Annotated in this window: 52 protein-coding genes and 1 pseudogene (1 of these 53 running past the window's edge); 21 read left to right on the top strand and 32 right to left on the bottom strand. The window is 73.1% G+C overall.

Annotated elements, in window-relative coordinates; all coding sequences use genetic code 11:
• Nucleotides 1-977: the 5' portion of a lactate 2-monooxygenase gene (locus ACGFR9_RS26775; protein ID WP_393212916.1), read on the bottom strand. The gene continues 193 nt to the left of window position 1, outside the view; only the first 977 of its 1,170 coding nucleotides appear in the window; its start codon is at nt 975-977; the stop codon falls past the left edge of the window.
• Between the two features lie 421 nt (nt 978-1,398).
• On the opposite strand from ACGFR9_RS26775, the gene ACGFR9_RS26770 reads away from it, so the two are divergent.
• Entirely contained in the window at nt 1,399-1,833 is a 435-nt protein-coding gene (locus ACGFR9_RS26770; protein ID WP_393212914.1) for a subtilase-type protease inhibitor, read from the top strand.
• Nucleotides 1,834-1,984: 151 nt separating this feature from the next.
• Here the strand turns inward: ACGFR9_RS26770 and ACGFR9_RS26765 are convergent, their stop codons facing one another.
• The 3 genes from ACGFR9_RS26765 to ACGFR9_RS26755 are packed head-to-tail and all read right to left on the bottom strand — an operon-like array spanning nt 1,985 to nt 3,852.
• Nucleotides 1,985-2,182, bottom strand: a complete 198-nt coding sequence (locus ACGFR9_RS26765) for a CDGSH iron-sulfur domain-containing protein (protein ID WP_393212912.1) — start codon at nt 2,180-2,182, stop codon at nt 1,985-1,987.
• Complete coding sequence (locus tag ACGFR9_RS26760) at nt 2,163-2,816, bottom strand: HemK2/MTQ2 family protein methyltransferase (RefSeq protein WP_393212910.1); 654 nt, start codon at nt 2,814-2,816, stop codon at nt 2,163-2,165. The genes ACGFR9_RS26765 and ACGFR9_RS26760 overlap by 20 nt, the downstream gene beginning before the upstream one ends.
• 22 nt (nt 2,817-2,838) lie before the next feature.
• A complete protein-coding gene (locus ACGFR9_RS26755; protein ID WP_393212908.1) occupies nt 2,839-3,852 on the bottom strand; it encodes an iron-containing redox enzyme family protein in 1,014 nt (337 codons plus the stop codon).
• A 77-nt stretch (nt 3,853-3,929) separates the two neighbouring features.
• Between ACGFR9_RS26755 and ACGFR9_RS26750 the strand changes: the two genes are divergently transcribed.
• On the top strand, nt 3,930-4,538 hold the full coding sequence (locus tag ACGFR9_RS26750) for a flavodoxin family protein (protein WP_393212906.1): 609 nt from the start codon (nt 3,930-3,932) through the stop codon (nt 4,536-4,538).
• A gap of 3 nt (nt 4,539-4,541) precedes the next feature.
• Here ACGFR9_RS26750 and ACGFR9_RS26745 read toward each other — a convergent pair whose 3' ends face one another.
• The 6 genes and pseudogenes from ACGFR9_RS26745 to ACGFR9_RS26720 all read right to left on the bottom strand — a co-directional run bounded on the left by ACGFR9_RS26745 (nt 4,542) and on the right by ACGFR9_RS26720 (nt 12,039).
• On the bottom strand, nt 4,542-4,715 hold the full coding sequence (locus ACGFR9_RS26745) for a hypothetical protein (protein WP_393212904.1): 174 nt from the start codon (nt 4,713-4,715) through the stop codon (nt 4,542-4,544).
• Between the two features lie 28 nt (nt 4,716-4,743).
• Nucleotides 4,744-5,754 (bottom strand): annotated as a pseudogene (locus ACGFR9_RS26740) (Ppx/GppA family phosphatase).
• Between the two features lie 106 nt (nt 5,755-5,860).
• Nucleotides 5,861-8,686: an NHLP bacteriocin export ABC transporter permease/ATPase subunit gene (locus ACGFR9_RS26735; RefSeq protein ID WP_393212903.1), complete on the bottom strand. Its 2,826-nt coding sequence runs from the start codon at nt 8,684-8,686 to the stop codon at nt 5,861-5,863.
• Between the two features lies 1 nt (nt 8,687).
• Nucleotides 8,688-10,910 (bottom strand): NHLP family bacteriocin export ABC transporter peptidase/permease/ATPase subunit, encoded by a 2,223-nt coding sequence (locus ACGFR9_RS26730; protein WP_393212901.1) that lies wholly within the window; start codon nt 10,908-10,910, stop codon nt 8,688-8,690.
• Nucleotides 10,907-11,713 (bottom strand): HlyD family efflux transporter periplasmic adaptor subunit, encoded by an 807-nt coding sequence (locus ACGFR9_RS26725; protein ID WP_393212899.1) that lies wholly within the window; start codon nt 11,711-11,713, stop codon nt 10,907-10,909. Before ACGFR9_RS26725 ends, ACGFR9_RS26730 begins: the two co-directional genes overlap by 4 nt.
• A gap of 110 nt (nt 11,714-11,823) precedes the next feature.
• On the bottom strand, nt 11,824-12,039 hold the full coding sequence (locus ACGFR9_RS26720; RefSeq protein WP_030226648.1) for a hypothetical protein: 216 nt from the start codon (nt 12,037-12,039) through the stop codon (nt 11,824-11,826).
• Between the two features lie 568 nt (nt 12,040-12,607).
• Here ACGFR9_RS26720 and ACGFR9_RS26715 point away from each other — a divergent pair.
• Complete coding sequence (locus ACGFR9_RS26715; RefSeq protein ID WP_393212897.1) at nt 12,608-13,834, top strand: S1 family peptidase; 1,227 nt, start codon at nt 12,608-12,610, stop codon at nt 13,832-13,834.
• 290 nt (nt 13,835-14,124) lie between these two features.
• On the opposite strand, the gene ACGFR9_RS26710 is transcribed toward ACGFR9_RS26715, so the two are convergent.
• Nucleotides 14,125-16,251: a SpoIIE family protein phosphatase gene (locus ACGFR9_RS26710; protein ID WP_393212895.1), complete on the bottom strand. Its 2,127-nt coding sequence runs from the start codon at nt 16,249-16,251 to the stop codon at nt 14,125-14,127.
• A gap of 143 nt (nt 16,252-16,394) precedes the next feature.
• On the opposite strand from ACGFR9_RS26710, the gene ACGFR9_RS26705 reads away from it, so the two are divergent.
• Together ACGFR9_RS26705 and ACGFR9_RS26700 are read left to right on the top strand one after the other, a co-directional pair.
• Nucleotides 16,395-18,848 carry a SpoIIE family protein phosphatase gene (locus ACGFR9_RS26705; RefSeq protein WP_393212893.1) on the top strand — a complete coding sequence of 818 codons (2,454 nt, stop codon included), beginning with the start codon at nt 16,395-16,397 and terminating at the stop codon, nt 18,846-18,848.
• 71 nt (nt 18,849-18,919) lie between these two features.
• The gene (locus tag ACGFR9_RS26700) at nt 18,920-19,099 is read left to right on the top strand and encodes a hypothetical protein (RefSeq protein ID WP_393212891.1); all 180 of its coding nucleotides are present in this window, start codon (nt 18,920-18,922) and stop codon (nt 19,097-19,099) included.
• 252 nt (nt 19,100-19,351) lie between these two features.
• On the opposite strand, the gene ACGFR9_RS26695 is transcribed toward ACGFR9_RS26700, so the two are convergent.
• Genes ACGFR9_RS26695 through ACGFR9_RS26665 form a run of 7 tightly spaced genes read right to left on the bottom strand, consistent with a single transcriptional unit; the run spans nt 19,352 to nt 26,857 of the window.
• Complete coding sequence (locus ACGFR9_RS26695; RefSeq protein WP_393212889.1) at nt 19,352-19,990, bottom strand: SRPBCC family protein; 639 nt, start codon at nt 19,988-19,990, stop codon at nt 19,352-19,354.
• A gap of 13 nt (nt 19,991-20,003) precedes the next feature.
• Complete coding sequence (locus tag ACGFR9_RS26690) at nt 20,004-21,113, bottom strand: XdhC family protein (RefSeq protein ID WP_393212887.1); 1,110 nt, start codon at nt 21,111-21,113, stop codon at nt 20,004-20,006.
• Nucleotides 21,106-22,272, bottom strand: coding sequence for a VWA domain-containing protein (locus ACGFR9_RS26685; RefSeq protein WP_393212885.1), 1,167 nt, complete (start codon nt 22,270-22,272; stop codon nt 21,106-21,108). The genes ACGFR9_RS26690 and ACGFR9_RS26685 overlap by 8 nt, the downstream gene beginning before the upstream one ends.
• Nucleotides 22,269-23,162: an AAA family ATPase gene (locus ACGFR9_RS26680; RefSeq protein WP_393213134.1), complete on the bottom strand. Its 894-nt coding sequence runs from the start codon at nt 23,160-23,162 to the stop codon at nt 22,269-22,271. The genes ACGFR9_RS26685 and ACGFR9_RS26680 overlap by 4 nt, the downstream gene beginning before the upstream one ends.
• Nucleotides 23,163-23,169: 7 nt before the next feature.
• The gene (locus tag ACGFR9_RS26675; protein WP_393212883.1) at nt 23,170-24,024 is read right to left on the bottom strand and encodes an FAD binding domain-containing protein; all 855 of its coding nucleotides are present in this window, start codon (nt 24,022-24,024) and stop codon (nt 23,170-23,172) included.
• A complete protein-coding gene (locus ACGFR9_RS26670) occupies nt 24,021-26,387 on the bottom strand; it encodes a xanthine dehydrogenase family protein molybdopterin-binding subunit (RefSeq protein ID WP_393212881.1) in 2,367 nt (788 codons plus the stop codon). Before ACGFR9_RS26670 ends, ACGFR9_RS26675 begins: the two co-directional genes overlap by 4 nt.
• Nucleotides 26,384-26,857 (bottom strand): (2Fe-2S)-binding protein, encoded by a 474-nt coding sequence (locus tag ACGFR9_RS26665; RefSeq protein ID WP_393212879.1) that lies wholly within the window; start codon nt 26,855-26,857, stop codon nt 26,384-26,386. The genes ACGFR9_RS26670 and ACGFR9_RS26665 overlap by 4 nt, the downstream gene beginning before the upstream one ends.
• Nucleotides 26,858-27,133: 276 nt before the next feature.
• Between ACGFR9_RS26665 and ACGFR9_RS26660 the strand changes: the two genes are divergently transcribed.
• A complete protein-coding gene (locus ACGFR9_RS26660) occupies nt 27,134-28,780 on the top strand; it encodes a multicopper oxidase family protein (protein WP_393212877.1) in 1,647 nt (548 codons plus the stop codon).
• Nucleotides 28,781-28,794: 14 nt separating this feature from the next.
• Here ACGFR9_RS26660 and ACGFR9_RS26655 read toward each other — a convergent pair whose 3' ends face one another.
• The 3 genes from ACGFR9_RS26655 to ACGFR9_RS26645 form a co-directional block, all read right to left on the bottom strand.
• Nucleotides 28,795-30,033, bottom strand: coding sequence for a YncE family protein (locus tag ACGFR9_RS26655; RefSeq protein WP_393212875.1), 1,239 nt, complete (start codon nt 30,031-30,033; stop codon nt 28,795-28,797).
• A 116-nt stretch (nt 30,034-30,149) separates the two neighbouring features.
• Nucleotides 30,150-30,515, bottom strand: a complete 366-nt coding sequence (locus ACGFR9_RS26650; protein WP_393212873.1) for a nuclear transport factor 2 family protein — start codon at nt 30,513-30,515, stop codon at nt 30,150-30,152.
• A gap of 106 nt (nt 30,516-30,621) precedes the next feature.
• Entirely contained in the window at nt 30,622-32,376 is a 1,755-nt protein-coding gene (locus ACGFR9_RS26645; RefSeq protein WP_393212871.1) for an ABC transporter ATP-binding protein, read from the bottom strand.
• A gap of 136 nt (nt 32,377-32,512) precedes the next feature.
• Here ACGFR9_RS26645 and ACGFR9_RS26640 point away from each other — a divergent pair, with 136 nt between their 5' ends.
• The 5 genes from ACGFR9_RS26640 to ACGFR9_RS26620 all read left to right on the top strand — a co-directional run bounded on the left by ACGFR9_RS26640 (nt 32,513) and on the right by ACGFR9_RS26620 (nt 36,579).
• Nucleotides 32,513-33,598: an S-(hydroxymethyl)mycothiol dehydrogenase gene (locus ACGFR9_RS26640; RefSeq protein WP_030219005.1), complete on the top strand. Its 1,086-nt coding sequence runs from the start codon at nt 32,513-32,515 to the stop codon at nt 33,596-33,598.
• Nucleotides 33,598-34,227: an MBL fold metallo-hydrolase gene (locus ACGFR9_RS26635; protein WP_393212868.1), complete on the top strand. Its 630-nt coding sequence runs from the start codon at nt 33,598-33,600 to the stop codon at nt 34,225-34,227. Before ACGFR9_RS26640 ends, ACGFR9_RS26635 begins: the two co-directional genes overlap by 1 nt.
• A 43-nt stretch (nt 34,228-34,270) precedes the next feature.
• Entirely contained in the window at nt 34,271-34,645 is a 375-nt protein-coding gene (locus tag ACGFR9_RS26630; protein ID WP_393212867.1) for a DUF4180 domain-containing protein, read from the top strand.
• A gap of 94 nt (nt 34,646-34,739) precedes the next feature.
• On the top strand, nt 34,740-35,654 hold the full coding sequence (locus tag ACGFR9_RS26625; protein ID WP_393212865.1) for an SDR family oxidoreductase: 915 nt from the start codon (nt 34,740-34,742) through the stop codon (nt 35,652-35,654).
• Between the two features lie 520 nt (nt 35,655-36,174).
• Nucleotides 36,175-36,579 carry a Zn-ribbon domain-containing OB-fold protein gene (locus ACGFR9_RS26620; protein WP_393212863.1) on the top strand — a complete coding sequence of 135 codons (405 nt, stop codon included), beginning with the start codon at nt 36,175-36,177 and terminating at the stop codon, nt 36,577-36,579.
• 43 nt (nt 36,580-36,622) lie between these two features.
• On the opposite strand, the gene ACGFR9_RS26615 is transcribed toward ACGFR9_RS26620, so the two are convergent.
• The 3 genes from ACGFR9_RS26615 to ACGFR9_RS26605 are packed head-to-tail and all read right to left on the bottom strand — an operon-like array spanning nt 36,623 to nt 38,936.
• Nucleotides 36,623-37,003 carry a PPOX class F420-dependent oxidoreductase gene (locus tag ACGFR9_RS26615; protein ID WP_393212861.1) on the bottom strand — a complete coding sequence of 127 codons (381 nt, stop codon included), beginning with the start codon at nt 37,001-37,003 and terminating at the stop codon, nt 36,623-36,625.
• A 9-nt stretch (nt 37,004-37,012) separates the two neighbouring features.
• The gene (locus tag ACGFR9_RS26610) at nt 37,013-37,744 is read right to left on the bottom strand and encodes a class I SAM-dependent methyltransferase (protein WP_393212859.1); all 732 of its coding nucleotides are present in this window, start codon (nt 37,742-37,744) and stop codon (nt 37,013-37,015) included.
• A complete protein-coding gene (locus ACGFR9_RS26605) occupies nt 37,737-38,936 on the bottom strand; it encodes a MalY/PatB family protein (RefSeq protein WP_393212857.1) in 1,200 nt (399 codons plus the stop codon). The genes ACGFR9_RS26610 and ACGFR9_RS26605 overlap by 8 nt, the downstream gene beginning before the upstream one ends.
• 154 nt (nt 38,937-39,090) lie before the next feature.
• Here ACGFR9_RS26605 and ACGFR9_RS26600 point away from each other — a divergent pair, with 154 nt between their 5' ends.
• Nucleotides 39,091-40,470: a S1 family peptidase gene (locus ACGFR9_RS26600; RefSeq protein ID WP_393212855.1), complete on the top strand. Its 1,380-nt coding sequence runs from the start codon at nt 39,091-39,093 to the stop codon at nt 40,468-40,470.
• A gap of 125 nt (nt 40,471-40,595) precedes the next feature.
• On the opposite strand, the gene ACGFR9_RS26595 is transcribed toward ACGFR9_RS26600, so the two are convergent.
• The 3 genes from ACGFR9_RS26595 to ACGFR9_RS26585 form a co-directional block, all read right to left on the bottom strand.
• Nucleotides 40,596-40,781, bottom strand: coding sequence for a hypothetical protein (locus tag ACGFR9_RS26595; protein WP_393212853.1), 186 nt, complete (start codon nt 40,779-40,781; stop codon nt 40,596-40,598).
• A 129-nt stretch (nt 40,782-40,910) separates the two neighbouring features.
• Complete coding sequence (locus tag ACGFR9_RS26590) at nt 40,911-41,606, bottom strand: L,D-transpeptidase family protein (RefSeq protein WP_393212851.1); 696 nt, start codon at nt 41,604-41,606, stop codon at nt 40,911-40,913.
• Nucleotides 41,607-41,753: 147 nt separating this feature from the next.
• Entirely contained in the window at nt 41,754-42,551 is a 798-nt protein-coding gene (locus tag ACGFR9_RS26585; RefSeq protein WP_393212849.1) for an SDR family NAD(P)-dependent oxidoreductase, read from the bottom strand.
• 296 nt (nt 42,552-42,847) lie between these two features.
• Between ACGFR9_RS26585 and ACGFR9_RS26580 the strand changes: the two genes are divergently transcribed.
• Both ACGFR9_RS26580 and ACGFR9_RS26575 read left to right on the top strand, forming a co-directional pair.
• Entirely contained in the window at nt 42,848-43,678 is an 831-nt protein-coding gene (locus ACGFR9_RS26580) for a hypothetical protein (protein ID WP_393212847.1), read from the top strand.
• A 75-nt stretch (nt 43,679-43,753) separates the two neighbouring features.
• On the top strand, nt 43,754-44,386 hold the full coding sequence (locus ACGFR9_RS26575; protein ID WP_393212845.1) for a peptidoglycan-binding protein: 633 nt from the start codon (nt 43,754-43,756) through the stop codon (nt 44,384-44,386).
• Nucleotides 44,387-44,571: 185 nt separating this feature from the next.
• On the opposite strand, the gene ACGFR9_RS26570 is transcribed toward ACGFR9_RS26575, so the two are convergent.
• The 3 genes from ACGFR9_RS26570 to ACGFR9_RS26560 form a co-directional block, all read right to left on the bottom strand.
• Entirely contained in the window at nt 44,572-46,890 is a 2,319-nt protein-coding gene (locus tag ACGFR9_RS26570; protein WP_393213131.1) for a SpoIIE family protein phosphatase, read from the bottom strand.
• Between the two features lie 115 nt (nt 46,891-47,005).
• Complete coding sequence (locus tag ACGFR9_RS26565) at nt 47,006-47,380, bottom strand: hypothetical protein (protein ID WP_393212843.1); 375 nt, start codon at nt 47,378-47,380, stop codon at nt 47,006-47,008.
• A 490-nt stretch (nt 47,381-47,870) separates the two neighbouring features.
• Nucleotides 47,871-48,788, bottom strand: coding sequence for a MurR/RpiR family transcriptional regulator (locus tag ACGFR9_RS26560; RefSeq protein ID WP_393212841.1), 918 nt, complete (start codon nt 48,786-48,788; stop codon nt 47,871-47,873).
• 169 nt (nt 48,789-48,957) lie between these two features.
• Here ACGFR9_RS26560 and ACGFR9_RS26555 point away from each other — a divergent pair, with 169 nt between their 5' ends.
• The 3 genes from ACGFR9_RS26555 to ACGFR9_RS26545 all read left to right on the top strand — a co-directional run bounded on the left by ACGFR9_RS26555 (nt 48,958) and on the right by ACGFR9_RS26545 (nt 49,880).
• Nucleotides 48,958-49,137 (top strand): hypothetical protein, encoded by a 180-nt coding sequence (locus tag ACGFR9_RS26555; protein ID WP_393212839.1) that lies wholly within the window; start codon nt 48,958-48,960, stop codon nt 49,135-49,137.
• A gap of 5 nt (nt 49,138-49,142) precedes the next feature.
• A complete protein-coding gene (locus ACGFR9_RS26550; protein ID WP_393212837.1) occupies nt 49,143-49,553 on the top strand; it encodes a DUF3662 domain-containing protein in 411 nt (136 codons plus the stop codon).
• A 198-nt stretch (nt 49,554-49,751) separates the two neighbouring features.
• Nucleotides 49,752-49,880: a hypothetical protein gene (locus ACGFR9_RS26545; protein ID WP_393212835.1), complete on the top strand. Its 129-nt coding sequence runs from the start codon at nt 49,752-49,754 to the stop codon at nt 49,878-49,880.
• 19 nt (nt 49,881-49,899) lie between these two features.
• On the opposite strand, the gene ACGFR9_RS26540 is transcribed toward ACGFR9_RS26545, so the two are convergent.
• Nucleotides 49,900-50,394, bottom strand: coding sequence for a GNAT family N-acetyltransferase (locus tag ACGFR9_RS26540; RefSeq protein ID WP_393212833.1), 495 nt, complete (start codon nt 50,392-50,394; stop codon nt 49,900-49,902).
• Nucleotides 50,395-50,410: 16 nt separating this feature from the next.
• A complete protein-coding gene (locus ACGFR9_RS26535) occupies nt 50,411-51,073 on the bottom strand; it encodes a nucleoside/nucleotide kinase family protein (RefSeq protein ID WP_393212831.1) in 663 nt (220 codons plus the stop codon).
• 93 nt (nt 51,074-51,166) lie between these two features.
• On the opposite strand from ACGFR9_RS26535, the gene ACGFR9_RS26530 reads away from it, so the two are divergent.
• The 4 genes from ACGFR9_RS26530 to ACGFR9_RS26515 all read left to right on the top strand — a co-directional run bounded on the left by ACGFR9_RS26530 (nt 51,167) and on the right by ACGFR9_RS26515 (nt 56,445).
• The gene (locus ACGFR9_RS26530) at nt 51,167-51,904 is read left to right on the top strand and encodes a beta-phosphoglucomutase family hydrolase (protein ID WP_393212829.1); all 738 of its coding nucleotides are present in this window, start codon (nt 51,167-51,169) and stop codon (nt 51,902-51,904) included.
• Nucleotides 51,901-54,255, top strand: coding sequence for a glycoside hydrolase family 65 protein (locus tag ACGFR9_RS26525; protein ID WP_393212827.1), 2,355 nt, complete (start codon nt 51,901-51,903; stop codon nt 54,253-54,255). The genes ACGFR9_RS26530 and ACGFR9_RS26525 overlap by 4 nt, the downstream gene beginning before the upstream one ends.
• 150 nt (nt 54,256-54,405) lie before the next feature.
• A complete protein-coding gene (locus tag ACGFR9_RS26520) occupies nt 54,406-55,899 on the top strand; it encodes a hypothetical protein (protein ID WP_393212825.1) in 1,494 nt (497 codons plus the stop codon).
• A 72-nt stretch (nt 55,900-55,971) separates the two neighbouring features.
• On the top strand, nt 55,972-56,445 hold the full coding sequence (locus ACGFR9_RS26515; RefSeq protein ID WP_393212823.1) for a DUF5709 domain-containing protein: 474 nt from the start codon (nt 55,972-55,974) through the stop codon (nt 56,443-56,445).
• Nucleotides 56,446-56,586 lie beyond the last annotated feature (141 nt).

Raw genomic sequence — 56,586 nt, 5'->3', positions numbered from 1 at the left:
TTGAAGACGTCGTCGCCGGTGCGCACCCCGCTGTCGAACAGCACGGTGAGCCGGTCGCCGACGGCCGCCGCCACACCGGGCAGCGCGTCCGCCGCCGCGATCGCCCCGGCCACCTGCCGGCCGCCGTGGTTGGACACCACCACGCCGTCCATCCCGGCGTCCGCCGCGAGCCGGGCGTCGTCGGGGTGCAGCACCCCCTTGAGGACGATCGGGCCGTCCCAGTTCTCCCGCAGGAACGCCAGGTCCGGCCACGACTTGGCCGGGTCCGCGAACATGCCGACGAAGTGCATCACCGCCGCGTTCGGATCCTGGTGCACCGGCTTGGCCAGCCCCGCCCGGAACGCCGGGTCGGAGAAGTAGTTCGCGGTGCCCACACCGTGCAGGAACGGCAGATACGCCTGGTCCAGATCGCGCGGGCGCCAGGACAGCAGGGGAGTGTCGAGCGTGACCACGAGCGCCGTGAACCCGGCGGCCCTCGCCCGGCCCAGGAAGCTCCGGGCCACCTCCACGTCCTTCGGCCAGTACAGCTGGAACCAGCGTTCCGCCTCGCCCATCGCCTCCGCGACCTGCTCCATCGGAGTGCTGGACGCGGACGACAGCACGAACGGAACGCCCTGCGCGGCCGCCGCCCGCGCGGCGGCCGGCTCGGCGTCCGGATGCATGATCGACAGCACCCCGACCGGCGCCAGCGCCAGCGGCGCCGGCAGCGAACGGCCCAGAACCTCGACCGACAGATCCCGTTCGTGCACGTCCCGCAGCATGCGCGGCACGATCCGACGGCGTGCGAGTGCGGCCCGGTTGGCGCGGGCGGTACTGCCGTCGCCGGCGGAACCGGCGACGTACCCGACCGGCCCGGGTCCCAGCCGCCGCTCGGTCAGCTCCTCCAACCGGGTCAGATCGGTCGGCAGCCGGGGCACGGCCCCTGTCATCCCGTTGAGATAGATCTCGTACTGGAAGTCGCCCCAGTGCTTCGCCATCCGTCCCGCCTCGTCTCCTCGCGTCACGCCGTCCCGCGCATACTGGCCGGTATGTACAGGGCACGTCCAGCGCCGGGGGCCGTGATCGGGTCGTCGCGGGGCGTTCCCATGAACACAAGGCGTCGACGAACGGTCTGCCGAGAACGGAATCGGAATGTTTCAGGCCGATTGCGGAGCGGCCGCATTCCGGCCATCTGGCCACATCGCGTGCCCCGCTTCCGTGCGGTTCCTGGGCGCACCGCTCCGGCTTCCGTGACTTCACGCCACTGATTCAACACGCAATGTTACCGAAACCCGCATGCCCGAGGTGAAGTTCCGGCGCCGACTCGGCAGACTCCGGCACGCCGGTTCGGCACCGACCGAGCACGAGCCGGCGACTCGTCGACATCGACCCGTCGACACGAGCGGAAGGATGCACACAATGCGGAACACCGCGCGCTGGGCCGCCACCCTCGGCCTCACGGCCGCCGCCGTCTGCGCACCCCTGTCCGGGGCGGCGCTGGCCGCTCCGGGAACCGCCCCGTCCGCGCTCTACGCCCCGTCGGCCCTGGTGCTCACCGTGGGCCACGGCGAGAGCGCGCCGACCGTCACGCCGGAACGCGCGGTCACCCTGACCTGTGCCCCGGGATCGTCGGGCACCCATCCGGCCGCGGGGGCGGCCTGTGCGGAGCTGGCCGGCGTCGGCGGCGACCCCGCCGCCCTGACGATGAGAGAGGGCACCTTCTGCACCAAGGAGTACGCCCCGGTCCTCGTCACCGTCGACGGGGTCTGGCGGGGGCAGCGCGTCTCCTACGAGCGGGTCTTCCCCAACGAGTGCGTGATGAACGCTCACGGTCCGAGCGTCTTCGCGTTCTGAGACCGGGATCGCACGGTTCCCGTGACCGCGTGGCGGCCGGCGGATTGGGGAGTGCCGGCCCTCCCGCGGAACGTGCGGTCTCGTGCAAGGAGGCCGGCGGGCGGAGTGGGGCCGCCCGCCGGCCTCCGGGCTGTTCACGGACCCTGCCCGCTCAGGCCCGGTCCCGGTGACTGGTGTCGCACCACGGATAGCGGCGGCTGCGGCGGCAGGTGCACAGAGCCACCCGGAAGCGGTCGGAGGCGACGACCGTGCCGTCCTCCAGCTCGACCTCGACCGGCCCCTCCACCAGCAGCGGCCCCTTGCGCCGTACGGTGAGGCGTCGCGGGGTGTCAGACGGGGAGTTCGGCACGGATCACCACCAGCTCCTCCTTGTCGTCGGCCGCGGTGAGCAGTCCCCGCTCCCGCAGCCAGCCCTCCCTGCCTCGCACCACCGGGCCGAAGGCGATGTGCCGGCGCCGGATCACCGCGGCCTTCATCCCGGCCTCCCGCAGCCGCCCGACCGTCGGGCCGGGGCCGCTGAGCGCCGACTGCACCAGCAGCAGCACCCCGCCCGTCCGCAGCAGCGCGGGCGCCTCCCGGCAGATCCGGTCCAGGACCAGCCGCCCGTCGCCGCCCGCGTCCCAGGCACGGGCCGCACCACGCGGCGGCGTACCGCGGCCGGGCGCCGGAACGTACGGCGGATTGGCGAGGATCAGGTCGTACGACTCACCCCGCACGGGCGCGAACAGATTGCCGCGCCGCACCCGGACCGGAACACCGGCCCGCAGCGCGTTCACCCGCGCCGTGCACACCGCGCGCCGGGACACGTCGACCGCGGTCACCCGGCAGCCGCGCCTGGCGGCCTCCACCGCCAGTGCGCCGGATCCCGTTCCCACGTCGAGCACACGCGCACCCGGCGGGACGGGCTCGTCGGACAGGGCACCGGCCAGCAGCTCGGTGTCCTCCTGAGGGGCGTACACGCCCGGTGGTGCCAGTGGATTCACAAACCGCCGGGTACCCCCGCGATCAGGAGATATGGGTGAACTCCCGTGACAAAGGAGTCCGCAGTGACGACCGGCCGGCGCCCCAGTCCGCGAGCAGCCGCCCGCCCAGCAGGTCCTCGGTGAACACGGTGGCGTCGACACCGAAGGCGACGTCCGCCTCCAGCCACGGCTCCTCCTCCAGCAGACCGGCCACGACCTCGTGCCGCACCACCTGCTCGTGCACCGCGTCAGCCTCCACGTGCTCGTCGTAGAAGTGCTCGGCGGCGGGACCCGCGCCCGTCCGGCGCATCGCCTCGGCGAGTCGCCGGGAGCCCGGCGAGGAGGTGATCTCGACCGTCGCGAAGTGCCCCACCAACGCGCCCCTGAGGGAGCGGTGCAGGCCGAAGAGGGACATCAGGTTCACCGTCACGAGCTGCTCGGCGCAGGCCGCGTCCAGATAGCGGCCGTACGCCGTGTCCAGGCCCAGGTCCGCCATCAGGCCGGCGAACAGACGGGCGTGCACGCGGTCGGCGCGGCCGCCGCCGTACTCGTCGAACTCCACCGCGGCCATCGCCGCCTTGGCACGCCCCCACAGCCTGGGCAGCACCCAGGCGTGCGGGTCGGCCTCCTTGAGGTGGTAGAGGGACCGCTGGGCGGCGTACTCACGGATCTGCCACAGCTCGCCCTCGTCGCGCAGGAAGTGGCTGACTCCGGTGCCGTCCACCGGCTCGACCAGGATCCCGGCGAACGCCTCCTCGACGCCGTGGTGCCGCCGGGCGTCGGCACGCAAGGCGTCGAGGAAACGCTCCTCCAGGGCGGCCCGGAAACCCAGCAGCTCCGGGTCCCATTCGAGATCCGCCGCCGCGTCCGCGAATCCGCGGTAGTGCAGCTCGTAACAGAGATAGAGGGCGAGCTGCAGGTCGTCGCCGTACACGGGGGCGGCGGCGATCCCGTCGTACGGAGGCAGCGGGCCGTCACCGCGCAGCCGCTCCACGACGCCGCCGCTCAGGGGCCCGCGCGGGGCGGGCAGCCGGGGTTCCTCACGGGGGTGTTCCATGCCGTCCGGGTACCCGGACGGCGCACGGGCACCCCCGCCGGCGTGCGGCCCGCCACACACGGGGTACTCCCTGCCCCATGAAGGCACTAGTGATCAACTGCACCCTCAAGAAGTCACCGGAGACCTCCAACACGGAGGCGCTGTTCCGGACCGTCACCGAGCAACTGGAGAAGGACGGGGTGGCGGTCGACGTCGTCCGCGCGGTGGACCTGGACATCGCCCCGGGCGTGGTCAGCGAGGCCGTACACGACGGCGACGACTGGCCGGGCGTCCACGAGCGGCTCCTCGCCGCCGACATCCTCGTCATCGCCTCGCCGACCTGGCTCGGCCAGCCGTCGTCGGTCGCCAAGAGGGTGCTGGAGCGGATGGACGCCATGCTGTCCGAGACGGACGACGACGGCCGTCCGGTCGCCTACAACCGGGTCGCGGGCGTCGTCGTCACCGGCAACGAGGACGGGGCGCACCATGTGATCAGTGAGATCACCGGCGGTCTGCAGGACATCGGCTACACCATCCCCGGCCAGGCCTGGACCTACTGGAACCAGGGCCCCGGCCCCGGACCGAGCTTCCTCGAGGGCGGCAGCGGCCACGACTGGTCCCGCAGGACGGGCCGGGCGATGGCCGCGAACCTGCTGGGCGTCGCGCGGGCCCTGGCGGCCCGCCCGCTGGGCCCGCCCCCGCAGTGAGTCCTACGGATCCCCCTGGGACTCCTCCTGGGCCTCCGTGTTCGGGGTGACGGCCTCCCCGGCCTCACCCCGGTCGTGGCCGGCGGCCTCGGCGGTGCGCCGCTCGGCCTCCTCGACCTCGCGCAGCACCTCCTCGACGGCCGTCCGCGGCTCCTCGCGGTCCTCCTGCTCGGACACGGGCTCTTCCTCTCGTCGTCCGTCCGGGTCAACCACGTGCGGCGGCGATGCGCAGCGGTACGGGCTCGGCGGCCGCCGTGTCCTTCTCGCTCAGGCGGGCGATCTCCGCCCACCAGGACGGGCCGTCCTCGAGGTGGCGCAGCAGTACGCCCTCACGCAGCGCCCAGGGGCAGATCGTCACCGTCCGCAGACCGGTCAGTTTCATCACGGTGTGCCCCACCACCGCGCCCGCCAGACTCTGCGCGGCTCGCGGCGCGGAGATGCCGGGCAGCCGGGCGCGGTCGGCCGCGGGCAGCGCGGCCAGCCGGTCGACCGCCCCGCGCAGGTCCGCGCAGGACAACTCCCGCTCCACGAAGGGCCCGTACCGTCCCGGCGCGGCCCCGCACAGCCGGGCCAGCTGCTGGAAGGTGCGGGAGGTGGCGACCGCCGTGCGGGGCCCCTCCCAGCGGATCCGGGCCGCCACGTCCCGCAGCTGGTGCCGTACCCGGCGGCGCAGCGCCCGTACCTGCTCGGGGGTGGGGAGTTTCGTGTCCGCGAACTACTCGTGGGTGAGCCGGCCCGCCCCCAGCGGCAGCGAGGCCACGAAGTCCGGCAGCCGGCCGCGCCCGAAGGCGACCTCCAGCGAACCCCCGCCGATATCCACCAGCGCCAGCGGCCCACACCGCCACCCCATCCAGCGCCGGGCGCCGAGGAAGGTGAGCTCGGCCTCCACCTCGCCGGGCAGGGTGCACAGATCGACGCCGGCCCGGTCACGGACCGTGCGCAGAACCTCCTGCCGGTTCGGGGCGCCTCGCACCACGGCGGTCGCGAACGCCAGGGGGGACGACGCGCCCCACCGCGCGGCGGTCCTGTCCGCCGCCACGACCGCCTCCACCAGCCGCTCCACCGCCTCCTGGGGGACCGGCCTTCCGGGCGTGACCTGATCGGACAGCCTGAGCGGCCACTTCGCCGTGTGCACCGGCAGGGGCGCCCCGCCCGCCGTGTCCGCCACGACGAGTCTGACGGTCTTCGATCCGACATCCATCACGCTGGTCCGCATGGCCCGTGGGTACCCACTTACCGCGCGGATCAACGGACGGTGGCGCGCATACGACGAAGAAGCGCCCAGGTGTGACCGGACGGTGACCGGTCGCCGGCGTCCCGGTTCACGCCAGCTGTCGTCGCACCAGTTCGTGCAGCCGCCCGCCGGTGTCCGCCAGGAGCAGTCCGGGCGGCCCCTGCTGGACCACCTTCCCCGCCTCCATCACCACGACCCGGTCCGCGTCCAGCACCGTCGACAGCCGGTGCGCGATGACGATCCGGGTCGCCTCCAGGGCCTTGGTGCTCTCGATCACCGTGCGCTGCGTCTCGTTGTCCAGGGCGCTCGTCGCCTCGTCGAAGAAGAGGATCCGCGGCCGGCGGATCAGCGCCTGCGCGATCATCAGCCGCTGCCGCTGCCCCCCGGAGACGGCGCCGCTGCCGGAGACGATGGTGTGCAGTCCCATCGGCATCCGCCTGATGTCCTCGGCCAGCCCCGCCATCTCCGCCGCCGCCATCGCCTCCTCGGGCGTGTACGGCTCGGTGCCGCAGATGACGTCCAGGACGGAGCCGGTGAACGGCTGCGCGTGCTGGAGCACCACACCGCACTGGCGGCGCACCGCCGACTGGTCCAGCGCTGCCAGGTCCTGGCCGTCGTACAGCACACTGCCCGAGACCGGACGGTCGAAGCCGATCAGCAGCCGCAGCAGTGTGGACTTGCCGCAGCCGCTCGGGCCGACGACCGCGACGAACTCGCCCGGCCGCGCCTCGAACGACACGTCGTCCAGGACCAGCGGCCCGTCGTCGGAGTAGCGGAACGACAGCCGCCGCGCCTCCACCGCCCCGGACAGCGGACCCGGCCGGGTGCTCGCCGTCCGCACCTCGGGCAGGGCGTCCAGCACCGGCCTGATCTGCTCGAACAGCGGCAGCGCGGCGACCCCGGAGACGAACGCGCCGGTCAGCTGGGTGACCGAGGTCAGGACCATCGTCACCGACGTGTTGAAGGTGAGGAACTCCGCCGCCGTCATGGAGCCGCGTGCCGGTCCGGCCAGCAGCATGAACATCGACAGCGTCACCAGCGGCAGATATACCGCGCCGAGGACGGCCGTGAGGTTCCTGATCCGGCCGGCCTTCTGCTGCAGCTCGCGACTGCGGGCGAACTCCGACGCCCACGCGGCGTACGCGTAGTTCTCCGCCGCCGCCACCCGCAGTTTCGGCAGCCCACGCAGGGTCTGGAAGGCCTGGTTGTTCAGTTTGTTGCTGAGCACCACCAGACGGCGCTGCCAGCGCACCTGCCACAGCCCGAGCGCCAGGAACACCCCCGCGATCACGACCAGCATCCCGAGCGCGGCCAGCGCCATCGGCACGCTGAACCACAGCAGCAGCCCCAGATTCACCGCGCCGACGGTGACGGACTGCGCCACCGTCGGGCCGACCCCGGCCAGCATCCGGCGGATCGCGCTGATGCCCATCGCCGCGCTCGCCAGCTCACCGGTCGAACGCTCGGTGAAGAACGTGGTCGGCAGCCGCAGCAGCCTGTCCCACACGGCCGGCTGCAGCGTCGCCTCCACCCGGCCCTCCAGCCGCAGCAGGGTGAGGTTCTGCAGCAGCATGAACGCGGCCGCCACCACACTGCTCAGCATGACCGCGAGACACACCTGCACGATCAGCCCGGTCTGCGCCTTCGGCACGAACTCGCCGAGCACCCTGCCGGTCGCCAGGGGCACCAGCGCGCCGATCGCCACGGTCACCAGTCCGCTCAGCAGCAGACCGGTCAGATCACCGCGCGTCCCCGACATGCAGAACCGCACCAGCCCGAGCGGGCTCAGCCGCCGCTCGGGCAGCGGACGGTAGAACATCACCGCGCGCGGCTCGAACTCCTCCGCGTTCGCCTTCTCGACCGGCGTCTCACGGCCGGTCGCCGGATGCACCGCCACATAGCCGCCGCGCCGCCACAGCAGCGCCACCGGCGCCCCCGACAGGGCCCGGTGTCCCACCAGCGGACCGACGTCGTCCCGCCACCAGTGCCCGTCCAGCCGTACGACACGGGTGCGCAGCCGAGACGCCAGGGCGACCTGCTCCACCGGATCCAGCCGGTCCCCGCCGGTCCCGGACTGCGCGGGCGCGGCGAGCGTGATGCCGGCCGCCCGCGCCACCAGCCGGCAGGCCGCGTACGTGGCGTCCGCGTCGGCCGCCGTGGTGCGCTGCCCCGACCGCTTGCCGATCGCCGCCAGCAGCGTCCGGTCGGCCTGGGCGCGGACCGCCTCACCCGCCGCGATGCCTTCCGCGGTCCGTGTCTCGTGGGTGTGCTCCAGCTGCTCGATCCACCGGTCCAGGGTGGTCATCAGCCGGTACTGCTGGTCGACCATGCTCTGCCACAGCGCCGGGTCCATCAGCAGATCGGCCGCCGCCTCCGCCCCGTACAGCGAGCCGTACTGCACACTGCCGGGCGGCACCTGCATCCAGAACACGTCGTCGTCGCTGGGCGCCGTGGCCCGCTCGGCCGCCATCGGGGCCTGGAACAGCACCGCCAGACTCCGGCCCACCCCGAGCGCCAGCGCGTACTCCAGCGGGCTCGTCGTCGGCGGCACGTACTGCGGATTGCCGTACTCGTCGTACGACCAGGTCTGCGTACTCGCCGGCTGGTACAGCTCGCGCAGTCCGACGCGGTGCACCACACAGTCCCGCAGCGGACGCGCCACCAGCGTGTGCGCCGGACCCGCCACCGGGCCCAGCACCAGCGAACCCGCCTCCAGCCGGCCCAGATGGTGCCAGTGCCCCTGCCGCTCGGCGTCGACCGCGAACAGGTCCACGGCGCCGGACGCGATCAGCCACAGCACCTGCGGCCCCTCCAGGTCCAGCCGGCCGAACCCGGAGCAGTCGATCGGTGTGCCCAGCGATCCGAGCGCCCCCAGGACGAGATCGCCGCCCTGGCCCTCGTGCACGGCCGTCATCTCATCGCTCCCTGACCAGTGCCGCGTACGCCCCACCGCGCGCCACCAGCTCCTCGTGCCGTCCGCGCTCCACGACCGTGCCGTGGTCCAGGACGACGATCTCGTCGCTGTCGCGCACCGTGCTCAGCCGGTGTGCGATCACCACACAGGCACATCCGCGCCGGCGCAGGTTGTCCATCACCACCAGTTCGGTCTCCGCGTCCAGGGCGCTGGTCACCTCGTCCAGCACCAGGATGCTGGGCCGGCGCACCAGCGCCCGCGCGATCTCCAGGCGCTGGCGCTGCCCGCCGGAGAAGTTCCGGCCGTCCTGCTCGACCGGGCTGTGGATGCCGCCGGGACGGCGCCGGATCACGTCGTACAGGGCCGCGTCCTCGAGCGCCTCCACCACGGCCTCGTCCGGGACCGACGGATCCCACAGCGCCACGTTGTCGCGGACGGTGCCCTCGAACAGGAACACCTCCTGGTCGACGAAGGAGACGGACGCGGCCAGCGCCCCGCGCGCGATGTCCTCGATGCGCTGCCCGTCGATCCGGATCACGCCCTCCCACGGTGTGTACAGCCCGGAGAGCAGCCGGGACACCGTGGACTTGCCGCTGCCCGAGCCGCCCACCAGCGCCACCTGCTGCCCGGGACCCACGGTCAGGTCGAAGCCGGTCAGCAGCGGCTTGTCCAGCGGGTTGTAGCCGAAGGCGAGGTTCTGCAGCTCGACATGGCCGTGCAGCCGGCGTGTCGACTCCCCGGCGCCCGGACGGCCGTAGAGCGGGTCGGCCTGAAAGTTCTCCACGTCCTTCAGCCGGGCCACGTCCGCGGCGAAGTCCTGGATCCGGCCCGCGACCCCGTTGAGCCGCGTCAGCGGGGCGGTGAACCGGGCGACCAGCGCCTGGAACGCGACCAGCAGACCGACCGTGATGTGCCCCTCGACCGCCCGCATGCCCCCGATCCACAGGATCAGCGCGCTGTTGAGCGTGGCGAGCGTCGGCGCGACGACACCGAGCCAGGCGCTCGGCACACCGAGCCGCTGCTGCTCCTCCAGCGTGGTGGCGTGCTGCCCCGCCCACTTGCGGAAGTAGCCGTCCTCCCCGCCGGTCGCCTTCAGCGTCTCGATCAACTGCAGTCCGGTGTACGCCGTGTTGGTGAGCCGTGCGTTGTCCGCGCGCAGTTTCGCCGTACGGGTGGCCCGCAGCCGGATCACGATCCGCATGGCGACGATGTTCAGGAGCGCCACACCGATGCCGACGAACGTCAGCTGCGGGTCGTACGTGTACAGCAGCACCGCGTACAGCACGACCACCACCGCGTCCACGCCCGCCGCCGACAGATCGCGGGCCAGCGTCTCGGCCACCGCGTCGTTCGACTGCAGCCGCTGCACCAGGTCGGCCGGGCTGCGCTGGGCGAAGAACGTCACCGGCAGCCGCAGCAGATGGCGCAGGAAACGGGCGCTGGACAGGGTGGAGGAGATGAGGCGGCCGCGCAGCAGATTGCCCTGTTGGAGCCAGGTCAGCACCAGAGTGAGCAGGACGCACGCGCCCATCGACGTGAACAGCACGCCGAGCATCGAGGTACGGCCGCCGATCAGGAACTCGTCGATGAAGGTGCGGCTGAGGCCCGGCACCGCCGCCCCGACCGCCACCAGCAGCAGACTCGACAGCACCACCGCCGGCATGGTGCCCGCCGTGCCGCGCAGCCGGGCCGGCATCGCGCCGAGCACACCCGGCTTGCGGCCGCCGCGGCTGAAGTCCTCCCCGGGCTCCATCACCAGCACCACGCCGGTGAAGCTGCCGTCGAACTCCTCCAGCGGGACGAACCGCCGTCCCTTGCCCGGGTCGTTGATGTACACGCCGCGCCGGCCGAAGCGGCGGCCCATGCCGTCGTAGACGACGTAGTGGTTGAACTCCCAGAACAGGACGGCCGGCGACGTCACCTCGGCGAGGGCCGCCAGATCCATCTGCATGCCCTTGGCGGTGAGCCCGTAACCGCGGGCCGCCTTCAGCAGGTTGCTGGCGCGCGAGCCGTCCCGCGAGACACCGCAGGCGATCCGCAGCTCCTCCAGCGGGACATGGCGGCCGTAGTGGCCGAGCACCATCGCGAGCGAGGCGGCGCCGCACTCCACCGCCTCCATCTGCAGCACGGTGGGCGTACGGACCGTCTTCGCACGGGACTTGGGCACGGTGCGCTTCGGCGGGGCCGCACGGCGTCTGCCGCGGGTCTCCTGGGCGGTGGTCACGGGAGCAGCCAATCGACGGGACGCTGGTCGGCCAGCCGGATCGAACCCGTGGCCAGGGTCATCGAGGTCAGGGCGAACGGCGGGCCGTCCGCCGACGACCAGGCGTAGCCGCTCTCGGTGCCGGACGACTTCTCCAGCTCCACCGTGACCGCCACCGGCCGGCCCTCCTGGGTGAACTGCTCACCGAGCTGGGCGTCCCCGAGGAACGCGGCGATCTGCTGCGCGGACTGCGCCGAGCGGTCGACCGACTTCACCTTCCCGTGCAGGACGCCGTACTCCTGGCTCGGCACCGACTGCACGGTCAGGTCGACGGAGGCGTGCGCGGGAATGCCGGCGGCGCTCTCGGCGGGAACGTACACCGTCGCGTAGAGCGGGGACCTGGAGCCGGCGACCTTCTCCACGGCGGCGACGTTCGCGCCGGTGGAGATGATCTGCCCGGTGCTGGCGGCGAGCGCGGTGACCCGGCCCGCGTCGAGGGTGCGGACGACCTCGTCGCCGTCCCCGGTACGGACCTTGAGGACGGGGGCGCCGGCGGGCAGCCGCGCCCCCTCCTTCGCGAGGACGGCGGTGACCTGGCCGGCGACGGGGCTCTGCAGGACGTAACTGCCCTGTCCGTACGTGAGGACGGCGGGCGCGCCGACCGTCGAGGTCACCGAGCCGGTCAGCGCCCATACGGAGGCGGCCGCCATGGCGACCACCGTCACGGACAGCACCAGCCAGCCCTGCGGGCGCGCGAACCGCACCGGGAGGTCGAGTTCCTCCGGCGACTGGAGCTTGGCGAGGGCCTGTTGGCGGAACTGCACGAGTCTTCCCTCACCTGCGTGAACTCTGCGGGCAACTCAAGGGACGTGTACGCACCGCGGAGTCCCGGAGCCGGGGGGCGGCTCCGGGACTCAGTGGCACAAGGGCGCGATCAGAGACCGGCGACCAGGTTCGTCACCGGGGCGGTGTTCAGACCGGTGACACCCTCGACGGTGCCGACGACCGTGTCGACCAGGCCGGAGACCGGGGCGATACCGTCCACCGCGCCCGTGATGCTGTTCACGGCGTTCAGGGACAGGCCGCCGGAGACGTTGTCGAGGTCGGCGTCGGAGATCTCGACGGTCTCGACCTGGGGGGTGGAGTTCATGATGGAACTTCCCTTCGTATGGGTATGTCACAAGGGGGAGCGACCCCCTCCGTGGGGACGGATGAAGGCCGCGACCGCGGGCGCCGGACGCCCGTCGCCGGAAACCCGGAACGGCCCTGCGGTGCGATGGATCAAAGCACGCGGCGAGCCCGGGCTTCCAATCAACCAAACGCCTCACCAGGCAACTTGTGCCGTGCGCGGGCCCAAGCGTGCAGACGCGGGCACGGCGCGGGGGCGACTTCTTCACATGCCCCACCGCATCGCCCCGTCCCGCCACTTGCGCCCCGGCGAACGGAATCCGGCACACCGGCCCCAAAGGCGTACCCCGGTCGGCCGGCCTGTGGACGAATCCCGGCTCCGGTGACCGGGTTGGGCATTCGCTGTGCAGATTCACCGAAGCCGGGATTCCGCCACGGGTGCGCGACCGAGCGTGCCGGTCCGATGACCCTCCGTGAAGGTCCGGCGGGATTGAACGCCTCCCACGGCGCCTGCGTACCAACAGCCATCCAGGCGCCCCACAGCTGCCGGACACCGGCACGACTCCGGTCCCCCCAGGAGGTCGAGAAGTTTGAGTCACAAGCGAATCCCGAAGCGCAAGGCCGCGATAGCGGTGGGCTCAGTGGTGGCGCTCGGCGCCGCCGCGCTCCTGCTCCCCCACGCGAACGCCTCCCAGGACGGCGCGTCGGACGGCGCCTCCGCGACGCCGAGGACCCTCAAGGCGGGCGATGCCTCGGATCTCGCCTCGCAGCTCGCCGGGCTCCTCGGCGACGCGTTCGCCGGCTCCTACTACGACGGCGACAGCAAGCAGCTCGTCGTGAACGTCGTGGCGGGCGACGACAACAACGTCGTCGTGCAGGCCGAGAAGGCCGGTGCCGCCGTCCGCGAGGTCGACAACAGCATGGCCGAACTGGAGGCCGGAGCGCAGACGCTGAAGACGGAGGCGACCATCCCGGGCACCTCCTGGGCGGTCGACCCGCGCACCAACAAGATCCTCGTCACCGCGGACAGCACGGTGACCGGCGACAAGTGGAACCAGCTGGAATCCACCGTCGAGGGCCTCGGCTCCGGCATGGCGACCATCAAGAAGTCCGAGGGCACCTTCAGAACGTTCGCGTCGGGCGGTGACGCCATCTTCTCCGGCGGTGCGCGCTGCTCGCTCGGGTTCAACGTCACCGCCGGTGACGGCAGTCCGGCGTTCCTGACGGCCGGTCACTGCGGGGTCGCGGCCGAGCAGTGGTCCGACGCGCAGGGTGGTCAGCCGATCGCCACCGTCGACCAGGCGGTCTTCCCCGGCACGGGCGACTTCGCGCTCGTGCGGTACGACGATCCCGCGACGGTCGCGCCCAGCGAGGTGAACCTCGGGGAGCAGACCCTCGCGATCTCGCAGGCGGCGGAGGCGACCGTGGGGCAGGAGGTGTTCCGGATGGGGAGCACGACCGGGCTCTCCGACGGGCAGGTGCTCGGGCTGAACGCGACGGTGAACTATCCGGAAGGGACCGTTACCGGGCTGATCCAGACGAATGTCTGTGCGGAGCCCGGGGACAGCGGCGGGTCGATGTTCACCCGGGACGGGCTGGCGGTCGGGCTGACCTCGGGGGGCAGCGGTGACTGCACTGTGGGGGGTGAGACCTTCTTCCAGCCGGTGACCACCGCGTTGGAGGCGGTGGGGGCGTCGCTCGGTGAGGCCGGTGCCGGTGACGCCGGGGCCGGTGATGGCCAGGAGGCCGGCGGTGAGGACGCCGGTGCGGGTGGTCAGGGCGCGGGGGAGGAGTCCGCGGTGAGCGGGGCGCACTGACGCGTGCCTTCGCGGCCCCGGGTCCGCCGTTGTGGCGGGACCGGGGCCGTCGGCTGTTCTGGTGGGGTGGGGGTCCCTGAGGAGTTTCGCCCCCGCCGCCCTTTCCCTTCCCGTCCCTGGGGGCTCCGCCCCCAGACCCCCGTTCGCGCCGTTCCCCGCGCCCCTTCGGCCGCTGTTCCTTCGCGCCCGCGCGGTGGAGCCGCTTATCGGCACAGTCCCGCGCCCCTTCGGCCGCTGTTCCTTCGCGCCCGCGCGGTGGAGCGGCAGATCGGCACAGTCCCGCGTCCCCTTTATCGCGCGTGGGCCTGGAGGAGGAGCAGGGCTATGTCGTCGTCCAGGCGGTCGGGCATGTCCGTGGCGTGCTGGATCAGGGCGTCGGCCAAGTCGTTCAGGGGGAGGTCGCCCAGGGCGGTGAGGCGGTGGCACAGGTCGGCCACCGAGTCCTCGAAGTCGGTGCCCGGGGATTCCACCAGGCCGTCGGTGTAGAGGACGAGCAGGGAGCCAGCGGGAAGCGCGACCTCCGTCGACGGATACGCCGCCGACGCGTCGATGCCCAACAGCGGGCCGCCGGCCAGGTCCAGCACCCGCACCTGGCCGTCCGGCCTGCGCAGCAGCGGCGGCGGATGACCCGCGCGGGACATCACGGCCCGCCCGCGCGCGGGATCGAGCCGCAGATAGAGACAGCTGGCGAACAGCTCCGACCCCAGGTCCAGCAGCAGCCGGTTGGTGCTGCGCATCACCTCCTCCGGCGGCTGCCCGACGGCCGTGTACGCGCGCACCGCGGTACGGACCTGCCCCATCAGCCCGGCCGCCGTCACGTTGTGCCCCTGGACGTCCCCGATCACCGCCGCCGCCGTCCCCTGAGCCGCCGCCAGGTCGTAGAAGTCGCCGCCGATCTCCATGCCCTGCATGGCCGGCAGATAGCGGGCCGCGGACTCGATGCCGGGCAGCGACGGCAGCGTGCGCGGCAGCAGCGCCTCCTGCAGCCCGTGGGCGAGCCGGTGCTTGGCGTCGTACAGCAGGGCCCGTTCCAGCGCCTGGGCGATCAGGCCCGCCAGATTGGTGAGCACCGTCCGCTCCTCCGTCGGGAAGGGGTGCGGTGCCGCGTAGGAGAGTACACACGTCCCGACCGGCCGCCCCGACGCGATCAGCGGCAGATACGCCCACGCCGCGAACGCCGACGGATTCCGCACCAGCGCCGGATACAGTCGCTCGACCTCCGCCCGGCTCTCGAAGAAGGCGGGCACCCCGGTCCGCAGCACCTGACTGCCCGGGATCGGCTCCGACAGCGGCATCCCGTCGAACCGTTCCACGACCCGCGGATCCTCGTACCCCTGGTGCCCCAGCACCCTCAGCCGGCCCGCCCGGGATCCCAGGATCACCAGCCCCTGGCTGCCCACCGCCGGCGCGATCTCCTCCGCCACCAGCTGCACCACGTCCTGCACCCCGACCGCCTCGGTCAGCGCCCCGGCCAGGCTCAGCACCTGGGTGATGGTGACCAGCCGCGGCTGCCCCCGCGCGGGCCGCGGCGCCGCACGGTCCAGCTCCGCCGCCGGCCGGGCCCGGCTGATCCGCACACTGAGTCCGGTCGTACTCGGATACAGCCGGAACGACAGCCAGGTGTCCGGCGGGCGCAGCGCGACGAACGAGGTGACGTGCTGGCTGAACAGCGCGGCCCGGTACCGGTCCTCGTACGTCGGATCGTTCAGCCAGGGCACCGTCGCCCACATCTGGGCGCCGAGCAGCCGGTTCACCGGAACCTCCAGCAGCTCCGTGGCGGCGGCGTTGGCGAAGCCGACCCGCCCGTGCAGATCGAGCGAGCACAGCCCGTACGGCAGCCGGGCCACCATCCGGGCCGCCTCCACCGTGCCGAGCGTGCCGGCCATGCCGCCCACCAGCGGCGCCGCCAGCAGATCCGGTTCCGGCGCCAACGGCAGGCTCTGCTCGGCCGCCCGCTCCAGCCGTACCGCGAGCCGGTCACAGGCCGCGCTCAGATGATCGCGCTCCCAGTCGGACAGCACCGGCGGATGTGTGCCGGGCCAGGTCACGAAGACCGCGCCGTACGCCCTCGCCGGGGTCGCCACCGGCAGCGCGGCCAGCGAGAAGGGATACGGCAGCGCCATCGCGATCCGCGGATAGTGGCGGGCCATCTCCTCCTCGCCGCCCACCCAGACCAGCCGCCGTTCGCGCACCGCGTCGGAGACCGGGATCGGCGCGTTCAGCCCCACCCGCTCCCACGGGGCCGCGAAGGCGCGGGGCAGCCCGGCCATCACCGCCATCTCCAGCACCGGCTGGTCCGGCGAGAGCAGATACACCGCACCGGAGTGCGCGTGCACCTCGTCCATCATCGACGCCAGCGTCAGCGACAGCAGCGGACGGCCGACCGGAGCCCGCGCGGACGACTGCCCCTCGGACACGCCGACCACCTCCTCGCCCGGCCGTGCCACCGGTCCCGGGACCAATCTCCCCCCTGCCGGGCCGTCCCGCACGGCGAACGCCGGGCAAGAGCCGTGGCGCCGGACGCGCACAGGGGCTGCGCGACTGTGCCATAAGCGCTGTAATGGCCAACGTGGTCAGTGAGGGCGCTGCGGGACGCAGCACGAGAACGCCGCGTGCGGAAGGCGCCCTGAGGATGATCACGGCCGACCAGGGGTCACCCGAAAGGGTGCGCCGGATCCTGGAGCAGGCCCTCGTCTTCGCAGGCGCCGTGTTCGCCGCCGTGTACCGGCCCGGCGCGGACGGCGAACCGCTGTATCTGGCGGAGTCCGCCGGTGTGCCGCGGACCCTGTGCGGAGTGGGGGACAGCTACCCCGTCGCCGGCGGCGACCCGGTGGCCGAGGCGCACCGAGGGCGGCCGGTGTGGCTGGAACCGGACGACCTCGCCGCGCCGCCCTCGGCTCGGCGCGCGACCGGCGGCGGCCTCTTTCTGGCGGCCCTGCCCGTACGCGGCGACGGCGGCTGCCTGCTCGCGGTCGCCGAGCGCGCCTTCGACGCCGAGGACCGTGCCTGCCTCGGACTTGTCGCCGACGCCCTCGCTCTCCCCGCGCCGCCCGCCTCCGCCGACGGTGCCGGCCTGCTGCCCGGCGGCTTCAGCCTCGCCATGGACACCGGTCGGGTCCGGGTCGGCGAGGACATCCTGGAACTGTTCGGCATCGACCCGGACGAATTCGACGGACGGGTGGAGACCCTGCTCGGCCTGACGGTGCCGGAGGACCTGCCCTCGCTGATGTCCGTCGTCGAGGCCGACCACATGACGATCGGCGACCGTGAACTGGAGTTCAGGGTGCTCCAGCCCGACGGCCCGCCCAAGTGGCTCCGGCTGCGCGGCCGGCTGGTGCACGGCGGCGAGGGGCGCCCACCCCGGCTGGTGGGCTTCGTCGCCGACGCCTCCACGCTGCGCTCCGAGATCACGGACGTGGCCCGCGTCCAGCGGCTCGCCGCGGCCCTCGCCACCGCGGTCACCGTCCGTGACGTCGGCAAGGCCGTGGTCGTCGCGCTGCGCAGACCGCTGCGGGCCGACCGGATCGCACTCGCCGAACTGGAGGGCGAACGGCTCGTCGTCACCGTCCTCGACCCGCCGGAACCCGAGGCCTGGCCGGAGCTGTGGCGCGCGGAGTGGCGCGGCGAGTGGCCCGACGCGCCGGTGCGCACCATGCCCACCCTCGCCGCCGTCCTGCGCGAGGGCCGCGCCCGGATCTGGTCGGCGGGCTCCCCGCTGGAGACCGCGCTCGCCGAGGTCGGCCCCGGCGGTCTCGCCATGCTGCCGCTGCCCGCCGGGAACCGGATAGCGGGCGCCTGTCTGATCGGCTGGGACACCCCGCACGACTTCGGCCCCGACGAACGCGCCCTGCTCACCGCGGCCGCCGGCCTCGCCGGACAGGCCCTGATGCGGGCCCGTGCCTTCGACGCCGAACACGAACTGGTCGGCATGCTCCAGCGCCAGCTGCTGCCGCGCCGACTGCCCCAGCTGCCCGGCGCGGTCGCCGTCGCCCGCTATCTCCCCAGCACGGCCGGCCTGGAACTCGGCGGCGACTGGTACGACGTGATCCCGCTGCCCGACAACCACGTCGCCCTTGTCATCGGCGACGTCCAGGGCCACAGCGCCGGCGCGGCGACCCTCATGGGCCAGATGCGCACCGCGCTGCGCGCCTACGCCGTCGAGGGCCATCCCCCGGACGTGGTGGTGTCCCACGCCAACCGGCTTCTCATGGACATGGAGACCGACCTCTTCGCGACCTGTTGCTATGTCGACATCGACATGGAGGAGGGCTTCGCCTGGTGCGTCCGCGCCGGCCATCTGCCGCCGGTGCTGCGGTATACCGACGGCCGCACCGAGATCGCGGAGGCCGAGGGCGGCCCGCCGCTCGGCGTGGTGCGGCAGAGCGACTTCCCCATGAGTCCGCTCCGGCTCCAGCCCGGCACACTGGTCGCGCTCACCACGGACGGTCTGGTCGAGTCACCCGAGTCCGACATCGACGAGGGCATGCTCCGCTTCGCCCGGCAGCTGGCCGCCACCGACCCCGCCGACCTCGGACCCGTCGCGGACGACCTGCTCGGCAAGGCCCCGCGCAGCGACGACGTCGCCCTGCTGCTGATGCGCTACGACGGCATGACCTCGCGCCCCCTGCGGGAGAGCTGGACGGTGTGGCGGGTGCCCCAGGCGGTCGGGCACGCCCGCCGCTTCACCCGGCGCACCCTGCGCTCCTGGGGCGTGACCGCGGACATCGACGCCGCGCTGCTCGTCGTCTCCGAACTGGTCACCAACGCCCTGGTGCACACCGACGGCCAGGTCCGGCTCGACATCACCCTCATCAACGACCGGCTGCGCCTCGCGGTCGCCGACACCTCACCCCGCACCCCCGTGAAACCCACCAGCATCGGCTGGGAGGCCACGGGCGGCCGGGGCATCCTCCTCGTCGAGGCGGTCTCGGCCGGCTGGGGAACCCTCCCGGTCAGCGGCGGCAAACAGGTGTGGGCGGAGTTCGTACTCCGGCCCCCGCCCGGCGAGACCTGACGCGCCGGGTGTTTGTCCCGCGCCGCGCAGGGGACCCGCAGCGCAGTGGAACAGAAGGAAGATGATGCGTAGTGAACTCGGAGACCGTTGACCGGCCCCGGACCCGCCGGGCGGAGACCGGCTGGGCACGAGCCCGGCGGCTGCGCGGCAAGGACCCGCTGCGGACCTGCCTGCCCGCCATGGAGCGCGGTACGACGCCCACCACCTCGAACGCGAGCGTGGAGGAGAACATCGTCAGGGGCGAGGACTAGCCCACCGGGAGAGGACCCCCGGCCCGGGACCGGAATCGCGCCCGGCACACTCACATCCCGTGGGACGGACACCACCGCTCCCACGGGATGTCGTCCGCCCGGCCCGAAGCCGCCGGCGTACCGCCGCCGCGCAGAGGCCGGGCCGCCTCGTGTCGGTGGAGGCGGCCCGGGCGCTGTGAGTAGATGCGCGATCAACGGACCCCCTTCCCACGATCGGAGGTGATACCGGGCGACTACCCCCCTCGCGCGGACTCACACACCCGTTCCCCCGCTCTTCCCGCGGGCGCGCAGCCACCTCCGAGTCCCTACGACCCACGCGGCCACGGCGAGCACGGTGGCGACGGCGGCGGCCGCCCGCTTCGCGACCGGCACCCCGGCCGTGCGCAGCAGATCGAGAGGTTCCTCCGGCGCGGGTTCGGCGGCCTCGACGGCCTCGGAGGCGGCCGGCCGCTCCGCCAGACGCTCCGAGAGACACGCGGCGAACTGGCCGATGATCCGCTCACCCACCTCCGCCAGCACCCCGCGCCCGAACTGCGCCGGCCGGCCGGTCACCGTCAGATCGGTCCGCACCGACACCGCCGTGACACCGTCCCGCCCGCTCAGCGTGCCCGTCACCCTGGCGCGGGCCGTGCCCTGCCCCCGTACCTCCCGCCCGCTCGCCACCAGCACCAGGCGGTGCGCCGGCTCGTCCCGCTCCTCGAAGACGGCCGTGCCCCCGTAGGTCACGGTGACCGGACCCACCTTGACCTTCACCGAACCGGTCACCGTCCTGCCGTCGTACTTCTCGACGGTCGCCCCCGGCAGGCACGGCGCGACCCGTTCGATGTCGAGGAACGCCCGCCAGGCGTCGTCGACCGGGACGGGGACGGTGAACTCGTGGCGCAGCTCCATGGCTTCCTCCTCGTCAGACGACCGGAGGGGCGGGATGGACCGCCCCCTCGGTCACGGTCAGCGGCGCGCCCGAGCCGCCCCAGCGCAGCGCGACGATCTCGGCGGCCACGGACACGGCCACCTCCTCGGGCGTACGGGCGCCGAGGTCGAGCCCCACCGGCGAGCGCAGCCGGGACAGCTCACGCCCGGTGAGACCGGCCTCGACCAGGCGCTCCATCCGGTCCGTGTGGGTGCGGCGGCTGCCCATCGCGCCGATGTACGCGGCCGGCCGGCGCAGCGCCTCGGTCAGCAGCGGCACATCGAACCTGGGGTCGTGGGTGAGCACGCAGATGACCGTGCGCTCGTCGGTCCCGGTCCCGCGCAGATGGCGGTGCGGCCAGTCGACGACCACCTCGACACCGTCCGGGAAGCGCCGCGGGGTGGCGAAGACGGGGCGGGCGTCGCAGACGGTGACGCGGTAGCCCAGGAAGACCCCGATGCGGGCCACGGCCGCCGCGTAGTCGATGGCGCCGAAGACCAGCATGCGCGGCGGCGGCGCGAAGGACTGCAGGAACACCTCCACGGCGTCCTCGCGGCGCTGTCCCCGTGGCCCGTAGTGGCGCAGTCCGGTGGCGCCGAGGGCGAGTTCACCGCGCGCGTCGGCGGTGACGGCCGCGTCCAGACCGGTCGTGCCCAGTCCGCCCGCGACCCGGTCAGGCCAGACGGCGAGGACGGCGCCGCGCGGCGCGGGCCCTTCGGTGACCGTAGCCACCGTCACCGGTTCTCCCGCGGCGACCGACTCCGCGACGGCCCCGAAGGCCGGGTCGAGCCCGGGCGTGACCGGACGCACGAGGAGGGTGATCTCGCCGCCGCAGGTGAGCCCGACCGCGAAGGCGTCCTCGTCGCTGTAGCCGAAGGTCTCCAGGCGGGCCTCGCCGTCGGCGACGGCCTCCCGCGCCAGTTCGAACACCGCGCCCTCGACACAGCCGCCGGACACGCTGCCCGCCACCTCGTCGTCCGGTCCGACGGCCATCGCCGCCCCCGGATCGCGCGGCGCGCTGCGGCTCACCCGGACGACCGTCGCCAGACCGAACGGCGCCCGCGCCGCGTACCAGCGGCCGAGCACCGGAAGAATGTCACGCACGTTCCGCTCCTTCCCCGGGGCCGCTTCCCCGCACCACCGCCGCCAGCCGTTCCAGCGCCGCCGGACTGTGCCCCTCGACGAACGCGTCCACGCTCGGCAGCGCCGCCGCCATCCCGGCGGCCAGGGGCGCGTACCCGGGCCGGGCCTTGAGCGGATTGGCCCAGATCACCCGGTGCGCCAGCCGGTGCAACTGTCGCATCCGGCCGGCGAGCAGCTCCGGATCACCACGCTCCCACCCGTCCGACAGCAGCACCACCACCGCGCCCCGCGCCATCCCGGGCCGGCCCCAGCGCGTCAGGAACACGTCCAGCAGTTCACCGAGCCGGGTGCCCCCGCGCCAGTCGGGCACGGCCCGCGCGACCGCGGCCATCGCGAGATCCGGGTCCCGGCGGGCCAGCTCCCCGGTCACCCGGGTGAGACGGGTGCCGATGGTGAACACCTCGGTGCGCGGCCCGCGCGCGGCGGCGTGCGCGAACCGCAGCAGCGCGTCCGCGTACGGCGCCATCGACCCGCTGACGTCCACGAGCAGCACCACCCGGCGGGGCCGCCGCGCCCGCACCCGGTGCCGCAGCCGTACCGGCTCGCCGCCGCCGCGCAGCAGTTCCCGCACCGTCCGCCGCGGATCGACCTCCCCGCGCCGCGCCGCCCGCCGCCGCGCGGACAACCGGACCGGTCCGCGCAGCGCGAGGGCGGCCAGCAGCCGCCGCACCTGCTCGCGCTCGGCGGGGCTCAGCGCGGCGAAGTCCCGCCGGCGCAGGACATCGGCGGAGGCGGCCAGGGCGGCGAGCCGGGGCGTACGGTCATGGGGACCGGCGGGAGTGCCCGGCCCGGTCCGCGCGTCCCGAGGCACCGGCCGCGGGCGCAGCGGGGGAGCGGCGGCCCCGGGGTGGGCGTCCGGCGGGTCCCCGGCGCCGAAGCACGCGGCGAAGACCCGCTCGTAGCGCTCCAGGTCGTCCGGGCTCCCGCACAGTGTCAGCCGGCCGGCCGTGTACACGTCCGCCCGCACCCCCGGCCGCAGTACGTCCACGGCGCGCAGGAACGCGTGCACCCGCTCGCTGCTCGCGTCGACCCCGGCGCCGCGCAGCGCGCGGGCGAACCCGAGGAGTGCGGCCACGGCGTCGGGCCGCCGCGCACGCCCCCGCGCGCCCACGCCGGTCACACCCGCAGCCCCGCCAGCACCGCGCCGAAGTCCAGACCCCGCGCGCGCTCGGCGTCCTCCCGGTACTTCAGCACCGATCCCAGCGTCGCCACCGCCAGCGCCGGATCGACCTCGCCGGCCCCCAGCACGTCCAGGGCGCGTGCCCAGTCGATCGTCTCCGCCACCCCCGGCGGCTTGACCAGGTCCTCCGCCCGCAGCGTCTGCACCAGCGCCGTCACCTGCGCGGCCAGCCGTCCCGACACCTCCGGCAGCCGCCGCCGTACGACGGCCAGCTCGCGATCGAAGTCGGGATGGCCGAACCAGTGGTACAGACATCGCCGTTTCAGCGCGTCGTGCACCTCACGGGTGCGGTTGGAGGTGAGGACCACCACCGGCGGAACCTCGGCCCGGACGGTGCCCAGCTCCGGGATCGTCACCGAGAACTCCGACAGCAGTTCCAGCAGGAACGCCTCGAACTCGTCGTCCGCCCGGTCGACCTCGTCCACGAGGAGCACGCACGGAGAGGTCTCCAGCGCCCGCAGCAGCGGCCGGGCGAGCAGGAACCGGCGGTCGTACAACTCGCCCTCCAGCAGCGCCGGATCATTCACCCCGGCCGCCTCGGCGGCCCGCAGCCGCAGCAGCTGGCGCGGGAAGTCCCAGTCGTACAGGGCCTGCGAGGCGTCGATGCCCTCATGGCACTGCAGCCGGATCAGCGGGGCGCCGAGCATCTCGGCGAGGGCGGACGCGAGCGCCGTCTTGCCGGTGCCCGCGTCGCCCTCGCAGAACACCGGCCGGTGCAGCCGCAGGGCCAGGAAGCAGGCGATCGCCAGTCCCTCGTCGACGAGGTACCCCGTCTCCTCCAGACGCGCCCGCACCTGTGCAGGGCCGCCCGGCCACTCCTGTCCGGCGATGAGCCCCTCACCCCATTCCGGCGGCGGCGAGCACCGCCCGCCCGGTCAGCACCCGCGCCAGATGTTCCCGGTACTCCGGCGACGCCGACGTGTCCCCGGCCGGGCGGGTGCCCACGGCCGCCGACCCCGCGGCCCGGGTCACGGACGTCGCGTCGGCCGCACCGGACAGCGCCTCCTCGGCCGCCGTGGCCCGCAGCGGGGTCGCGCCCATGTTGGTCAGGGACACCCGGGCCTCGGCGATCCGGCCGCCGTCCCGCCGTACCAGCGCGGCCACGCCGACGATCGCGTACGCCTGCGCCACCCGCTGGAACTTCTCGTAGTGGAAGCCCCAGCCCTCCGACGACGGCAGCCGCACCTCCACCAGCAGTTCGTCGGGTGCCAGCGCGGACTCGAGATAGTCGACGAAGAACGCGCGCGCGGGGATCGTGCGCCGCCCGCGCGGCCCCACGGCGACCAGTTCGCCCTCCAGCGCCAGGACGGCGGCCGGAAGATCGGCGGCCGGATCGGCGTGCGCCAGCGAGCCGCCGAGGGTGCCCCGGTGCCGTACGGCCGGGTCGGCGACCGTGGCCGTGACGGCGGCCAGCAGGCCCGCGTGCCGGCGCACCAGCGCGTCGGCGAGTACGTCGTGGTGCGTGGTGAGGGCGCCGATCACCAGCGTGTCGCCCTCCAGCCGGGTCCCGCGCAGCCCGTGGACGCGGCCCGCGTCCACGAGCAGCCCGGGGAACGCCATCCGCAGACGCATCAGCGGCAGCAGGCTCTGCCCGCCGGCCAGCACCTTCGCCTCCTCGCCCCCGTCGGCGAGGGCGCGTACCGCCTCCTCGACGGTGCCGGGGCGGACGTAGTCGAACGCCGGGGGAATCATGCCTGGTCCTCCTCGCCGTGGATGGCCCGCCACACCCGCTCGGGCGTGCACGGCATGGTCACGTCGGTCACGCCCAGCGGGCGCAGCGCGTCCACGATCGCGCCGACCACGGCCGGGGTGGAGGCGATCGTCCCCGCCTCCCCGACTCCCTTCACCCCCAGGGGGTTCGACTCGGCGGGGGTCTCCGTCCGGTCCGTCACGAAGTCCGGCAGATCGAGGGCGGACGGCACCAGATAGTCGGCCATGGTGCCGGACAGCAGATTGCCGTCGTCGTCGTACACGGCCTCCTCGTACAGCGCCTGGGCGATTCCCTGCGCCAGCCCGCCGTGCACCTGCCCCTCCACGATCATCGGGTTGACCACCCGGCCCACGTCGTCGACGCACACGTACGACCTGATCCGGGTCCGTCCCGTCTCGGTGTCCACCTCGACCGCGCACAGATGGGTGCCGTGCGGATAGGAGAAGTTCTCCGGATCGAGCAGATGCTCGGCGTTGATGGTGGGTTCTGTACCGTCCGGGAGGTCGTGCGAGGTGAACGTCTCGAAGGCGACCTCCTGAATGGTCTTCCGTGCCTCCGGTGAGCCCTTCACGGAGAACACGCCGCCGGTGAACTCCAGGTCCTGTTCGCTCGCTTCGAGCAGATGGGCGGCGACCTTGCGCGCCTTGTCGACCACCTTGCGGGCCGCGTGGTGCACCGCCGAGCCGCCGACCACCAGCGAGCGGGACCCGTAGGTGTCCATGCCCTGCGGGGCCGCCCGGGTGTCGCCGTGCACCACCTCGACATCCTCGAACGGCACGCCCAGCACATCGGCCGCGATCTGACTCCAGGACGTCACATGCCCCTGCCCGTGCGGACTGGTGCCGGTGACCACCTCGACCTTGCCCGTGGGCAGCATCCGGATGCTCGCCGCCTCCCAGCCGCCGGCCGAGTACCGCAGGTCCCGCAGCACCCGGCTCGGCGCCAGCCCGCACATCTCGGTGTACGTCGACACCCCGATGCCGAGCCGTACGGTGTCCCCGCGCTCGTTGCGCTTGCGCTGCTCCGCGCGCAGTTCGTCGTAGTCGAACAGGGCGAGCGCCTTGTCGGTGGCGGCCTCGTAGTTGCCGCTGTCGTACGTCAGTCCCGCGATCGACGTGTACGGGAACTCCTCGTGCCGGATCCAGTTGCGGCGCCGCAACTCCACCGGGTCCAGGCCGAGTTCGGCGGCGAGCTCGTCCATGATCCGCTCGATGGCGTACGTCGCCTCCGGCCGGCCCGCGCCGCGGTAGGCGTCGGTCGGGGTGCGGGTGGTGAACACGCCGGTGCAGTTGAACTCGTAGGAGTCCATCTTGTAGATCGCCGGGTACATGAAGGCGCCGAGGATCGGCACGCCCGGGGTGACCAGCATCAGATAGGCGCCCATATCGGCCAGCAGGTCGACCTTGAGGCCCCGCAGCCGGCCGTCGCGGTCGGCGGCGATCTCGATGTCCTGGATCATGCCCCGGCCGTGATGGGTGGCGAGGTATCCCTCGGAGCGGGACTCCGTCCACTTCACCGGCCTGCCCAGCCGGCGTGCGACCGCGAGGGCGATCGCCTCCTCGCCGTACACCTGGAGCTTGGAGCCGAAGCCGCCGCCGACGTCGGGGGCGACGACGCGCAGCTTGTGCTCGGGGACGCCGGTGACGACGGCGAGCATGACGCGCAGGATGTGCGGGATCTGGGTGGCGGAGTACACCGTGTACTCGCCGGACGCGGCGAGCGGGGTGACCACGACGGCACGCGGTTCCATCGCGTTGGGGATCAGCCGCTGCTGGTGGTAGCGCCGCTTGAGGGTGACGTCCGCGCGCTCCCGCACCGCCGCGAAGTCCTCCCCGGCCCTCATCGGCCAGTCGTAGCAGCGGTTGGTGCCCTTGCCGGCGTGGACCAGTGGGGCGTCGTCGGCGAGGGCGGCCTCCAGGTCCAGTACCGGGGGGAGCGGTTCGTACGCGACCTCGACCGCCTCCAGGGCGTCGGCCGCCGCGTACCGGTCGCGCGCGACCACGACCGCCACCGGGTCACCGGCGTGCCGCACCTCGTCGACGGCGAGCGGCGGATGGTCGGGCAGCACGATGTCCTCGGTCACCGGCCACGCGCACGGCAGCGATCCCATCCCCTCCGCGAGATCGCTTCCGCCGAACGCGGCCACCACACCCGGGCGTTCGAGGGCCCGGGAGACGTCGACCCGCTCGACGCGGGCGTGCGCCATCGGGCTGCGCAGGATCGCGAGATGGAGCATTCCGGCGGCCTGGATGTTGTCGGTCCAGGTGGTCTGCCCGGTGAGCAGCCGGGCGTCCTCCTTGCGCAGCCGGGACCGGCCCACCTCGGCTTCGGCGCTGTCGGTCATGCCGGCACCTCCTCGTCCGCGGCGGCGGCCAGCACGGCCCGCACGATGTTCTGATAACCGGTGCAGCGGCAGAGGTTGCCCTCCAGCGCGTGCCGTACCTCGACGGCCGTGGGCCGGGGGTTCTCCTTCAGCAGATCGCGGGCCGCCATCAGCATTCCGGGCGTGCAGTAGCCGCACTGCAGGGCGTGCCGCTCGTGGAACGCCCGCTGCAGGGCGGTCAGCTCACCCCCCTGGGCGAGGCCCTGCACGGTCGTCACCGCGCAGCCGTCCGTCTGCACCGCGAGCACCGAGCAGCTCTTGACGCTCACCCCGTCCAGATCGACGGTGCAGGCCCCGCAGTTGGAGGTGTCGCATCCCACGGGTGTGCCCGTCAGGCCCAGCCGGTCGCGCAGATAGTGGACCAGCAGCAGACGGGGCTCCACCTCGTCCTCGTACGTCGTGCCGTCCACCTTCACCGAGATACGGGTCATGTGCCCTCCCAGAAGCGTGCGAGGGAAACCGGTCGATCGCCGGACGTGATGCGCGTCACTCTAAGACGGTGTGCGGGGTGGGGCGAGAGTCGTGACAGGGATTCGCACCGAACGACCCCGGTGCGGGGCGGTGGTGTCGCTACTGGTCGCACTCTCCCGCTACGGGCAATATGTGGCGAGTTGTCCGGAAGTCGCTGTGGCACGCCCTTCCCGGTGTGCCGCGCGCCGTCACCGACCACCACGCACGCGCGAGCATGTCGCGCCGGGAGTGCCCCCATGTCTGACCAGCCGTCCGTCCGCCCGCCGAACACCGACCCCAGCGGCGGCGAGCCGCCCCGGCACGTCCCGCACGCCCGGGAGTTGACCCGGCGGCGGGTCCTCGGGTTCGGTGCCGCGCTGGTGCCGGCCGCCGCGGGCGTCACGGACGCCGCCGCCGTGACGGGACGGCGGCGGCCGGCCGGCACCGGACGGCAACTCACCAGCGCCGTACCGCTGCCCGCCCCCTACACCGTGCCCCTGCCCATCCCGCCGGTCCTGGCACGGGCCGGCCTCTCCGTGGGCGCCGACCGGTACGAGATCACCCAGCGGCAGGTGACCGCGGAGATCCTCCCCGGGGTGCCGACCACACTGTGGACCTACAACGGCACCTACCCCGGCCCCACCCTCGAGTCCCGCCGCGGCCGGCCGGTCACCGTGCTGCACCGCAACGAACTCCCGGTGCCGACCACGGTGCATCTGCACGGCGGACGCACCCCGGCCGCCTCCGACGGCTACCCCACCGATCTCGTCCTCCCCGACGGCTGGACCGAACCCGCCGGAGCGCACACGATGCACGACCCGCGCGCGGTGACCAGCCGGGTGACCCGCGCCTACACGTATCCGCTCGACCAGCGCGCCACGCTGCTCTGGTACCACGACCACCGCATGGACTACACCGCCCCGGCGATCTGGCGCGGCCTGACCGGCATGCACCTCGTCCGTGACGCCGTCGAGGACGCCCTGGACATTCCCCGCGGCGACCGTGAACTGGCGCTGACGATCGCCGACCGGGCGTTCGCCGCCGACGGTGAGCTGGCCTACCCGGCCCTCGACCCGGAGCTGCGCGAGCGGCCCGGGGTCACCGAGCCGTACGCGGCAGGGGTCCTGGGCGACGTCATCGTGGTCAACGGGGCGCCCTGGCCCGTCCACGAGGTCGAGGCCGTACGCCACCGGCTGCGGCTGCTCAACGCGTCCAACGCCCGCCACTACCGGCTGGAGGCCGTCACCGACGACGGGCGCCGGCTCGGTCTGGTGCAGATCGGGGCCGACCAGGGGCTGCTCGCCGCCCCCGTCACCCACAGCTCCCTGCCCGTAGCGCCGTCGGAACGCTACGACGTGATCATCGACTTCGGGGGTCTGCCGGCCGGCAGCCGGGTGCGTCTGCGGAACCGGCTCGGTCGCGGACGCACCCGCGAGGTCATGGCGTTCCGCGTCGCCCGCGCGGCGCCCGACGACAGCCGGGTCCCCGCGGTGCTCTCCGAGGACCTGCCCACCTGGCGGCGCTCGCAGGCGACGGCGGTCCGCGAGTTCACCTTCCGCGCCGGCCGTACCGGGCAGGGACACGGCTGGTTCATCGGGGGCAGGCCGTTCGACCCGGCGCGCACCGATGTCCGTACCCGGCTGGGCGCCGTCGAGGTGTGGCGCTTCCGCGCCGACGTCCACCACCCCGTCCACCTCCACCAGACGGGCTTCAGGGTGCTCTCGCGTGACGGAGGCGCGCCGCTGCCGCACGACGCGGGCCTGAAGGACACCGTCTCGCTGCGGCCGGGGGAGACGGCGGAGGTCATCACCCGCTTCGACGGCCACCGGGGCCGTTTCCTCTTCCACTGCCACAACGCCGAGCACGAGGACATGGGGATGATGGCCAACATCGAGATCGAGTGACGCCTTCCCGCCCGTCAGCCGTGTGTGCCGGACCAGCCGGCCTCCACATGGCCGAGGCGCACCCGCTGCGGATGGTCGCCGACGGGTACGGACACGGTCTTCTCGCCGGTCGCGAAGTCGATGGCGGTGACCTGGTCGGCGCCGCTCTCGGAGACCACACAGGACTCGCCGTCACCGCTGACGGTCGCCCAGTACGGCTTGGACGCGGTGACGAGCGGGCCCTGCTCCAGGGTCGTACGGTCCACGACGGTCGCGTAGTCGTCCATGGTGCCGGCGACGCACAGTTTGCTGCCGTCGGGCTTCATGGTGATGCCGTGGTGGCGTGAGTCGTTGACCCAGGTGGTGCGGTCGTCGCTGGTGGCCGGGTTCTTCGGCAGGGTCTTGGTGCGGGTGATCCGGTCGGCGGCGACGTCGTACTCGAGGAAGCCGTTGAAGAACGACACCTGGAAGTACAGCTTCGACTCGTCCGGGGAGAACGCGGCCGGGCGCACCGCGTCCGAATAGTCCTTCAGGCCGATGGCGTCGAGTCGCTCACGCATGTCGATCACCTTCACCTGCTTGAAGGTGGCCGCGTCGACGACGGTGATGCGGCGGTCGCCCTTCGTCCAGTCCAGCCAGGTGGCGTCGAGCGCGGTGTTCACGTCCCCGATGGACATGTTCCAGATGTACCGGCCGTCCCGGCTGAAGACGTTCTCGTGCGGCTTGTCGCCGGTCTTGAACGAGCCGATCTGCTCACCGGTCGTGATGTCCAGGACGTGCACGGTGTTGGAGGTCGACGCCGATACGGCGACCCGGGTGCCGTCGGGGGAGACCGCCATGTGGTCGGAGCGGTAACCCGACACGGGGAAACGCCAGTTGATCCGGCCGGTGGCGAGGTCGAGCGAGACCACGTCGGCGAAGCTCGGCCGGGAGACCACCACCGACGCGCCGTCCGGGGTGGAGTACATGTCGTCGACGAACTGGTCGTGGCCCTCGCCGACGCCGCCCCGGATCGCCATGAAGTAGATCCAGCGGATCGGGTCGGCGTTGATCTGGGCCATCCGCTCGTCCTTGTCCGGGACGACGTCGATCCGGCCGATCCGGGCGAAGTCACCGGTGGACTCGATGACATCGGCGGTGCCGTCCCAGTTGTTGCCCACGAACAGCACCTCACGCAGGGCCGAGGAGTCGGCGGCCGCCGTGGTGGGCGCCGTGACGGCGAGGACGAGCGCGACGGCGACGGCGTACAAGGGCGTGGCTCTGCGGACCGGCATGACGGCTCTCCCCGGACTGGAAGTGGGTGCTCTCACAGCGACTTACTGAAAAGTAAGGAGGAGAGCCGTCGACGACAAGACCGCGTACACGACAAATGCCGAAGGTGCTGACCTTGTTACTCGTCCCAGGCCTGGATCATCATCTGCCCGGTGATCCTCCCGTCCCGCAGGGTGAGCATCGACTCCGAGAGGACCCGCGTGCCGTCCGCGTACCGGCAGCTCTCGCAGTAGGCGGCGTGGTCCCCCTGGACGACGCACGCCTCCAGGGTGTGCGTCATGTCGCGGCTGTAGACGTCGTCCAGCACGGCGGCGATCTCGTCGCGGCCGTGCAGGACCTTGGGGTGGCTGGGCTGGGTGTGGCGGTCCACGACGCGCAGTTCCGCGTCGTCCGCGTACAGCGACACCAGCGCCGCCGATGTGTCCGCCTCGATGCCCCGGCGCAGCGTGTCGGTGCCGAAGGCGGGATGTGCCGCGGTGGTCATGATGACGTACCTCCTACGAGGGACCGCGGCCCGGACCTCCGGCGGGCCCGTACGGCCCCTCCCACCAGCCTCCTCCGGCCCGCCGTGCGGGGCAAGCCGTAGCCCCTTACTGCGCCGTCGCGAGGAACTGTGTGGCCGCCAGCTCCGCGTACAGCGGATCCGCGGTCACCAGTTCCCGGTGGGTGCCCACGGCGCGGACCCGGCCCGCGTCCATCACCACGATCCGGTCCGCCATCGTCACCGTCGACAGCCGGTGCGCGACCACCAGGACCGTCGTCGTACGCGCCACATCGGCGACCGTGTCCCGCAGCGCCGCCTCGTTCACCGCGTCGAGCTGCGAGGTGGCCTCGTCCAGGAGCAGCAGCCGGGGGCGGCGCAGCAGGGCACGGGCTATGGCCACCCGCTGACGCTCACCGCCGGACAGCTTGGTGCCGCGATGCCCCACCAGGGTGTCGAGCCCGTCCGGCAGCCGGGACACCAGACCGTCCAGCCTGGTCGTCTTCAGCACCCGCGTCAGCGCGCCCTCGTCCGCCTCGGGGTTGCCCAGCAGCAGGTTGTCCCGCAGGGAGCCCGACAGCACCGGCGCGTCCTGCTCGACGTACCCGATCGAGGCACGCAGCCGCGGCAGCTCCCAGTCGGCCAGATCGCGGCCGTCGAACGTGATCACGCCGGAGCCCGGGTCGTAGAACCGCTCGATCAGGGAGAACACCGTCGTCTTGCCCGCGCCGGACGGGCCGACGAACGCGGTCATGCCCTGCGCGGGCACCGTGAACGTCACCCCGTGGTGGACGTACGGCAGATCCTCCGCGTATCGGAAGCGGACGTCGTCGAAGGTGAGCGCGGCGGGCGCCGTACCGGTCTCGGGCAGCCGGGCGGGACCGGCGGCCGGCTCGGCGGGCAGCCGCAGCGCCTCCTGGATACGGGCGAGCGCCGCACTGCCCGTCTGGTACTGAGTGAGCGCGCCGACGACCTGCTGGATCGGCGCCATCAGATAGAAGACGAACAGCAGGAACGCCACCAGCGTCCCGATGTCGATGGCGTCCGTCGCGACCCGCGCGCCGCCCACCGCGAGCACCGTGATGAACGCGATCTGCATCGCGAGGCCCGCCGTATTGCCCGCCGCGGCCGACCACTTGGCGGCGCGCACACTCTGCCGCCACGACTCCTGCGCCGCGTCGTGCAGCGTGCGCTCCTCCCGCGGCTCGGCACCGGACGCCTTCACCGTGCGCAGCGCGCCGAGCACCCGCTCCAGCGACGCCCCCATCACACCCACCGCGTCCTGCGCCTGCCGGGAGGCCCGGTTGATGTGCGGCACGATCACCCCGAGCACCGTGCCCGCCAGCGCGATCACGCCCAGCGTGACACCCAGCAGCACCGGGTCCACGAACCCCATCAGCACCACCGTCGCGACCAGCGTCAGCCCGCCCGTGCCGAGACCGACCAGCGAGTCGGTGGTCACCTCGCGCAGCAGTGTGGTGTCGGAGGTGACGCGGGCCATCAGATCGCCCGGCTCACTGCGGTCCACGGCGGCGATCCGCAGCCGAAGCAGATACGACGACAGCGAGCGCCGCGCCCCGAGCACCACCGACTCCGCGGTACGCCGCAGCACATACGAACCCAGCGCCCCCAGTACGGCGTTGGCGACGACGAGCGCCGACATCAGCAACAGCGCCCCGGTGATCGCCCGGTCGTCCGAGAGGTCGTCGATCAGATCCCGGGCCACCAGCGGCAGCATCAGCCCCGTCGCCCCGGTCATCAGGGACAGCACGGCGCCGCCCAGCAGGGCCCACCGGTGCGGTCGTACATATCCGAGGAGCTGCCGCCAGGCGGGCGGGCCGGATTCCTCTGCGGTGTTGCTCACGTCGCCCCCCTCGGCGTCGTCCGATGACTCAGATTACGTCGCCGGGGTGCCCGCGCCGCACGGCGGGCGGCGGAAGAAATCTTTCCCGCGTAGGGTCGGAGGGGAACGGATACCGGCCGACCAAGGAGTCAGCAGCATGGCGCAGGAAGTACGCGGCGTGATCGCCCCCGGCAAGGACGAGCCGGTGCGGATCGAGACGATCGTCGTGCCCGATCCCGGCCCCGGTGAGGCGGTGGTCCGGATCCAGGCCTGCGGGGTGTGCCACACCGACCTCCACTACAAGCAGGGCGGCATCAGCGACGACTTCCCGTTCCTGCTCGGCCACGAGGCCGCGGGCGTCGTCGAGTCCGTCGGCGACGACGTCACCGACGTCCGGCCCGGTGACTTCGTGATCCTCAACTGGCGTGCGGTGTGCGGGAAGTGCCGCGCCTGTCTGCGCGGACGCCCCTGGTACTGCTTCGACACCCACAACGCGAAGCAGAGGATGACCCTCACCGACGGCACCGAACTCTCCCCGGCCCTGGGCATCGGCGCCTTCGCCGAGAAGACCCTGGTCGCCGCAGGACAGTGCACCAAGGTCGACCCTGGAGTCTCCGCGCAGGTCGCCGGGCTCCTCGGCTGCGGGGTGATGGCCGGCATCGGCGCCGCGATCAACACCGGCGAGGTCGGCCGGGGCGACTCGGTCGCCGTCATCGGCTGCGGCGGCGTCGGCGACGCGGCGATCGCCGGCTCCCGCCTGGCCGGGGCAGCGAAGATCATCGCCGTGGACATCGACGACCGCAAGCTGGAGAAGGCCCGCTCCATGGGCGCCACCCACACCGTCAACTCGCGGGAGAACGACCCCGTCGAGGCGATCCGCGACCTCACCGGCGGCTTCGGCGCCGACGTCGTCATCGAGGCCGTCGGCCGCCCCGAGACCTACCGGCAGGCCTTCTACGCCCGCGACCTGGCCGGCACGGTCGTCCTGGTCGGCGTACCCACCCCCGAGATGAAGCTCGAACTGCCGCTGCTGGACGTCTTCGGCCGCGGCGGCTCCCTCAAGTCCTCCTGGTACGGCGACTGTCTGCCCTCGCGGGACTTCCCGATGCTGATCGACCTCCACCTCCAGGGCCGCCTGGACCTGGGCGCGTTCGTCACCGAGACCATCCGGCTGGACGAGGTGGAGAAGGCGTTCGAGCGGATGCACGAGGGCGACGTGCTGCGTTCGGTGGTGGTGCTCTGATGGCCACCCGCATCGAACGACTCGTCACCTCGGGGCAGTTCAGCCTCGACGGCGGAACCTGGGACGTCGACAACAACGTATGGATCGTCGGCGACGACCACGAGGCGATCGTCATCGACGCCGCCCATGACGCCGACGCCATCGCCGAGGCGGTGGGCGACCGGCGCCTGACGGCCATCGTGTGCACCCACGCCCACAACGACCACATCGACGCCGCGCCCGCCCTGGCCGACCGCACCGGTGCCACCATCTGGCTGCACCCCGACGACCTCCCGCTGTGGAGGCAGACCCACCCCGACCGCGACCCCGACTCCTGGCTGGCCGACGGCCAGGTCATCGAGGCCGCCGGCGCCGACCTCACCGTGCTGCACACACCGGGTCACGCACCGGGCGCGGTCTGCCTGTACGAGCCGGGGCTAGCCACCGTGTTCACCGGCGACACCCTCTTCCAGGGCGGTCCCGGCGCCACCGGCCGCTCCTTCTCCCACTTCCCGACGATCATCGACTCGATCCGCGACCGGCTGCTGGCCCTCCCGCCGGAGACGAAGGTCCTCACCGGTCACGGCGACTCCACCACCATTGGCGCGGAGGCCCCGCAGCTGGAGGAGTGGATCGCGCGCGGACACTGAAAAACCCTGGTCGGGGGCGTGATCCAGCGTACGATCACGTCCCATGACCACCAACTCACTCGTGACCCTGCATGACGTACGCGTGCTGCGCTGCGCTCCCGACGGCCCGCTCCTGGACAGCGAGAGCGCGGCGCTCGATCTGCTCGGCGACGCCTTCGGACAGGACGCCGAGCTGGTCGCGGTGCCCGTCGAGCGGGTCGCGGACGAGTTCTTCCGGCTGCGCTCCGGGATCGCGGGCGCGGTCATGCAGAAGTTCGCCAACTACCGGCTGCGCCTCGTCCTCGTCGGTGACATCTCCCGGCACATAGCCGCGAGCACGGCCCTGCGCGATTTCGTCCACGAGACCAACAACGGCGGCCATATCTGGTTCTTGCCGACCTACGAGGACCTCGACGCGCGACTGCGCCCGGCCGGGTGACCCCGGGGATCACGCGGTAAAAGACGACAGAGGATGTCCGGCTTACCCGTCACGCTCGAAGCGACAGCAGAGAGCCGTTGACGGGAGGCCGTACATGTCGGAGCAGCTGAAGGGCAGGGTCGCGCTGGTGGCCGGGGCGACCCGGGGCGCGGGGCGGGGTATCGCCGTGGAACTGGGAGCGGCGGGCGCCACCGTGTACGTCACGGGCCGCACCACCCGCGAGCGCCGCTCCGAGTACGACCGCCCCGAGACCATCGAGGACACCGCCGACCTGGTGACCGAGGCGGGAGGCCAAGGCATCGCGGTGCCCACCGACCACCTCGAACCGGCACAGGTGAAGGCGCTCGTCGACCGCATCGCCGCCGAGCAGGGCCGTCTCGACGTCCTCGTCAACGACATCTGGGGCGGCGAGACGCTCTTCGACTGGGACGCGCCCGTCTGGGAACACGACCTCGACAAGGGCCTGCGTCTGCTCCGGCTCGCCGTCGAGACCCACGCGATCACCAGCCACCACGCCCTGCCCCTGATGCTGCGCCACCCGGGCGGACTGGTCGTCGAGGTCACCGACGGCACCGCCGACTACAACCGCGACCACTACCGCGTCTCCTTCTTCTACGACCTGGCCAAGTCCTCCGTGCTGCGCATGGCGTTCGCCCTCGGCCACGAACTCGGCCCGCGCGGCGCCACTGCCGTGGCCCTCACCCCCGGCTGGCTGCGCTCGGAGATCATGCTCGACCACTTCGGCGTGCGCGAGGACAACTGGCGCGACGCCCTCGGTACCGTGCCGCACTTCGCGATCTCGGAGACCCCGCGCTATCCGGGCCGGGCCGTGACCGCTCTCGCCGCCGATCCGGACGTGGCCCGTTTCAACGGCACCTCGCTCTCCAGCGGCGGCCTCGCGGGGGAGTACGGCTTCACCGACCTCGACGGCAGCCGCCCCGACGCCTGGCGCTATCTCGTCGAGGTCCAGGACGCGGGCAGGCCGGCGGACGTCACCGGCTACCGCTGACCCCTGCCGCGGTGATCGCCCCGGCGGCTGCTTCCCCTCCGAGGGGGACGTGGTCCTCCCGGACCACGAGCGGTGTCCGGCCGGCATGACGGGCTTCCCGGCCGCTACCGCCCCACCAAGCGGCTGCCGGGGCTGCGTGCCTACGAGTTGTCCGTCATCCGGCGGTACGGGCGGGTGCCGGCCGGATATCCGCGGAACGGTAACAACGCCCTGCGCTCCCGGCTGCGTTCGGACGGGAAGGGGACGCGGAGGCCGCGGTGGACCACGCGCTGGAGCATGCGCGGGAGGCGTTCGCCGCCGGGCGCCGCTGTGGCGGGTGGTGCGAAAGCCGGAGGCCGCGCTGGAGCACGGCTGATCCAGCACGGCCTCCCGCCCCGAATTCGAGGGTACTCAGTGCCTTTACGCGTGGCACTGAGTGCCATACTCTGTGGCTTGTGCCCGGTGGTACGACCCACTGGGCACCCGCGTGTGGGGTGACCGCGCACGCCGGATTCCGGCCGAGTGCAGGGAGTTGACCAGCGTGTACCACCACTCAGGAAGCGTCGCTCAGCAGGCGGCCGGCTCCGTTGCGGGCGTTCTCGACCCGCAGACGGAGGCCATGCTCTTCCAGCGCTGCACCTGGTGCGGCACGGCCACGTACCACCGGCTGCTCTGCCCGGTCTGTCAGGGCAGTGAGCTGCGTACGGAGCGCAGTCAGGGCGTGGGGACGATCCGCCATTCCACGGTGGTGCACCGCAACACCCCGGCGGCCCGCAATGTGTCCCTGATCGAGATGGCCGAGGGCTTCGTGGTGCGGGGCAGGGTGATGGGCCCGCCCATCGGCATCCACGGCGGCGACCGGGTCCGGCTGTCGACGGCCAAGGACCCGGTGCGCGGCGAGCCGGTCTTCCAGCTGGTGGACGAGCCGTTCCGGGCCTGGACCTGACGGTCGCTCGGCCACGGTTCCAGGACGCGAGGTCCGGCCGGGTTCAGAGCGTGATGCGGATACCGACCGTGCCGTCCGGGCCCCGGCGCAGCCGGCTGCCCAGCAGGGTCAGCCGGCCCACGAGGCCGTACTTGCGGGCGAGCAGTTCGCGGTAGCGGGCGGTGGTCGCCGCGTCGCAGATCTCCGCGGTGCCGGGGACCTGCTCGCCGGTCGGGTTGCCGCGCAGGTCGCAGGGGCCGACCAGGACGTCGCCGCGGGCGCGGATGCGCTTCACCTTCCACGAGTCGGTGACGGTCCACACGCCGAGCGCGTCACCGTCGCGCACCACCCACACCGGGGTGGCGACGGGCGTACCGTTCTTGCGGTAGCTGGTGACCAACAGGTACTTCCCGGCACCGAGCCGGTCGGGCAACGCCTCGTCCATGCGGGAAGTCTACGCGTGCGGGCGGCGCGCGACGAAGACGAACTCCCGCCCCGGGCGGTCGGGGGCGTCCCGTACGTCCTCCGTCTCGTAGCCGTGCCGGGCCAGATCCGCCTCGACCTCCTCCCGCTCGCGGAAACGCAGCGTCGAGTCCGAGGTGAGCACCGCCCCGTCCGCGGCGAACACATAGGTCGTACGGAAGGTCACCAGCGGGCCGTCCACCCCGGTGACCCGGTGCCAGCTCTCGACCGGGCCGACGCCGGGGATGTCCGCCGTGTGGTACGACTCCTCCCGCGTCCAGCCCTCCCAGGCCCGCCGGGCCGGATCACGGGTCTCGAACACCAGGCGTCCGCCGGGCCGCAGGGCCGCGTGGGTGCCCCGCAGCGTGCTGTGCCAGCTGTCCGGATCGGCGATGGCCTGGGCGACGTTCGCCGTCATGGTCGCCAGATCGGCCCGCAGCGGCGGCAGCGCCGTGGCGTCGCCCTCGATCCAGCGGACCCGCTCCCCGCCCGGCTTGGCCCTGGCCACGTCGAGGGAGGCCCCGGCGGGTTCGACGCCGATGACCTCGACCCCGCGGCCGGCGAGGAGGAGCGCGAACACGCCCGTCCCGCAGCCGATGTCCAGCACCCGCCGGGCCCGGAACTCCTCCGCCATGGCGAGGTAGGCGCCGAGATCGCTCCGGTCGGGGTCGAGGGGGTCGTAGACCGCGGCGAGCCGCGGATTTCCGAAGCACTCGTCAGCCACGGTCGCCGCCCGCGCGCTCCACGGTGACCGCCATCCGCCGTACGGCCTCCTCGAGCACCTCGGGCGAGGCGGCGAGGTTCAGCCGGGCGTGGCCCGCTCCTCCCGTGCCGAACGGCAGGCCCGAGTTGAGGGCCACCCGGCCGTGGTCGAGGAAGAGCGCGGCGGGGTCGTCGCCGAGGCCGAGGGCGCGGCAGTCCAGCCAGGCGAGACAGGTGGCGTCGCCCGGCCGGTGGCGGACCGCCGGCAGCCGCTCGGCCAGCAGGTCCGCGAGGAGCCGCCGGTTGGTGTCGAGCCCGTCGAGCAGGGCGTCCAGCCACGCGGTGCCGTCGCGCAGGGCGGCGGTGTGGGCGAGGATGCCGACATGGCTCGGCCCGTGGCCGACCTCCTCGGGCATCCGCGCCAGGTCGTCCGCGGCGTCGGCCCCCGCGACGGCGAGGGCCGCCTTGAGCCCGGCCAGGTTCCACGCCTTCGACGCCGACATCAGTGACAGCCCGCGCTCGCCGCCCGGCACGCTCAGGTACGGCACGAACCGGGAGTCTCCCAGGACCAGCGGGGCATGGATCTCGTCGGCGACAACACGTACGCCGTACCGCTCGGCGAGGGCGGCCACGGCGGTCAGCTCGTCGGCGGTGTGCACGGTGCCGGTGGGGTTGTGCGGGCTGCACAGCAGATAGGCGGCCCGCCGCCGGCCGTCCGTCACCCGCCGGAAGGTGTCCTCCAGGACGTCGAGGTCGATCCGCGCGTCCGCGCCGAGCGGAGCCCCGGCCACCTCGCGGTCCAGGTGGCGGACGAAGTCGTAGAAGGGCGGGTACACCGGCGGGTTGACCACCACCGTGTCCCCGTACCCGGTGACCAGCTTCAGCATCTCGACCACGCCCAGCATGACGTCGGGCACGATCGCGGTGCGCTCCACGGCGAACCCGTCCCAGTCCCACCGCTTCCGCGCGAAGGCTGCCAGCGCCTCGGCGTAGGCGGTGCCGGCCGGATAGCCGGTGTCGCCCAGCTCCATGGCCCCGGTGACGGTGCGGACGATCGGTTCGGCCAGGGGTACGTCCATCTCGGCCACCCACAGGGGCAGTACGTCCTCGGGGTGGGTGCGCCACTTCATGCTGGTACGGCGGCGCAGCCGGTCGAGGGTGAGGGTGCGCAGGGGATTCGGTTCACCGGACGGGGCGTGCGGGATCCTGGTCATGATTCCCACGATAGGCGGCCCGCTGCCATGACGCGGAAGGGATCGCGTCCGGTCTGAACGCGGCGGGTTCCGGGCCCGTATGGGTAGAGGACCTCCGACTCGGCGGAGGTCTCCGCGGTGTCCGTACCGCGCGGCTGAGGTTCGGGAGCCATGCATGAGGCACGCACGACGACGGGTCCTCCGGCGAGTGACACGGCTGGCGGCCGTCGGCGGACTCCTCCTGGGGGCCACCATGGTCACCCACGCCGTCGCCAGTGAGCCCCGCGCGCCCGGCGCGCTGCCCTTGTCCAGCACCGAGGAGACGGCGTCGCCCGGACCGGGTGACGAACTGGTGTCCCGGCTCGGCACGTCCCGTACGGCGGGCAGCTGGATCGCCGCCGACGGCGGGACGGTGGTCGCGGTCACCGACGAGAAGGCGGCGGCGGAGGTGCGCGGGGCCGGCGCCGAGCCGAAGATGGTGGACCACAGCATGGACGACCTCAAGTCGGCGACCCGAACGCTGGGTTCGGCGCCACGCGTGCCCGGGACCGCGTGGGCCGTGGACTACCGGACCAACGAGGTGGTGGTCCGGGGCGACCGAACGGTGTCCGCGGACGACTGGTCCGAGCTGACCGAAGTCGCCGACGGCATCGGCGGGTTCGTCCGTATGGAGCGCAGCGAGGGCACGTTCACCACCCGCCTCAACGGGGCCCGGCCCATCCTGTCGACGGCCGGCCGCTGCTCGGCGGGCTTCAACGTCACCGACGGGAAGCGGGAGTTCATCCTCACGGCGGGGCACTGCGGGCCGGACGGCTCGGTGTGGTTCGCCGACGACCAGGCGAAGCAGGAGGTGGGGACGACGGTCGGCGGCAGCTTCCCCGGGGACGACTACTCGCTGATCGAGTACGCGTCCGGCCGGGCGGGCGAGGGCGCCGGTGTGGTGGCCGTCGGCGAGGGCAAGGGCGTACGGATCACGGGGGTGGCGGATCCCACGGTGGGCCAGCGGGTGTTCCGCAGCGGCAGTACGAGCGGACTGCGGGACGGCGAGGTGACGGCGCTCAACGCGACGGTGAACTATCCGGAGGGCACGGTCGGCGGTCTCATCGAGTCGAATGTGTGCGCCGAGCCCGGGGACAGCGGCGGTCCGATGTTCTCCGAGGGGATCGCGCTCGGTGTCACGTCGGGTGGCAGCGGTGACTGCCGGACGGGCGGCACGACGTACTTCCAGCCGGTGACGAAGGCACTGGCCGAGCTCGACGTGCGGCTCATCGTGGCGCCCGCCGCCGACGGCGGTGCGGCGAAACCCTCCCCGGCCCCGTCGGACGCGCAGGGCGCGGTGGCCCCGGACGCCGCCTCGCCGGGGTCGTCGACCTCGGTGAAGGGCATCCTCCCGGACCCGTCGACACTGGTGTCCCGGCTGGCCGACCCGCGCAACGTCGGCCCCGGTCTGCTGGTGTTCGGGGCCAGCCTGGTCGCCCTGGTGGCGTCCCGCTGGATACGGGCCGAGCAGGACCGCAAGGCGTACCGCCGGCACTATTCGGCGACCTGGGGCTGAGCACGTCCCCCGCCGGGTCGGACGGGGGACCGTGATGCCGGGGTCGGTGTGGGAGGGGCACCCGTGGGGACACGGGTGCCCGGGTGTGACGGGTCGGTCGACGAGCCGGGGCGGCGGGACGCCGCTCAGGCGGCTCTGGCCGGCTGCGGGAGGGCCGAGGCCCACTCCTGGACCAGGCGCTGGTACTCCTCGCGCTGTTCGACGCTCAGTGTCCCGCCCGACCGGAGCCACAGGGCCCGGATCTCCTCGTTGACCTCGGCAGCCGATCGCTCGGAGGAGGTTTCAACACTGGTGGACATACCGTGAAGCATACGGCGCCCGGCGTGAAGGCGCCGTGAGTAATCGCACCCCCTTCGGGCATTTCGGACAGTGTCACTGATCACGTCCATCTGCCCAGCAACGTGGGCGAGTTCACACTCGCGGCGCCCTCCCGGCCGGGATCAGGTGCCCGGCTTGCGGCCGTACACGTAGACGTCGTCGCCCTTCTTCAGCAGCGACCAGTACTTCTTGGCCGCGGTCCTGGTCATGTTGACGCAGCCGTGGGAGCCCGGCGGGTTCCACATGCTGACGCCGACCGAGTGGAAGGCCTGGCCGCCGTCGAAGAACTGGCTGTACGGCATCGGCACGTCGTAGATGGTCGAGACGTGGTCGATGTTGCGCCAGTAGACCTTCTTCAGGCCGGTGCGGGTCTCGTACCCGTTGCGTCCCGTGCGCACCGGCACCGGCCCGTAGACCAGCTTCTTGCCGTCCTGGATCCAGCTGAGCTGGAGCGTCAGGTCGACACAGGCGATACGCCCCTTGTTCGTGGGGCATTTGCCCGACTTGTTGGGTTTCTTGCCGACGGCCTTCTGCTTGTTCATCAGGTCCATCACGCCCCAGGTGACGGGGCCGGCGTAGCCGATGTTCGGCGTGATGCCGTGCTTGGTCTGGAAGGCGCGGGTGGCCTTGCAGTCTGCGGAGGACTGCTTCCCGTCGACCGGGCGGCCGAGGAACTTCTCCACCTTCTTCTGGTACGGGCCCGTCGAGGTGGTGCAGCTCGCTGCCTGTGCGGGTGCCGCGCCGAGCGCGAGTGTGAGCGGAGCCACCAGCGCGGTGACCCCGAGAGCGACGGCACTCCGTCTGCGTATGTCCCCCATGACCTCTTTCGCCTTTCGTCGAGGTGAGCGCATGGTCTGCGCACTCTGCCAGGTAGACGGACGACCGGGAAAATCGGTTGTGCGGACCCGGCGGGCCGCGACCGAACGGTGACAATCGGTTCGCGCGTGCCGAAAACGATCACCGGTTCACGGCCGTGTGCCGGCCGTCACCTGCCGGAAGCCGGAGTTCACGGCCGTGATGCCGCCGTCGACGACCAGGGTGGTGCCGGTGATCCAGGCGGCGTCGCGGGAGGCGAGGAAGGTGACGGCGGCCGCGATGTCCTCGGGCTCGCCGACCCGGCCCAGCGGGTAGAGGCGCCGGGCCGCTTCGAGGTCGGCGTCCCGGCCCGCCCAGGCACGGGTGCGGACGGTACCCGGTGCCACGAGGTTGACCCGGACTCCGCGCGGTCCCGCGTGCCCGGCGAGGGTGCGGGTGAGGGAGATCAGACCGGCCTTGGCGGCGCTGTAGGCGTGGTTGCCGAAGTCCTGGAGGCCGTTGACGGAGCCGACGCTCACGATCGCGCCCCGGCCCGAGGCGGCGAGGTGCGGGAGCGCGGCGCGGCAGCAGCGGTGGGCGCCGGTGAGGGTGACGTCGAGGTCGGCGGCCCATTCGTCGTCCGGCTCGTCCTCGAAGCGGGGCGCGTCCGGGGTGCAGTGGGCGGCGTTGTTCACCAGCACGTCGAGCGAGCCGAAGGCGTCCACGGCGTGCGCCACGGCCCCCTCGACCGAGGCCCGGTCGGTCACGTCGCACTCGAAGGGCTCCGCCGTGAGCCCCCGGTCCCGCAGCTCTGACGCCGCCCGCCGTGCCGCGTCGGGGTCGGCGTCGGTCACCAGGACGCGGGCCCCCTCATCGGCGAACCGTGCGGCGGTGGCCGCGCCGATGCCGCGTGCCGCCCCGGTGATGAGAACCCCGTACCCCGCGAACCGTCCCGTGTTTGTTGTCATGGGGTGAAGTCGACCCGATTTCCCTCCTGAAGGAGGGAGATTCCGACCGGCTCGCCACTGTGCCGCCGCGGGGCCCGGGTATCGGGCGGGCTTCCGCGGCTTCGCGTTTCCTCGCGCTGGCACACGATGCGCCTCACCACCAGGCTGAAGCCCGATGCACTGCGCATGAATCCCGGGAGCACCGGGACACCCTGCCTGGCACGCAGTGCGGAGCGTGGCGGAACTCGGTACCGTCTCATGGCTTTCCGGCAGGTCAATCCTATGATCGTGGCACCGTCGTCCCCGAGGAGCCCGTCATGCGGCCCGCCCGTCCCCGCGTCCTGTACGTCACCGACCTCGCCTACCCGGCCCGCGGGCGCCGCTACTGCGACGAGGACATCTTCCTCACCTCCCGGCTGCGCGAGCACCTCGACCTCGCCCTGTGCCATCCCCGGGACGCCGCCGCGCTGATGGACGGTTTCGACGCCGTCATCGTCCGCAACAGCGGTCCCGTACTGGGGTACCAGGACGCGCACGACGCCTTCCGCGAGCGCGCCACCGCGACCGGCAAGCCGGTCTACAACCCGCTCACCGGCCGGGGCGACATGGCCGGCAAGCGGTACCTGCTCGACCTGACCACCGCCGGCCGCCCGGTGATCCCCACCGTCGGCCGGCCGGCGGATCTGCGCCTCCTGCCCGACGCCGAGCGGTACGTGGTGAAACCCGTACTCGGCGCCGACTCCATGGGGCTGCGCGTCGTCCCCGCCGACGAGATGTCCGCCGTCGCCGACGGCGACGTACTCGTGCAGCCGTACATCGACTTCTCCTACGAGGTCTCCTTCTACTTCGTCGACCACGACTTCCAGTACGCCCTCCACGCCCCGCACCCCGAGCGGCGCTGGCAGCTCGTGCCGTACGAACCCACCCCGGACGACCTGGACTTCGCTCGAGGCTTCATCGAGTGGAACACCCTCGCCCACGGCATCCAGCGCGTCGACGCCTGCCGTGCGCCGGACGGCGCACTGCTGCTGGTCGAACTGGAGGACCTCAACCCCTATCTGTCCCTCGACGCCCTCGACGACCGGGCCCGCGAGGCGTTCCTCTCCGCCCTGACCGCGTCCCTGCACCGCTTCCTGCACACCGGCTGAACCTCCGGCCCCTGTGTCACGTATCTCTCTGCGCAGACGGCTCAACTCCCCCGCGCGCAACGGAAGGAGAGCGACGTGACGACACCGTCCGAACCGGGGCGGCCGGACGACGGGCCACCCCTCGAACCCGTCCGCGTCCTGCGTCCGCGCCGCACCGACGCACTCGCGGAACTGTTCCGGGAGTTCGAGCAGGACGGCCGGGGCGGATACGAGTCCGTGCCGCTGCCCCCGCCACCGCCGCGCGGCTCCGAGGACCTGACACAGGAACTGCCGCCCGTACCGGCCGCCCGCCCCCGCCCCTCCGTACGCCGCCGCGCCGCCATCGCCCTCGCGGTGGCCGCCGCGGCGGTGGCCGGATTCGGCGGAGCCCTCCTGCTGATGGAACGGAACGCCGGCGACCGCGCGGCACCCGTCCCGCCTCCGTCCACGAGCACCGTCACCACCACCCCGCCGGCCGCCGCCCCCGCCGAACCGGGCTTCCTGAGCGAGGGCGACACGGGCCCCGAGGTGACCGAACTCCAGGAGCGTCTGCTGCGCGTCCCCGACGTCTACCGGTCCGGTGCCACCGACGGCCGCTACGACGCCACCCTCTCGGCCGCCGTCGCCCGCTTCCAGCTCTGGTACGGCATCCGCGGTGACGAGACCGGCGTCTACGGCGACGACACCCGCCTCGCCCTGGAATCCCGCACCGGAGAGCCCGCCGGCTGACCGGTGACGGAGGTGGTCACGGCACCCGGTTCCCCGTCGGCCGCGGCCGTCCCGCCGTTCCTCCGGGCTGACCGGTGACCACGGGGCCGCGTCGGCACGCGGACGCCCCGGCGGGCCCGGTGCCCACCGCGGCCCCGGCACGCGGGTGTCCCCCAGGGGACGCGTGTCCTGGTGAGCCCGGTGGACTACCGCTGCCCCGGCACCCGGATGTCCAGTAGGCACACGTCGTCGCGGCGTTCGCCCTCCAGCATCGTCTCCAGCAGCCGGCCCAGGAATCCGTTCCCGTCACCGGGGTGCGCCGCCACCGCCGCGGCGAGCCGTGCCAGGCCCACGTCGATGTTCTCCGGCGGACGTTCCACGAGACCGTCCGTGTACAGCAGCACCCGGTCGCCCGGTTCGAGACGGCACTCGGCCTCTTCGAAGTGCGGCGACGCGGCCCCGCCGAGCAGCATGCCGCGGGGCCGGCGCAGATACGTCACCTCGCCGTCGCGCAGCAGCAGCGGCGGGAGGTGTCCCGCCTGCGCCCACACCAGGCGCCGCCGCGCGGGCTCGTAGCGGGCCAGCACCATGGTCGCGGTGCCGTGGCTGTCCCGGGAGTGCAGCAGCAAGGTGTTGAGCCGGGCGAGCGCGCCGGTCAGCGAGGAGCCGGTGATGACCATGCCCTTGGCGGTGAACCGCAGCTGGGCCATGGTGGCGACGGCGCCCACCCCGTGCCCCGCGACATCCCCGACGACGAACAGGGCGTCGCCGTCGGGGAGTTCTATGGCGCTGAACCAGTCGCCGCCGACGTGTATGCCGGCCTGGGCGGGAAGATAGGCGACCTCGACGCGCAGCCCGGCCAGATCCACCGCCCGCTGGGGCAGCGGCAGCAGCGCGTTCTGCAGCCGGGCGAGCAGGGTCCGCTCGGCCTGGAGCACGTCGTGCTGGGTGAGGATGGCCCGCTCGGACTCCACCAGGGCGAGTTCGGCCCGCCGTCGCGCGGTCAGGTCCTGGAGGAAGCCGTGCACCTCGACGGGCGTGCCGTGCAGCTCGGCGGCCAGCCGCAGATGCCGGACACCGCGCGTGCCGCGCACCCGGAACGGGGCGTCCAGCGGCACCCCGTCGTGGAGCAGGGCGTCGACGGCCCGGCTCAGCGCGGGCCGGTCCTCGGGCACCGCGAGTCCGGGAAGGCCGGTGAGCCCGACCGGCCCGTCGGCGGGGTCCCGGCCGAGGATCGCGAAGACCTGGGGCGACCAGGACGCCTCGTGGCCGGCCGGGTTCCAGTTGGCCCAGCCGAGATCGCCCAGTCGCTGCAGATCGGCGAGCCGCTGTTCCTGCCGGTCGAAGGAGGGGTGCCGGACCCAGACGAGGACCAGCGAGTTTCGCAGCCGGGTCACCCGTACGACGTAGGTGGTGGCCGGCTCGGTGACGCCGTCCACCATCTCCTGGAGGCCGAACGGCTCGCTCTCGTACGGTTCCCCGCCGGCCAGGGCGGCCAGACACCCCCGCCACACGGGGGTGTCCGCGAGGTCGGGCCGTAGCTCGCGCAGCCGCCGCCCGGCCGGGTCGCCCCCGATGCCGCCCAGGACGTCGGCCCCCGGCGCCGTCACGGCGTCGACCCGGAAGTCCTCGGTCGCGCCGGCCGGGCCGCGGACCGGGGTCAGCAGCATCGCCGGCACCGGCAGCGCGGCGAACAGCGCCCGCAGGGTGTCCGGGAGCGTCCCGGCGGCCGGCTCCGGCGGGGCGGTGAAGCCGCACCGCCGCTCCGCGCACAGCCGGACGGCCTCGCGCAGCCGGTCGCGCTCGCGCGGGGTGAAGGGGCCGGGGCGGCCGCGCAGCACACCGACGCGGATGTCGGGGCCGTCGCCGCCGGGCAGTGGCAGCCAGGCGTGGGACCACCCGTGCCCGGGCGGCTCCCCGATCGGCGGACAGCGCGTGCCGTCCTCGGCGAGGTCCTCCGGCCGGCGCGGTTCACCGGCGGCGGGGGCGTCGGGCACCTCGGCCCCGTCGAACGGCGGCACTTGGCGCCACCGGGCGGCGAGCCGGGCGTCGATCCCGGCGTGCCCGAGCAGTTCCAGGTTGCCGTCGTCCCGCCGGGCGTAGATCATCACCGAGTCCGCGGCCAGCTCCGGTCCGAGGTGGGCCAGCAGGCAGCGGGCCAGCTCCTGGGGCGAACGGCTCTGCGCGAGGGCCGGGGCGGGCCGGCTCGGGGCGTCGGGAAGCGTGGGCTCCGCAGGGGAATCGGCGGTGGTGTCCCCGGAGTCCCCCTCGCCCAGGGTGATACGGCATTGCTCGAGCAGGGTGCGGCGGCCCGCCTCGGCGCGCCGGAGCAGTTCCTCGCCGGCGGTGTCCGCGGAGCCGCCGGTCCGCGCCATCACGACGCCCTTGGCACGCTCCACGACGGCCGCCGTCGCGGCCTGCTCACGCAACCGGTCCAGCTCGGCACGCTGCCGGGCGACGATACCGGCGAGTTCCACCAGGTCCGGCGCGGCTCCGGACCCCACCGGGGCGACGGGCTCCCTCATCACGCCCTGAGCATCGCACACCTCCCGCGGTTCGTTGACCGGCTGGTTCGTACGATCGCGGTGAGCGGCCGTGGCCGGGGGAGGGGTGCCTGGCCCGCTCGGCGGGGGGTGGCGGTCAGCGGCCGGACCCGGCCAGCGCCAGGGCGACCGCCCGTACGCTGCGGGCGATGTGCTGGAGCTGCGCGATCTCGGCCGCGTACAGCTTGATCGTGTGCTCGATGACCGTCTCGTGCAGTCCGGCCCGGGGCAGATCGGCGCGGGCGGTCTGCAGGGCGGTGCGGGCCACCCGGATCTCGTGCTCGACCTGGATCTGGGCGTGCCGGGCCAGCAGGACGGGATGCCGGATGAACGCCGGGTAGCCGGCGTAGCGCGCGGGAACCAGTTCGCGCAGCCACTTGGCGGCCGAGCGTTCCCAGTCGTAGCTGCCGGGGGTCTTCACCTGGCAGGGCCAGTCGGGGCCGAGGCGCGTGGTCGTCAGGGGCATGATCATCGCTCCGGGTGTACGGCGTCGCAGGGGTGGACGACGGTGTGGGGCGGGCCCCGCCGCGGGGGGGGGCGGGGGGGCCCCGGGGGGGGCGGGGGGGGCCCCCCCCCCGGCCCCCCACCCCCCCCGGGGGGGGGGGGGGCCCCCGCCCGCGGGGGGGGGGGGAGCCCCGGGGGGCCGGGGCGGGTGTGGCCGGGGTTTTTGAATTGGCCGGGGGGTGCCGGGCGCGGGGGGGGGGGGGGGGGGGGGGGGCGCCCCGGGGGGGGGGCGCGGGGCGGCCCGCCACGGGGTGGCCGGGCTGGAACGCCCGGCCGGAACACCCTCGCCGCCGGTGCGGGTAGGAGCCGACGGCCGCGGGTGCTCGTGGACGCCCGGTGCTGAGCGGCCGGGCTGTGATCCGTGAGCAGTATTTATATATGCCGTCTGCTTTTCAAGACGTATGAAAACATTCATGCGCGCTTCAAAGGGCGGAACGGCAACCGGCCCCGGACGGGGGTCAGTCCCGGAGGAAGAAGTGGTGCTCGTCGGCGACGTGCTCGTACTCGTCGAGCCGGGCCTGCGTACGCTCCGGGTCGGCGTCCGTCATGGCCTGCAGCAGCGCCGCGCACATCACGCCGGGAGCGGCGTAGGAGTCGAACACCAGCCGCGATCCGGTGCCGGTGGCGAAGGTGACGTCGGCCTCGTCCGCGAGCGGGCCCAGCGCCAGATCGGTGATCAGTGCGACCTTCAGCCCGGCACTGCGGGCGACCCGCACCGCCGTGAGGGTCTCCTGGGCGTGCCGGGGCATGGAGAACGCCAGCACCCAGGTGCCGCCCGCCTCCCGTGACTGCAGCAGTGCGTCGTAGGCGACGCTGCCGCCCAGTGTCACGAGCCGCACGTCCGGGTGGACGCGACGCGCGGCGTAGGCGAAGTACTCGGCCAGCGAGACGGAGATGCGCAGACCGAGGACGGTGAGCGGAGTGGACGCGGCCAGCCGGCGGCCGACCTCGATGAACCGGTCGGCGTCGGCGAAGTCCCGCCGCAGGTTCTCCAGATTCTCGATCTCGGCGTCGACCGCCGCCTGCAGTTCGTTGCCCCGGTCCTCCTCGGCGTCGCCGGCGGAGCGGGCGCCGAGCGTGATCGACTGCAGCCGCTCCCGCAGCGCCGGGTAACCGCTGAAGCCCACCGCCGAGGCGAACCGGGTCACCGAGGGCTGACTCACCCCGACCCGGTCCGCGAGATCCGTGATCGACAGGAACGCCGCCTCGGCGATGTGCTCGATCAGATACTGGGCGATGCGGCGCTGCCCGGGGGAGAGCCGGGGCCGGTCGAACAGCGTGCGGAGCTGGGCCGTCGGAGACACCTCCGGATCCCGGCCCGTCTTCCCCGAGGTGATGGTGGATGCCTGTGCGCGTGCCTGCTGCGGCGATCGCACCGGTGTGCCTCCTTCGTCTCCCACGAGGATTCAACATAGCCCACCCGCCCCGGTGGCCGGTCCGCTCCGCGGAGCACACCGCATCGCATCGGCGGGGATATACGCGCCGTCGGCGGGCACCCGTCGTACCGGCGAACACGAACCCATGACACACCAGGAGCCACCGGACATGACCGTCCCCGAGGAGAACCGGCCGAAGACCCGCGACACCGACCGCGTCGTGGAGCGGCACGACGACAGCGAGGCCCGCGCCCGCGGCGGCACCGGCCGCACCCTGCGCGAGGCGCTGGAGGAAGTGGAGATCAAGCCCGACGACTTCGAGGAACGCCGGACCGAATCGGACAGGTGACACATATGAGCGCCCTGAGCGCGCTGGAAGACGCTTTGGAGAACCGGTGGGAAGCGCTGCGGGCACGGCTGTTCGACCGGGAACCGGTCGAACTCGTCGACGCCCTGCGCCGCGAGTGCGACAGCCACGCCGTGGTGTGCGGGGCCGGCCGGGTCATGGTCCCCAACGCCTACGACGTCGAACTCGCCGGTCCGGTGCACGACGAACTGTCGCGCCACGGCGGCGGGGTGGGGCAGGCCCTCACCGACCGCCTCGTCCGGCACGCCGCACGCCACGGCTACGAATGGGCGGGCCCGCTCGCGGTCCACGTCCGCCGCTCCGCCGAAGTCCCGGGCGGCCGCTACCGCGTGGCGAGCACCGTCATGCCGCACGTCAGCGCGGACGCCTTCCAGCGCGCGGGGGAGCAGACCCGGTAGCCCACGACACCGGCCGCCGCTGAGGGAGCCGCGGACGATCACGCAGACGTGTCGCAGCGCCGGCATGGTGAACACGCCCGCAGCATCGGGCAGTTCGCGGGCAGAGACGCGGGCGGGCCCGGAACACCGGACGCTGCCGACCCGTTCAGCGGATGTCGCCGCAACGCGCCCTGACCGCCCTCGACTTCGGTATCAGGGATGCGAGTGGGAGTCCGCCGCACGGCGTCGGTCACCGTCGCCACCGCCAACTGCCGCGGCGGTCCCGCGATCACGCTCACCGCAGTCCGTGACCCCGTCGGCCGGACCGACGTACGCCCGCCGTCGTGAGGTCCGTCGCCGACACCCCTCAGTCCACCGCGGGAACCGCCCGTGCGGCGAGTTCCTCCAGCGGGGCGCCCGTCAGCCGGCACACCGTCCACTCCCTCAGCGGCTCCGCGCCGAGCGACTCGTAGAACGCGATCGCCGGCGCGTTCCAGTCCAGCACGACCCACTCGAAGCGCTCGAACCCCCGCTCCCGGCAGATCGCCGCGAGCCCGGCCAGCAGCGCCCTGCCGTGGCCGGCGCCCCGGGTGCCCGGGCGGACGTAGAGGTCCTCCAGATGCATCCCCCGCGTGCCGGTCCAGGTCGAGAAGCGCGGAAACCACAGCGCGAACCCCACGACGCCGCCGGTGCCGTCGTCCTCGGCGATCAGCACGGAGGCGGCGGGATCCTCGCCGAACAGCGCCGCCCGCAACTGCCCCTCGGTGGCGCGGGCCTGGCCGGCGGCCTTCTCGTAGGCGGCGAGTTCACGGATCATCGCGTGGATCTCGGGGACGTCGTGCACGGTGGCTTCTCTGATCACGGTACGAGAGCCTGCGTCACCGGGCCGCACCCCGTCCACCCCGTCCCGGGGACCGGACCACCAGATCGGCCCGCTCCCGCGTCGACGCGACCAGCCCGGCGTTGCGCTGATCACTGCGCTCGACCCAGGACACCGCCTCCGCACGGCTCTTGCCGAACTCCATGTGCCGGGCGATCAGCCGCCGCAGCCGTTCCTCCTCGTCCAGCTCGCAGAACCACACCTCGTCGAGCTGCGGCCGCACCCGCGCCCAGGCGCCGGACTCCAGCAGCAGGTAGTTGCCCTCCGTCACCACCAGCCGGGCCGACGGCGGCACCGGCAGCGCGCCCGCGACCGGCTGCTCCAGCGTCCGCTCGAAACCCGGGGCGTACACGACGTCGTCGTACGCCTCCTCGCGAAGCCGCCGCAGCAGTGCCGCGTAGCCGGCCGCGTCGAAGGTGTCCGGGGCGCCCTTGCGGTTTCGGCGGCCGAGCCGGTCCAGTTCGGCGTCGGCGAGGTGGAAACCGTCCATCGGGACGTGCGCGACCCACGGCCGGCCGCCGCCGTTCAGCTCCCGCACCAGTCGCTCCGCAAGCGTCGACTTGCCCGCGCCCGGACTGCCGGCGATACCGAGGATCGCGCGCCGGCCGCCTCGTGGGAGGGCACGGGCACGCCGGAGAAGCTCGTCGAAGGAGGGCGCCACAGGGGAGAGTGTGTCACCTGGGAAGCGGGCGTCCTGCCGCCATGTGGCCCGCGCCACCCACTGATCCGCACCGTACGGGGAACGGTGTCCCCTATGACGGATCTGGGTCTGCCCGATGACATCCTCGCCTGCCTCTTCGACCTCGACGGGGTCGTGACGAAGACGGCCGTCGTCCACGCGGCCGCCTGGAAGGAGATGTTCGACGACTTCCTCCGCGAACGGGACGGCGACGCCTTCCGGCCCTTCGGCGACGCCGACTACGGCGAGTACGTCGACGGCCGCCCCCGCGCCGACGGCGTCCGCACCTTCCTCGCCTCCCGCGACATCCGGCTGCCCGAGGGCGGCCCCGGCGACCCGCCCGACGCCCGCACCGTGCACGGCCTCGGCAACCGCAAGAACGAACTGCTGCTCGCCAGGATCCGTACCGACGGCGTGGCGGCCTACGACGGCACCCTGCGCTATCTGACGGCGGTCCGCGCCCGCGGACTGCGCACCGCGATCGTGTCCTCCAGCGCCAACTGCCGTGACGTCCTGCGCTCCATCGACGCCGAGGACCTCTTCGACGTACGGATCGACGGCGTGGTCGCCGCCGAACGCGGGCTGCCCGGGAAGCCGGAGCCCGACACCTTCCTCGCCGCCGCGGCCGACCTCGGCGTCGAACCGTCCCGGGCCGCCGTGTTCGAGGACGCGCTGGCCGGCATGGACGCGGGCCGCGCGGGGCACTTCGGATACGTCGTCGGTGTGGACCGGGTGGGACAGACCGGCGCCCTGTACGCACACGGCGCCGACCGGGTCGTGACGGACCTGGCCGAACTCGGGGGAGCGAAGTGATCACACAGCGGGCGTACGCCGTCGAACCGTGGACCGTGCGCGAACACAGCCTGGACCTGGACGTCCTGGCCCAGAGCGAGTCGGTGTTCGCGCTGTCCAACGGCCATGTCGGCTGGCGCGGAAACCTCGACGAGGGCGAACCCCACGGCCTGCCCGGCGCCTACCTCAACGGCGTCCACGAACTGCACCCGCTGCCCTACGCCGAGGCCGGCTACGGCTACCCGGAGTCGGGCCAGACCGTCATCAACGTCACCAACGGCAAGGTGATCCGGCTGCTCGTCGACGACGAACCGTTCGACCTGCGCTACGGACGCCTCGTCAGCCACGAACGGACCCTCGACCTGCGCCGGGGCGTCCTCGAGCGAGTGTGTGAGTGGACCTCCCCGGCCGGGTCCACGGTCCGGGTGCGCTCCACCCGGCTGGTCTCCCTCACCCAGCGGGCCGTCGCCGCCGTCGCCTACGAGGTCGAGCCCGTGGACGCCCGTACGCGTGTGGTCGTGCAGTCCGAACTCGTCACCAACGAGAGCCTGCCGGGCCCCGACGGCGACCCGCGCGCCGCCCGCGCCCTCAAGTCCCCGCTGGAGGCCGAGGAGGACCTCGCCAAGGACCACCGGCTGCGTTTGGTGCACCGCACCCGCCGCAGCGGTCTGCGGGTCGCGGTCGCCGCCGACCACGTCATCGACGGCCCCGAGAGCACCACCACCGGCACCGAGAGCAACGTCGACATGGCCAGGCTCACCATCACCTCCGTCCTGGAGCCGGGACAGCGGCTGCGCGTGGAGAAACTCGTCGCCCACGGCTGGTCCGGCGCCCGCTCCCGGCCCGCGATGAGCGACCAGGTGGAGGCGGCACTGGCCGCCGCCGCGCACAGCGGCTGGCAGGGCCTCCTCGACGAACAGCGTGCCCACCTCGACGACTTCTGGGCCCGCGCCGACGTCGAGGTCGACGGCGACGAGGAGATCCAGCAGGCTGTCCGCTTCGCCCTCTTCCACGTCCTCCAGGCCGGGGCCCGCGCCGAACGGCGCGCGATACCCGCCAAGGGACTGACCGGTTCCGGCTACGACGGTCACGCCTTCTGGGACACCGAGGTGTTCGTCCTGCCCCTGCTGATCTGCACCGCGCCGGACGCCGCCGCCGAGGCCCTGCGCTGGCGGCAGACCACCCTGCCCGTCGCCCGCGAACGCGCCACCCAACTCGGCCTGCGAGGCGCCGCGTTCCCCTGGCGCACCATCGAGGGTTCTGAGGGCTCCGCCTACTGGCCGGCCGGCACCGCCGCCTTCCACGTCAACGCCGACATCGCCGACGCCGTGGTGCGCTACGTCCAGGCGACCGGAGACGAGCGCTTCGAACACGACACCGGCGTGGAACTGCTGGTGGAGACCGCCCGCCTCTGGCGCTCCCTCGGCCACCACGACGACCGGGGCGTCTTCCACCTCGACGGGGTCACCGGACCCGACGAGTACAGCGCCGTCGCCGACGACAACACGTACACCAACCTCATGGCCCGGGCGAACCTGCTGGCCGCCGCCGACGCCTGCAAACGCCACCCCGACCGGGCGGCGGACCTCGGCGTCGACGAGGAGGAGAGCGCCGGCTGGCGGGACGCCGCCGAAGCCGTGCACCTGCCCTACAACGACGAACTCGGTGTGCACGAACAGCACGCCGGCTTCACCCGCTACCAGCGCTGGGACTTCGCCGGCACCCGCGCCGACCAGTACCCGCTGATGCTGCACTTCCCCTACTTCGACCTCTACCGCAAACAGGTGATCAAACAGGCGGACCTGGTGCTGGCGATGCACACCTGCGCCGGTTACTTCGAGGAGGTCTTCGGCGAGGAGCAGATCGCCCGCAACTTCGCCTACTACGAGCCGCTGACCGTACGGGACTCCTCCTTGTCGGCCTGCGTCCAGGCGGTCCTCGCCGCCCGCACCGGCCACCTCGACCTCGCCCACGCCTACACCGCCGAGGCCGCCCTGATGGACCTCGCCGACCTGGAGCACAACACCCGCGACGGACTCCACATCGCCTCCCTGGCCGGTACCTGGACCGCCCTGGTCGCCGGGTTCGGCGGCATGCGCTGGGACGACGGCGGCCTCCGCTTCACCCCCCGGCTGCCGCCGCGGCTGCGCCGCCTCGCCTTCACCCTGCGGTTCCTCGGCCGGTGCCTGCGCGTGGAGGTCACCGCGGACCGGACCACGTACACGCTCCGCTCCGGACCGCCGCTGACCATCCGTCACCACGGCGACGAACTGACCGTGCGGGAGGACGCCCCCGCCGAACGCCCCGTTCCGCCGCTCGGGCCGCGGCCGGCCCCCGAGCAGCCACCGCGCCGCCGCCCGCACCCACGCTGACCTGGACGGTGGCCCGCTCCCGCCCTGCGGCCCCGGCGCACGCGGGTTAGTTTGTCGGTGATCTCCGGAACGCCGATTTCCTGGAACCCGTCCTCCACTGCACAGGACCCGTGGACCCAGGGCCCCTGAGGGCGGAGTGAGGGACGGACGATGACCGACGGCACCGGTGCACTGCTCACCCGGACGCGGCGGCGCGTGCGGCGGCCGGGGCCGGGCCACCCACCGCGCGGCGACGCCCGCCCGCTCGCGGTGCTCGCCGCCGTCTTCGCACTCGCCCAACTCGCCCTGGTCCGTCCCGGGCTGGGCCTGGGCTGGGACGAGATCGTCTACACCAGCCAGGTCACCTCCCACCACCCGGCCGCCTTCTTCAGCGCACCCCGCTCCCGGGGCGTGTCCCTGCTGGTGGCGCCCGTCGCCTCCTGGTCCGATTCCACCGTCCTGCTCCGCGTCCACCTGGCCGTCCTCTCCGGCCTCGGTCTCTTCCTGGCCCTGCGTGCCTGGCGCGGTCTGTTCCCCACCCGCGTCCTGGTCACCGCCGGCGCCTTCTTCGCCTCCCTGTGGGTGACGCTCTTCTACGGCCCCCAGGCCATGCCCAACTACTGGGTCGCCGTCGGCGCGCTGACCGCCGTCGGCTGCTTCCTGCGCCACCGCGCGGACCCCGCGTCCGGCGGACCGCTGTGGGGAGTGGTGGCCGGGGCCGCGCTGATGGCGTGGATGCGGCCCACCGACGCCGTCTGGGTGACCGTCCCCCTGCTGGCCCTCACCCTCGCCGGCCGGCACTGGCGGGCCCTCCTGGCCCTCACCGGCGGTCTGCTGGCGGGCGCGGTCCCCTGGGTGATCGAGGCGTACACCGCCTTCGGCGGATTGGGGGAGCGGTTGGAGGAGGCCTCCCGCATCCAGGGCGGCCTGGGCTGGCACATCGCCGTCGACGACCAGTTGCGCAGCCTCGGCGGACGCGCCCTGTGCCGCCCGTGCACCGGATCGATGCCCCACCCGGTGATCACCCTGTGGTGGTTCGCCCTGCCGCTGCTCGCCGTCCTCGCCCTGGCCGTCGCCGTGCGGGCCCGCCGTACCCTGCGCACCCTGCTGCCGCTGGCCTGCGCCACGACCGCCGCACTGCCGTACCTCTTCCTGATCGCCTACGCGGCACCCCGCTTTCTCCAGCCCGCCTACGCGCTGCTCGCGATCCCCGTCGCGGACGCGCTGTGGCACCTGGTCACGGCACCGCGCGGAAGGTGGCGGCCGGCGGTCAGGGCCCTGGCCGTACTCGCACTGGCCGGGCATCTGACGGCGCAGCTGACTGTCCTCGTGTACACCGTGGACCGCACCGCCGACAGCCGCCGTGACTGGGCCGGCACGGCCGCCGCCCTGCACCGGCTCGGCGTCCGCCCGCCCTGCCTGGTCACCGGCTTCGAGGCGATTCCCATCGGCTACTACACCGGCTGCTCCTCCGGCGCGATCGCGGGGAACAACGAGAGCACCACGGCCGGCGAGATCCTGCGCACCGCGGACCGCGTCCCGGTCGCCGCCCTCACCGGCCCGGACGGCACCCCGCCCGGGTACGCCCGGTCCTGGCCCGTCCACCGGATCGGCGAGCTCGAGGCCCGTATCGCCCCGGCGCCAGGACCCGGAGCACGAGGTTAGAGATCGCGTGACGGGAAACGCGGACCTGACACCGGACGAACGAGCCGACGCAGCGTGACAGGGAGGCAGCCCATGGGCACCGAACCGATGGGGGACGACGCGTACCAGCCCACCGGGAACAACGAGGAGCAGGCGGACGCCGCACCCCTCGACATGGAGGACGCGCTCGGCGAGCGGACCTACGACGAGACCCTCGACGAGGGATACTCCCCGCCGGAGAAGCCGCTCGGGGTGACCAAGTACGGCACCACGGCCGGTGAGCAGCACGAGGGCGAGAGCCTCGACCAGCGGCTCGCCCAGGAGGTGCCAGACGCGGCCGAGCCGGCCGGGGACACGGTGGGCGACCTGCCCGGCGGTGAGGGCGAGCCGGTGGACCCGGAGGCCGGCGCCGGCCGCGCCGGACGGCTGGTCGCCCCCGACGAGGGCGCCCGCGCCGACACCACGAAGGAGACCGTCGCCGAGGACGTCGGCGTCGACGGCGGGGCGGCCGGCGCGGAGGAGGCCGCGATGCACGTCGTCGAGGACGGGGACCGCGACGGAACCTGACCGTACGGGCCGGAGAACGGCGCCGCCCGGGGGGGGGGGGGGGGGCCCGGCGCCCCCCGGGGGGGGGGCGGGGCGCGTCTACCGGTAGCAGCGTGTAGTGGCGGGGGGGCGGGGACGGACCCGCGAGCACCCGCGCCGCCC

This window comes from Streptomyces sp. NPDC048584 (genome assembly GCF_043199595.1).
Taxonomy (GTDB): domain Bacteria; phylum Actinomycetota; class Actinomycetes; order Streptomycetales; family Streptomycetaceae; genus Streptomyces; species Streptomyces edwardsiae.
The sequence above is the reverse complement of the archived record's forward strand: the minus strand, read 5'-3'. Positions and strand labels throughout refer to the sequence as shown.

Coding starts and splice junctions, on each gene's coding strand:
- ACGFR9_RS26660 (WP_393212877.1), top strand. CDS start 27,134: ATGTCTGACCAGCCGTCCGTCCGCCCGCCGAACACCGACCCCAGCGGC.
- ACGFR9_RS26695 (WP_393212889.1), bottom strand. CDS start 19,990: ATGGAGCTGCGCCACGAGTTCACCGTCCCCGTCCCGGTCGACGACGCC.
- ACGFR9_RS26635 (WP_393212868.1), top strand. CDS start 33,598: ATGGCCACCCGCATCGAACGACTCGTCACCTCGGGGCAGTTCAGCCTC.
- ACGFR9_RS26655 (WP_393212875.1), bottom strand. CDS start 30,033: ATGCCGGTCCGCAGAGCCACGCCCTTGTACGCCGTCGCCGTCGCGCTC.
- ACGFR9_RS26600 (WP_393212855.1), top strand. CDS start 39,091: ATGAGGCACGCACGACGACGGGTCCTCCGGCGAGTGACACGGCTGGCG.
- ACGFR9_RS26595 (WP_393212853.1), bottom strand. CDS start 40,781: ATGCTTCACGGTATGTCCACCAGTGTTGAAACCTCCTCCGAGCGATCG.
- ACGFR9_RS26530 (WP_393212829.1), top strand. CDS start 51,167: ATGACGGATCTGGGTCTGCCCGATGACATCCTCGCCTGCCTCTTCGAC.
- ACGFR9_RS26630 (WP_393212867.1), top strand. CDS start 34,271: ATGACCACCAACTCACTCGTGACCCTGCATGACGTACGCGTGCTGCGC.
- ACGFR9_RS26565 (WP_393212843.1), bottom strand. CDS start 47,380: ATGATCATGCCCCTGACGACCACGCGCCTCGGCCCCGACTGGCCCTGC.
- ACGFR9_RS26770 (WP_393212914.1), top strand. CDS start 1,399: ATGCGGAACACCGCGCGCTGGGCCGCCACCCTCGGCCTCACGGCCGCC.
- ACGFR9_RS26705 (WP_393212893.1), top strand. CDS start 16,395: ATGGCCAACGTGGTCAGTGAGGGCGCTGCGGGACGCAGCACGAGAACG.
- ACGFR9_RS26640 (WP_030219005.1), top strand. CDS start 32,513: ATGGCGCAGGAAGTACGCGGCGTGATCGCCCCCGGCAAGGACGAGCCG.
- ACGFR9_RS26520 (WP_393212825.1), top strand. CDS start 54,406: ATGACCGACGGCACCGGTGCACTGCTCACCCGGACGCGGCGGCGCGTG.
- ACGFR9_RS26585 (WP_393212849.1), bottom strand. CDS start 42,551: ATGACAACAAACACGGGACGGTTCGCGGGGTACGGGGTTCTCATCACC.
- ACGFR9_RS26545 (WP_393212835.1), top strand. CDS start 49,752: ATGCGAGTGGGAGTCCGCCGCACGGCGTCGGTCACCGTCGCCACCGCC.
- ACGFR9_RS26670 (WP_393212881.1), bottom strand. CDS start 26,387: ATGACCGACAGCGCCGAAGCCGAGGTGGGCCGGTCCCGGCTGCGCAAG.
- ACGFR9_RS26515 (WP_393212823.1), top strand. CDS start 55,972: ATGGGCACCGAACCGATGGGGGACGACGCGTACCAGCCCACCGGGAAC.
- ACGFR9_RS26550 (WP_393212837.1), top strand. CDS start 49,143: ATGAGCGCCCTGAGCGCGCTGGAAGACGCTTTGGAGAACCGGTGGGAA.
- ACGFR9_RS26555 (WP_393212839.1), top strand. CDS start 48,958: ATGACCGTCCCCGAGGAGAACCGGCCGAAGACCCGCGACACCGACCGC.
- ACGFR9_RS26580 (WP_393212847.1), top strand. CDS start 42,848: ATGCGGCCCGCCCGTCCCCGCGTCCTGTACGTCACCGACCTCGCCTAC.
- ACGFR9_RS26735 (WP_393212903.1), bottom strand. CDS start 8,686: ATGACGGCCGTGCACGAGGGCCAGGGCGGCGATCTCGTCCTGGGGGCG.
- ACGFR9_RS26750 (WP_393212906.1), top strand. CDS start 3,930: ATGAAGGCACTAGTGATCAACTGCACCCTCAAGAAGTCACCGGAGACC.
- ACGFR9_RS26665 (WP_393212879.1), bottom strand. CDS start 26,857: ATGACCCGTATCTCGGTGAAGGTGGACGGCACGACGTACGAGGACGAG.
- ACGFR9_RS26605 (WP_393212857.1), bottom strand. CDS start 38,936: ATGACCAGGATCCCGCACGCCCCGTCCGGTGAACCGAATCCCCTGCGC.
- ACGFR9_RS26650 (WP_393212873.1), bottom strand. CDS start 30,515: ATGACCACCGCGGCACATCCCGCCTTCGGCACCGACACGCTGCGCCGG.
- ACGFR9_RS26570 (WP_393213131.1), bottom strand. CDS start 46,890: ATGAGGGAGCCCGTCGCCCCGGTGGGGTCCGGAGCCGCGCCGGACCTG.
- ACGFR9_RS26625 (WP_393212865.1), top strand. CDS start 34,740: ATGTCGGAGCAGCTGAAGGGCAGGGTCGCGCTGGTGGCCGGGGCGACC.
- ACGFR9_RS26615 (WP_393212861.1), bottom strand. CDS start 37,003: ATGGACGAGGCGTTGCCCGACCGGCTCGGTGCCGGGAAGTACCTGTTG.
- ACGFR9_RS26590 (WP_393212851.1), bottom strand. CDS start 41,606: ATGGGGGACATACGCAGACGGAGTGCCGTCGCTCTCGGGGTCACCGCG.
- ACGFR9_RS26720 (WP_030226648.1), bottom strand. CDS start 12,039: ATGAACTCCACCCCCCAGGTCGAGACCGTCGAGATCTCCGACGCCGAC.
- ACGFR9_RS26675 (WP_393212883.1), bottom strand. CDS start 24,024: ATGATTCCCCCGGCGTTCGACTACGTCCGCCCCGGCACCGTCGAGGAG.
- ACGFR9_RS26755 (WP_393212908.1), bottom strand. CDS start 3,852: ATGGAACACCCCCGTGAGGAACCCCGGCTGCCCGCCCCGCGCGGGCCC.